At 64.1% G+C, this 55,650-nt stretch carries 55 protein-coding genes, 1 pseudogene and 1 riboswitch (1 of these 57 only partly in view); of the genes and pseudogenes, 38 read left to right on the top strand and 18 right to left on the bottom strand.

The genetic code is table 11. The features are described 5' to 3' along the window. From ACIPHN_RS08715 to ACIPHN_RS08760, 10 genes and pseudogenes are all read left to right on the top strand, one after another. Positions 1-358: pseudogene (locus tag ACIPHN_RS08715) on the top strand (ABC transporter substrate-binding protein); the annotation flags it as partial. Positions 359-370: 12 nt separating this feature from the next. Next, a complete protein-coding gene (locus ACIPHN_RS08720) occupies positions 371-1,192 on the top strand; it encodes an ABC transporter permease (protein WP_400435266.1) in 822 nt (273 codons plus the stop codon). 3 nt (positions 1,193-1,195) lie between these two features. Then, complete coding sequence (locus ACIPHN_RS08725; RefSeq protein WP_400435268.1) at positions 1,196-2,005, top strand: ABC transporter ATP-binding protein; 810 nt, start codon at positions 1,196-1,198, stop codon at positions 2,003-2,005. Positions 2,006-2,145: 140 nt separating this feature from the next. Continuing rightward, positions 2,146-2,958 (top strand): inner membrane protein YpjD, encoded by an 813-nt coding sequence (locus tag ACIPHN_RS08730; protein WP_400435270.1) that lies wholly within the window; start codon positions 2,146-2,148, stop codon positions 2,956-2,958. Continuing rightward, on the top strand, positions 2,955-3,236 hold the full coding sequence (locus tag ACIPHN_RS08735) for a PP0621 family protein (RefSeq protein WP_400435272.1): 282 nt from the start codon (positions 2,955-2,957) through the stop codon (positions 3,234-3,236). Before ACIPHN_RS08730 ends, ACIPHN_RS08735 begins: the two co-directional genes overlap by 4 nt. A 6-nt stretch (positions 3,237-3,242) precedes the next feature. Continuing rightward, entirely contained in the window at positions 3,243-3,866 is a 624-nt protein-coding gene (ampD, locus tag ACIPHN_RS08740) for a 1,6-anhydro-N-acetylmuramyl-L-alanine amidase AmpD (RefSeq protein ID WP_400435274.1), read from the top strand. A 392-nt stretch (positions 3,867-4,258) separates the two neighbouring features. Continuing rightward, positions 4,259-7,240, top strand: a complete 2,982-nt coding sequence (locus ACIPHN_RS08745; protein WP_400435276.1) for a ribonucleoside-diphosphate reductase subunit alpha — start codon at positions 4,259-4,261, stop codon at positions 7,238-7,240. Between the two features lie 213 nt (positions 7,241-7,453). Beyond that, a complete protein-coding gene (locus ACIPHN_RS08750) occupies positions 7,454-8,626 on the top strand; it encodes a ribonucleotide-diphosphate reductase subunit beta (protein ID WP_400435278.1) in 1,173 nt (390 codons plus the stop codon). Between the two features lie 500 nt (positions 8,627-9,126). After that, positions 9,127-9,876: a histone H1-like repetitive region-containing protein gene (locus ACIPHN_RS08755; RefSeq protein WP_400435280.1), complete on the top strand. Its 750-nt coding sequence runs from the start codon at positions 9,127-9,129 to the stop codon at positions 9,874-9,876. A gap of 239 nt (positions 9,877-10,115) precedes the next feature. After that, positions 10,116-10,655, top strand: a complete 540-nt coding sequence (locus ACIPHN_RS08760) for a YggT family protein (RefSeq protein ID WP_400435282.1) — start codon at positions 10,116-10,118, stop codon at positions 10,653-10,655. An 89-nt stretch (positions 10,656-10,744) separates the two neighbouring features. Here the strand turns inward: ACIPHN_RS08760 and ACIPHN_RS08765 are convergent, their stop codons facing one another. The 9 genes from ACIPHN_RS08765 to ACIPHN_RS08805 form a co-directional block, all read right to left on the bottom strand. Further along, entirely contained in the window at positions 10,745-11,323 is a 579-nt protein-coding gene (locus ACIPHN_RS08765) for a peroxiredoxin (RefSeq protein ID WP_400435284.1), read from the bottom strand. 58 nt (positions 11,324-11,381) lie between these two features. Beyond that, positions 11,382-12,317, bottom strand: a complete 936-nt coding sequence (locus ACIPHN_RS08770; protein ID WP_400435286.1) for a carbohydrate kinase family protein — start codon at positions 12,315-12,317, stop codon at positions 11,382-11,384. A 110-nt stretch (positions 12,318-12,427) separates the two neighbouring features. Then, the gene (locus ACIPHN_RS08775; protein WP_400435288.1) at positions 12,428-13,627 is read right to left on the bottom strand and encodes a DUF3426 domain-containing protein; all 1,200 of its coding nucleotides are present in this window, start codon (positions 13,625-13,627) and stop codon (positions 12,428-12,430) included. 3 nt (positions 13,628-13,630) lie between these two features. Beyond that, entirely contained in the window at positions 13,631-14,545 is a 915-nt protein-coding gene (prmA, locus tag ACIPHN_RS08780) for a 50S ribosomal protein L11 methyltransferase (RefSeq protein WP_400435290.1), read from the bottom strand. A gap of 52 nt (positions 14,546-14,597) precedes the next feature. Further along, the gene (accC, locus tag ACIPHN_RS08785; protein ID WP_400435292.1) at positions 14,598-15,977 is read right to left on the bottom strand and encodes an acetyl-CoA carboxylase biotin carboxylase subunit; all 1,380 of its coding nucleotides are present in this window, start codon (positions 15,975-15,977) and stop codon (positions 14,598-14,600) included. 98 nt (positions 15,978-16,075) lie between these two features. After that, positions 16,076-16,546, bottom strand: a complete 471-nt coding sequence (accB, locus tag ACIPHN_RS08790; RefSeq protein WP_400435294.1) for an acetyl-CoA carboxylase biotin carboxyl carrier protein — start codon at positions 16,544-16,546, stop codon at positions 16,076-16,078. A 126-nt stretch (positions 16,547-16,672) separates the two neighbouring features. Beyond that, complete coding sequence (gene aroQ, locus ACIPHN_RS08795; RefSeq protein ID WP_198983632.1) at positions 16,673-17,110, bottom strand: type II 3-dehydroquinate dehydratase; 438 nt, start codon at positions 17,108-17,110, stop codon at positions 16,673-16,675. A gap of 95 nt (positions 17,111-17,205) precedes the next feature. Then, positions 17,206-17,727, bottom strand: a complete 522-nt coding sequence (locus tag ACIPHN_RS08800; protein WP_400435297.1) for a TlpA family protein disulfide reductase — start codon at positions 17,725-17,727, stop codon at positions 17,206-17,208. After that, entirely contained in the window at positions 17,727-18,371 is a 645-nt protein-coding gene (locus tag ACIPHN_RS08805) for a hypothetical protein (RefSeq protein ID WP_400435695.1), read from the bottom strand. The genes ACIPHN_RS08800 and ACIPHN_RS08805 overlap by 1 nt, the downstream gene beginning before the upstream one ends. Positions 18,372-18,437: 66 nt before the next feature. Between ACIPHN_RS08805 and mpl the strand changes: the two genes are divergently transcribed. From mpl to ACIPHN_RS08850, 9 genes are all read left to right on the top strand, one after another. Then, complete coding sequence (gene mpl / locus ACIPHN_RS08810; protein ID WP_400435299.1) at positions 18,438-19,817, top strand: UDP-N-acetylmuramate:L-alanyl-gamma-D-glutamyl-meso-diaminopimelate ligase; 1,380 nt, start codon at positions 18,438-18,440, stop codon at positions 19,815-19,817. Continuing rightward, entirely contained in the window at positions 19,814-20,404 is a 591-nt protein-coding gene (locus ACIPHN_RS08815) for a YqiA/YcfP family alpha/beta fold hydrolase (RefSeq protein WP_400435301.1), read from the top strand. The genes mpl and ACIPHN_RS08815 overlap by 4 nt, the downstream gene beginning before the upstream one ends. After that, positions 20,404-21,021 (top strand): chorismate--pyruvate lyase family protein, encoded by a 618-nt coding sequence (locus ACIPHN_RS08820; RefSeq protein WP_400435303.1) that lies wholly within the window; start codon positions 20,404-20,406, stop codon positions 21,019-21,021. The genes ACIPHN_RS08815 and ACIPHN_RS08820 overlap by 1 nt, the downstream gene beginning before the upstream one ends. A gap of 6 nt (positions 21,022-21,027) precedes the next feature. After that, a complete protein-coding gene (locus ACIPHN_RS08825; RefSeq protein WP_400435305.1) occupies positions 21,028-23,127 on the top strand; it encodes a ribonuclease catalytic domain-containing protein in 2,100 nt (699 codons plus the stop codon). Between the two features lie 55 nt (positions 23,128-23,182). Continuing rightward, a complete protein-coding gene (locus tag ACIPHN_RS08830) occupies positions 23,183-24,064 on the top strand; it encodes a TonB C-terminal domain-containing protein (RefSeq protein ID WP_400435307.1) in 882 nt (293 codons plus the stop codon). Between the two features lie 64 nt (positions 24,065-24,128). Further along, positions 24,129-24,944, top strand: coding sequence for a shikimate dehydrogenase (aroE, locus tag ACIPHN_RS08835; RefSeq protein ID WP_400435309.1), 816 nt, complete (start codon positions 24,129-24,131; stop codon positions 24,942-24,944). A gap of 30 nt (positions 24,945-24,974) precedes the next feature. Further along, positions 24,975-25,682: a monofunctional biosynthetic peptidoglycan transglycosylase gene (mtgA, locus tag ACIPHN_RS08840; RefSeq protein ID WP_400435311.1), complete on the top strand. Its 708-nt coding sequence runs from the start codon at positions 24,975-24,977 to the stop codon at positions 25,680-25,682. Positions 25,683-25,857: 175 nt separating this feature from the next. Then, positions 25,858-26,823 (top strand): magnesium/cobalt transporter CorA, encoded by a 966-nt coding sequence (gene corA / locus ACIPHN_RS08845; RefSeq protein WP_400435313.1) that lies wholly within the window; start codon positions 25,858-25,860, stop codon positions 26,821-26,823. A 161-nt stretch (positions 26,824-26,984) separates the two neighbouring features. Next, the gene (locus ACIPHN_RS08850) at positions 26,985-27,452 is read left to right on the top strand and encodes a glycine zipper 2TM domain-containing protein (protein ID WP_400435315.1); all 468 of its coding nucleotides are present in this window, start codon (positions 26,985-26,987) and stop codon (positions 27,450-27,452) included. A gap of 70 nt (positions 27,453-27,522) precedes the next feature. Here the strand turns inward: ACIPHN_RS08850 and ACIPHN_RS08855 are convergent, their stop codons facing one another. Together ACIPHN_RS08855 and ACIPHN_RS08860 are read right to left on the bottom strand one after the other, a co-directional pair. Continuing rightward, a complete protein-coding gene (locus ACIPHN_RS08855) occupies positions 27,523-28,641 on the bottom strand; it encodes an anhydro-N-acetylmuramic acid kinase (RefSeq protein WP_400435317.1) in 1,119 nt (372 codons plus the stop codon). Positions 28,642-28,714: 73 nt separating this feature from the next. Beyond that, complete coding sequence (locus ACIPHN_RS08860) at positions 28,715-30,109, bottom strand: peptidoglycan DD-metalloendopeptidase family protein (protein ID WP_400435319.1); 1,395 nt, start codon at positions 30,107-30,109, stop codon at positions 28,715-28,717. Between the two features lie 242 nt (positions 30,110-30,351). On the opposite strand from ACIPHN_RS08860, the gene tyrS reads away from it, so the two are divergent. From tyrS to ruvC, 8 genes are all read left to right on the top strand, one after another. Further along, positions 30,352-31,599, top strand: coding sequence for a tyrosine--tRNA ligase (gene tyrS, locus ACIPHN_RS08865; RefSeq protein WP_198985179.1), 1,248 nt, complete (start codon positions 30,352-30,354; stop codon positions 31,597-31,599). A 12-nt stretch (positions 31,600-31,611) separates the two neighbouring features. Then, the gene (gene dtd / locus ACIPHN_RS08870) at positions 31,612-32,082 is read left to right on the top strand and encodes a D-aminoacyl-tRNA deacylase (RefSeq protein ID WP_400435322.1); all 471 of its coding nucleotides are present in this window, start codon (positions 31,612-31,614) and stop codon (positions 32,080-32,082) included. Positions 32,083-32,192: 110 nt separating this feature from the next. Then, positions 32,193-32,840 (top strand): YbhB/YbcL family Raf kinase inhibitor-like protein, encoded by a 648-nt coding sequence (locus ACIPHN_RS08875; RefSeq protein WP_400435324.1) that lies wholly within the window; start codon positions 32,193-32,195, stop codon positions 32,838-32,840. A gap of 8 nt (positions 32,841-32,848) precedes the next feature. Then, positions 32,849-33,493: a histidine phosphatase family protein gene (locus ACIPHN_RS08880; protein ID WP_400435326.1), complete on the top strand. Its 645-nt coding sequence runs from the start codon at positions 32,849-32,851 to the stop codon at positions 33,491-33,493. A gap of 174 nt (positions 33,494-33,667) precedes the next feature. Next, on the top strand, positions 33,668-34,687 hold the full coding sequence (gene dusB / locus ACIPHN_RS08885; protein WP_400435328.1) for a tRNA dihydrouridine synthase DusB: 1,020 nt from the start codon (positions 33,668-33,670) through the stop codon (positions 34,685-34,687). A gap of 162 nt (positions 34,688-34,849) precedes the next feature. Beyond that, a complete protein-coding gene (locus ACIPHN_RS08890; protein ID WP_198983177.1) occupies positions 34,850-35,083 on the top strand; it encodes a Fis family transcriptional regulator in 234 nt (77 codons plus the stop codon). A 104-nt stretch (positions 35,084-35,187) separates the two neighbouring features. Then, complete coding sequence (gene purH, locus ACIPHN_RS08895) at positions 35,188-36,759, top strand: bifunctional phosphoribosylaminoimidazolecarboxamide formyltransferase/IMP cyclohydrolase (protein ID WP_400435330.1); 1,572 nt, start codon at positions 35,188-35,190, stop codon at positions 36,757-36,759. Positions 36,760-36,871: 112 nt separating this feature from the next. Next, positions 36,872-37,414 (top strand): crossover junction endodeoxyribonuclease RuvC, encoded by a 543-nt coding sequence (gene ruvC, locus ACIPHN_RS08900; protein WP_400435332.1) that lies wholly within the window; start codon positions 36,872-36,874, stop codon positions 37,412-37,414. Here the strand turns inward: ruvC and ACIPHN_RS08905 are convergent. Continuing rightward, a complete protein-coding gene (locus tag ACIPHN_RS08905; protein WP_400435334.1) occupies positions 37,411-38,349 on the bottom strand; it encodes a DUF808 domain-containing protein in 939 nt (312 codons plus the stop codon). The two genes, ruvC and ACIPHN_RS08905, sit on opposite strands and share 4 nt — an antisense overlap. A 113-nt stretch (positions 38,350-38,462) precedes the next feature. On the opposite strand from ACIPHN_RS08905, the gene ruvA reads away from it, so the two are divergent. From ruvA to ACIPHN_RS08925, 4 genes are all read left to right on the top strand, one after another. Then, positions 38,463-39,041, top strand: coding sequence for a Holliday junction branch migration protein RuvA (gene ruvA / locus ACIPHN_RS08910; RefSeq protein WP_400435336.1), 579 nt, complete (start codon positions 38,463-38,465; stop codon positions 39,039-39,041). 24 nt (positions 39,042-39,065) lie between these two features. Continuing rightward, positions 39,066-40,121 carry a Holliday junction branch migration DNA helicase RuvB gene (gene ruvB, locus ACIPHN_RS08915; protein WP_400435338.1) on the top strand — a complete coding sequence of 352 codons (1,056 nt, stop codon included), beginning with the start codon at positions 39,066-39,068 and terminating at the stop codon, positions 40,119-40,121. 194 nt (positions 40,122-40,315) lie between these two features. Then, complete coding sequence (locus ACIPHN_RS08920; RefSeq protein WP_400435340.1) at positions 40,316-41,158, top strand: 2-keto-4-pentenoate hydratase; 843 nt, start codon at positions 40,316-40,318, stop codon at positions 41,156-41,158. Between the two features lie 22 nt (positions 41,159-41,180). After that, complete coding sequence (locus tag ACIPHN_RS08925) at positions 41,181-41,636, top strand: YaiI/YqxD family protein (RefSeq protein ID WP_400435342.1); 456 nt, start codon at positions 41,181-41,183, stop codon at positions 41,634-41,636. A 9-nt stretch (positions 41,637-41,645) separates the two neighbouring features. Here ACIPHN_RS08925 and ACIPHN_RS08930 read toward each other — a convergent pair whose 3' ends face one another. Then, the gene (locus ACIPHN_RS08930; RefSeq protein WP_400435344.1) at positions 41,646-42,110 is read right to left on the bottom strand and encodes a DUF2147 domain-containing protein; all 465 of its coding nucleotides are present in this window, start codon (positions 42,108-42,110) and stop codon (positions 41,646-41,648) included. 157 nt (positions 42,111-42,267) lie between these two features. Next, entirely contained in the window at positions 42,268-45,078 is a 2,811-nt protein-coding gene (locus ACIPHN_RS08935; protein WP_400435346.1) for a valine--tRNA ligase, read from the bottom strand. A 168-nt stretch (positions 45,079-45,246) separates the two neighbouring features. Here ACIPHN_RS08935 and ACIPHN_RS08940 point away from each other — a divergent pair, with 168 nt between their 5' ends. Further along, positions 45,247-45,498, top strand: a complete 252-nt coding sequence (locus tag ACIPHN_RS08940; RefSeq protein WP_400435348.1) for a type II toxin-antitoxin system Phd/YefM family antitoxin — start codon at positions 45,247-45,249, stop codon at positions 45,496-45,498. Continuing rightward, the gene (locus ACIPHN_RS08945; RefSeq protein WP_400435350.1) at positions 45,495-45,908 is read left to right on the top strand and encodes a type II toxin-antitoxin system VapC family toxin; all 414 of its coding nucleotides are present in this window, start codon (positions 45,495-45,497) and stop codon (positions 45,906-45,908) included. Before ACIPHN_RS08940 ends, ACIPHN_RS08945 begins: the two co-directional genes overlap by 4 nt. 45 nt (positions 45,909-45,953) lie before the next feature. Here the strand turns inward: ACIPHN_RS08945 and ACIPHN_RS08950 are convergent, their stop codons facing one another. From ACIPHN_RS08950 to ACIPHN_RS08960, 3 genes are read right to left on the bottom strand one after another with little or no spacing between them, the layout of a single operon-like run. Next, entirely contained in the window at positions 45,954-46,793 is an 840-nt protein-coding gene (locus ACIPHN_RS08950; protein WP_400435352.1) for a hypothetical protein, read from the bottom strand. Further along, entirely contained in the window at positions 46,793-48,349 is a 1,557-nt protein-coding gene (locus tag ACIPHN_RS08955; protein WP_400435354.1) for a hypothetical protein, read from the bottom strand. The genes ACIPHN_RS08950 and ACIPHN_RS08955 overlap by 1 nt, the downstream gene beginning before the upstream one ends. Positions 48,350-48,384: 35 nt before the next feature. Then, a complete protein-coding gene (locus ACIPHN_RS08960; protein WP_400435356.1) occupies positions 48,385-50,142 on the bottom strand; it encodes an OmpA family protein in 1,758 nt (585 codons plus the stop codon). A gap of 485 nt (positions 50,143-50,627) precedes the next feature. Then, a riboswitch (TPP riboswitch) is annotated at positions 50,628-50,736 on the top strand. A 96-nt stretch (positions 50,737-50,832) separates the two neighbouring features. Here ACIPHN_RS08960 and thiC point away from each other — a divergent pair. Genes thiC through thiE form a run of 5 tightly spaced genes read left to right on the top strand, consistent with a single transcriptional unit; the run spans position 50,833 to position 55,304 of the window. Then, positions 50,833-52,746 carry a phosphomethylpyrimidine synthase ThiC gene (thiC, locus tag ACIPHN_RS08965; protein ID WP_400435358.1) on the top strand — a complete coding sequence of 638 codons (1,914 nt, stop codon included), beginning with the start codon at positions 50,833-50,835 and terminating at the stop codon, positions 52,744-52,746. A gap of 8 nt (positions 52,747-52,754) precedes the next feature. Then, positions 52,755-52,955 (top strand): sulfur carrier protein ThiS, encoded by a 201-nt coding sequence (gene thiS, locus ACIPHN_RS08970; protein ID WP_400435360.1) that lies wholly within the window; start codon positions 52,755-52,757, stop codon positions 52,953-52,955. A 45-nt stretch (positions 52,956-53,000) separates the two neighbouring features. Beyond that, on the top strand, positions 53,001-53,810 hold the full coding sequence (locus tag ACIPHN_RS08975; protein WP_400435362.1) for a thiazole synthase: 810 nt from the start codon (positions 53,001-53,003) through the stop codon (positions 53,808-53,810). Positions 53,811-53,812: 2 nt separating this feature from the next. Further along, on the top strand, positions 53,813-54,667 hold the full coding sequence (locus tag ACIPHN_RS08980; protein WP_400435364.1) for a hydroxymethylpyrimidine/phosphomethylpyrimidine kinase: 855 nt from the start codon (positions 53,813-53,815) through the stop codon (positions 54,665-54,667). Position 54,668: 1 nt separating this feature from the next. Beyond that, on the top strand, positions 54,669-55,304 hold the full coding sequence (thiE, locus tag ACIPHN_RS08985; RefSeq protein WP_400435366.1) for a thiamine phosphate synthase: 636 nt from the start codon (positions 54,669-54,671) through the stop codon (positions 55,302-55,304). Positions 55,305-55,379: 75 nt separating this feature from the next. Here the strand turns inward: thiE and ACIPHN_RS08990 are convergent, their stop codons facing one another. After that, positions 55,380-55,650, bottom strand: partial view of a Dps family protein gene (locus ACIPHN_RS08990; protein WP_400435368.1) — the 3' portion only. It continues 224 nt past the right edge of the window; only the last 271 of its 495 coding nucleotides appear in the window; its start codon lies off the right edge, out of view — the gene reads right to left on this strand; its stop codon occupies positions 55,380-55,382.

Here is a 55,650-nt window from a genome sequence, read left to right on the forward strand (position 1 = left end):
CGGCGAGCCCTACCGCACCATGGTGATGACCGAGAAGTTCTACAACGAGAAGCGCCCGCTGGCCGAGAAGTTCATGCGCTGCTTCCTGGAGGCGACCAAGACCTTCATCGACAAGCCGGAAGTGGCCGAGAAGTACGTGCGCGAGGTGATCTTCAAGAACCAGATCACCAAGGAAGACTTCTATGATGCCATCGGCAACTCACCCTACGCCTACGACATCACCGCCGAGCACATCCAGATCACCACCGACACCATGGCCAAGTACGGCACCGGCAAGATGGCCAAGCCGCCGGTGGCCAAGGATTGGGTGAAGACCGATCTGCTGGAGCAGGCCAAGAAGAGCATGAACCTCAAGTAAGGGGACGGTCTGATGGCAAAGAACAAGCATGGCGGCTTCCTGCAGGGTTTGCTGGTGCCGCTGGTGGTGATCGCCTTGTGGGAGGGCGCTTCGCGGGCTGGCTGGATCAACCCGCAGATCCTGCCCTCGCCCTGCGCGGTACTGAAGAAATGGGCGGAATACGCCACCCCCATGAAGCCCTATGACCCCGAGGCCGGCAGCTGGCTGGCCTGGGCCTTTTCGGGTGAGCTGGTGATGGATGCCATCGGCAGCCTCTATCGGGTGGTCGCGGGCTTCCTCATCGGTGCCGGCCTGGCCCTGCCGCTGGGCCTGCTGATGGGGTCCAGCCAGCGCATCTACGGGCTGATGAACCTCACCGTCCAGGTGATCCGGCCGATCCCGCCGATCGCCTACATCCCGCTGGCCATCCTGTGGTTCGGGCTGGGCAATCCGCCGGCGCTGTTCCTGATCTCGCTGGGGGCCTTCTTCCCGGTGCTGATGAATACCATCGCCGGGGTGCGCCAGGTCGACAGCATCTACCTGCGTGCCGCGCGCAACCTGGGGGCCAGCCAGTCCACGCTGTTCCTGCGGGTGATGCTGCCGGCGTCCGTCCCATACATCCTCTCGGGGGTGCGCATCGGCATCGGCACGGCCTTCATCGTGGTGATCGTGGCCGAGATGATCGCGGTGAGCAATGGCCTGGGTTTCCGCATCATGGAGGCGCGCGAGTATTTCTGGTCCGACAAGATCATCGCCGGCATGATCACCATTGGCCTCCTGGGCCTGGCGATCGACCTGGGCATGAGCCGCCTCAATAACTATATGCTGCGCTGGCATCGCGGGCTGGAGAACTGACCCATGAATCAAGCCATTTCTTCGCCGCGCATCCGTATCGAGGGTGTGCACAAGGTCTTCAAGACCGACGACCGTGAGGTCGTGGCCTTGAAGGATATCAACCTGGACATCCCCGATGGCCAGTTCGTCTGCCTGCTGGGGCCGTCCGGTTGCGGCAAGTCGACGCTCCTGAACGCCATTGCCGGTTTTGCCCTGCCGTCGTCCGGGCAGATCGCCACCGATGGCCGGGTGGTGACCGAGCCGGGACCGGACCGGGGCATGGTGTTCCAGGAGTACGCGCTGTTTCCGTGGATGACGGTGGAGCAGAACGTCGCCTTCGGCCTGGAGATCAAGGGCATGCCCAAGGCCGAGATCGGCCAGCGCGTGACCCAGTTGCTGGACAAGCTGGGCCTGATCGACTTCCGTACCCGCTTCCCCAAGGATCTCTCCGGCGGCATGCGCCAGCGCGTGGCGATCGCCCGGGTGCTGGCGCTGGACTCACCCATCATGCTCATGGACGAGCCCTTCGGTGCCCTCGATGCCCTGACCCGTCGCAACCTGCAGGATGAGCTGCTGCGCATCTGGGACGAGTTCAGGAAGACCATCGTCTTCGTCACCCACAGCATCGAGGAAGCCATCTACCTGGCCGACCGCATCGTGGTCATGACCTACCGTCCGGGCACGGTCAAGCGCGACATGCTGGTGAACCTGCCGCGCCTGCGCGATCCGGCCGATCCCCAGTTCAATGCCTTGAAGCGCGAGCTGGGGCAACTGGTGATGGAAGAGCAGCAGCGCCACCACAATGCCGAGATGAAGGCGGCGGCGGTGGACTGAGGCCGGGCGCTTCCGGTCAAGCCAGCACGGCAGGTTTTCCCGCCGTGCTGGCTTGACGGGGGACAGTGCGGGTGTAAAATCCGCGCCCCTGCCGACCTGGCTCAACCGGGCCGGACCCCGAGATAGTGTAAACTTGGCCGATGCAAACCTATTTTTTCCTCCTGGCTGCGCTGCTCTACCTGGCCTGCGCCTTCCTGCCCTCGCAACGGCGCCTGCCGATTTCGCTGGGCATCGTGGCCGGCTGGGTGCTGCACGGCGGTGCGCTGCTGTCGGACATGTTCGCGGTCGACGCCCTGCGGGTGGGCTTTGCGGTGATGCTGTCGTCCACCCTGTGGATCTCGGTGGCCGCCTACTGGCTGGAAAACCGCAACTTCTCGCTCGACAGCATGCGCGTGCTGGTGCTGCCGGTGGCGGCGGTGGCGGTGGTGCTGCCCAGCCTCTTCCCCGGCAACATGGTGGCGCTGACCGGCAAGTCGGACTGGTTCCTGGCGCATATCGCCATCTCCATCCTGGCCTATAGCACCCTCACCATCGCCGCCTTCCACGCCGTGCTGATGGTGCTGCAGGAGTCGCGCCTGCATACCCGGCCCGGGCCGGCGGCCCAGTCCGGCTGGTTCGCGCTGGCGCTGGATCGCCTGCCGGCGCTGCTGACGATGGAAAGATTGTTGTTCCGCCTGATCGCCTTCGGCTTCACCTTGCTGACGCTGACGGTGCTGTCGGGCGTGGTTTTCTCCGAGCAGTTGTTCGGGACACCCTTCAAGTGGGACCACAAGACGGTCTTCACCATGATGTCCTGGCTGCTGTTCGGCCTGCTCCTGGCCGGCCGTCGCTGGCAGGGATGGCGGGGGCGCACCGCGCTGAGCTTCACGCTGGCCGGCTTCGCCATCCTTTTATTGGCATATGTTGGCAGCCGGTTCGTGCTTGAAGTCGTGCTGCATCGGGTACTGACATGAAATATCTGATCTGGCTGGTGGTGTTGCTGGCCGTGGTGGTGTGGTTCCAGCGCGCCAAGAAGTCCATGCTGGCCGGCAGCGATAGCGCCGACGCCAAGGCCGAGCCGGGCATGCCGCAGCCCAAGTCGTCGCGCTCGCGTCGCAGTTCCGATGGCGGTGCCGAGACCATGGTGCAGTGCGCCCACTGCGGCATCCATTTCCCCGTCTCCGAGGCGGTGGTACACGCGTCGGGCGCCCATTACTGCTCGGAAGAGCATCGCCGCCTGGCTTCCTTCTGAGCCGCCATGGACCGTCCCACCCCTGAGGCTGCAGCCTGCATCATCGATGGCGACGGCTGGTGCAGCGCCGCCCGGCGCGAGCCCTCGCCCAATTGCGACGAGCGGCCCGAGGGCGCCATCACCGATCTGCTGGTGATCCACAACATCAGCCTGCCTCCCGGTGAATTTGGCGGCTCTTATATAGCAGACCTGTTTTGCAACCGGCTCGACTACGCGGCCCACCCCTATTTCGAGCAGTTGCGGCCGCTGCGGGTGTCGGCCCACTTCCTGGTCCGCCGCGATGGCACGCTGGTGCAGTTCGTGGCCGCCCACCGCCGCGCCTGGCATGCCGGGGTGTCGGTGTTCGACGGCCGCGAGCGCTGCAATGACTTTTCCATCGGCATCGAGATGGAGGGGACCGACTTCGAACCCTTCACCGAGGCCCAGTACGAGGCCCTGCTGCAGCTGTCCCGGGCGCTGGTAACGCGCTACGGTCTGGCCGCCGTGGCCGGTCACGAACACATCGCTCCGGTGCGCAAGACCGACCCCGGTCCCTTCTTCGACTGGGATCGCTACCGCCAGGAATTGCTGCAAATTATTAACCCGGCGCAATTGCGCTTCCCCTCTGGCGTTCACAAAAGTCAAGCGTGAGCAGTAGAAAAATTCTAGAAATAGCGGTTGCATCTGCCTAGATGGGCCACTAGAATTAGTCTCAATCGATGTTTTGATACTAGATGTAGTGTTCTGGTGAACTTATTTTTGTACGCGGGTCTTCATCCACAGAGGCCCGCACTGGCAGTGCTTCAGAGGGCGCAAGACCGGCGAGGCAGTAACCAAGTACGACAACGCCCCCGGTTCCCCCTTCTTATTCCGTCGCTCTACTCATCAGTTTCAAGCAGTTTTTTGCGTCAGCATGAATGTCCGTCAAGGGATGGTCATTGTGGACGCTGCCGTCGTTCGCGGATCCCGTGCAGGTCGGGATCCTGATTTAGCAAACTGGGGCAACCGTGTCGGTTGCCTCGCTCATGTATCTAGGAGGCTAAGTGCGCTCAACCCAAGAAATTTCCGTCAAATCTCCTGCCACCTTCGGCGGTTCCGCCGCTGAGCTGGAAGGCTCCGTCGACGGCCAGGCCGTCGTTCCCCAGTCCGCCGGCCTGGGTGAATACCGCATCATCCGCCGCAATGGCGCGGTGGTCGGTTTCGAACCGTCCAAGATCTCCATCGCCGTGACCAAGGCCTTCCTGGCCGTCAACGGCGGCCAGGGTGCGGCCTCGGCGCGCGTGCGCGAGATGGTCGAGCAACTGACCACCAACGTGGTGTCGGCGCTGGTGCGTCGCCAGCCCACCGGCGGTACTTTCCATATTGAAGACATCCAGGACCAGGTCGAGCTGGCCCTGATGCGTTCGGGCGAGCATGACGTGGCCCGTGCCTACGTGCTGTACCGCGCCAAGCGCATGGAAGAGCGTGCCCAGCAAGGCGCCGCCACCAAGACTGAAGTGGCTGCCCCGCAACTGCACGTGACCGAAGACGGCCGCAGCCGTCCGCTGGACATCAATGAAGTGCGCGCCCTGATCAGCGCCGCCTGCGTGGGCCTGGACGGTCACGTCGATGGCGAAGCCATCCTGGCCGAGACCGTCAAGAACCTGTACGACGGCGTTCCCGTCGAAGAACTGTACAAGTCCGCCATCCTGGCTGCCCGCGCGCTGATGGAAAAGGACCCTGCCTACAGCCAGGTGACCTCGCGTCTGCTGATGCACACCATCCGCAAGGAAGTCTTCGGCAAGGAAGTGGCCCAGGCTGACGCCCCGGCCGAGTACCTGGAGTACTTCCCGCAGTACGTCAAGAAGGGTATCGACGCCGAGCTGCTGGACACCAAGCTGGCCCAGTTCGACCTGGCCAAGCTGGCTGCCGCCATCAAGCCCGAGCGCGACCTGCAATTCGGCTACATCGGCCTGCAGACCCTGTATGACCGCTACTTCCTGCACATCCGCGGTACCCGCATCGAAATGCCGCAGGCTTTCTACATGCGCGTGGCCATGGGCCTGGCATTGAACGAGATCGACCGCGAAACCCGCGCCATCGAGTTCTACGACCTGCTGTCGTCCTTCGACTTCATGAGCTCGACCCCGACCCTGTTCAACTCGGGCACCCAGCGTTCGCAGCTGTCGTCCTGCTACCTGACCACGGTGGCCGACGATCTGGACGGCATCTACGAAGCCATCAAGGAAAACGCCCTGCTGGCCAAGTTCGCCGGCGGCCTGGGCAATGACTGGACCCCGGTGCGCGCCCTGGGCGCCCACATCAAGGGCACCAACGGCAAGTCGCAAGGCGTGGTCCCCTTCCTGAAGGTGGTCAACGATACCGCCGTGGCGGTCAACCAGGGCGGCAAGCGCAAGGGCGCGGTCTGCGCCTACCTGGAAACCTGGCACATGGACATCGAGGAATTCCTCGAACTGCGCAAGAACACCGGCGACGATCGCCGCCGCACCCACGACATGAACACCGCGAACTGGATTCCCGACCTGTTCATGAAGCGCGTGATGGAAAAGGGCGAATGGACCCTGTTCTCGCCTTCCGACACCCCGGACCTGCACGACAAGTTCGGTCGCGCCTTCGAAGAAGCCTACACCGGCTATGAAGCCAAGGCCGCCAGCGGCGAGCTGAAGCTGTTCAAGAAGGTCCAGGCCAACGACCTGTGGCGCAAGATGCTGTCCATGCTCTTCGAGACCGGCCACCCCTGGATCACCTTCAAGGATCCTTGCAACATCCGTTCGCCCCAGCAGCACGTGGGCGTGGTCCACAGCTCCAACCTGTGCACCGAGATCACCCTGAACACCAACGAGAGCGAAATCGCGGTGTGCAACCTGGGTTCGGTCAACCTGCCGGCGCACCTGGTCAATGGCGAGCTGGATCATGCCAAGCTGCAAAAGACGGTCCGTACCGCCATGCGCATGCTGGACAACGTCATCGACATCAACTACTACGCCGTCAAGAAGGCACGTGATTCCAACCTGCGTCACCGTCCGGTGGGCATGGGCATCATGGGCTTCCAGGACTGCCTGCACATCAAGCGCGTGCCTTACGCCTCGATGGATGCGGTGGAGTTCGCCGATCGCTCCATGGAAGCCGTCTGCTACTACGCCTACCTGGCCTCGACCGAGCTGGCCCAGGAACGTGGCCGCTACGCCTCCTACCGTGGCTCGCTGTGGGATCGCGGCATCCTGCCGCAGGATTCCCTGAAGCTGCTGGCCCAGGAACGCGGTGGCTACCTGGAAACCGACAGCACCGAGACCCTGGACTGGACCGCCCTGCGTGCACGCATCGCCGAGCACGGCATGCGCAACTCCAACTGCGTGGCCATCGCCCCGACGGCGACCATCTCCAACATCATCGGCGTGTCGGCTTGCATCGAGCCGACCTACCAGAACCTGTACGTGAAGTCGAACCTGTCGGGCGAATTCACCGAAATCAACGAGTACCTGGTACGCGACCTGAAGGCCCGTGGCCTGTGGGATGAAGTGATGATCGCCGACCTGAAGTATTTCGACGGCAGCCTGGCCAAGATCGACCGCATCCCGCAAGACCTGCGCGATATCTACGCCACCGCCTTCGAAGTGGATCCGTCCTGGCTGGTGGAAGCCGCCTCGCGTCGCCAGAAGTGGATCGACCAGGCCCAGTCGCTCAACATCTACATGGCCGGTGCTTCCGGCAAGCGCCTGGACGAGACCTACAAGCTGGCATGGCTGCGCGGTCTGAAGACCACCTACTACCTGCGCACCATCGGCGCTACCCACACCGAGAAGTCCACTTCCCGTGCCGGTGCGTTGAACGCCGTGGCCGTGGATGGCGGTGCCGGTGGCATGTCTGCCGCGACCGCGGTGCCGGCTGCGCCGATCGCCTCGGCCGCCAGCACCTCGGCTGCCTACGTGATGCCCAACCCGGGTGCTTCCATCGACGCCGATGGCCCGGTCTGCACCATGCGTCCGGGCGATCCGGGCTTCGAAGAGTGCGAGGCCTGCCAGTAACAAGCCAGGCCAGACCCGGGAGCGGATCTCGCCAGTCGATGAGGATGATCAAGATCCTCACCGGCCGCAGCAGATAGACTCTCCGGGTCCACCCACCATAGCCGGCGCATCGCGGTGAACTCCACCGGATGCGCCGTTGTCACCTGATAGAGACCCGGCCGCCACGGTCAATGAGCACCGCGCGGCCACCGACCAAGCAAAGAGGAACCACTGATGCTTTCCTGGGATGATGAAACCAAGCCGGCCCAAGCGCCGCGCACCCCGAACATGCAGCCGCAGCTGCAAGCCGCCTTCGGCAATCCGCAACATGCCGACGCCGCGCTGAACCCGGCGCTGATGACTGGCAACGCCGGCGCAGTCGATACCACCCGCCGCGTCAACGCCGCCGACAAGCGCATCATCAACGGCCACACCGACGTCAACCAGTTGGTCCCCTTCAAGTACAAGTGGGCCTGGGACAAGTACCTGGCCGGCTGCGCCAACCACTGGATGCCGCAAGAGATCAACATGCAGCGCGACATCGAGCTGTGGAAGAACCCCAACGGCCTGACCGACGACGAGCGCCGTCTGGTCAAGCGCAACCTGGGCTTCTTCGTCACCGCCGACTCGCTGGCCGCCAACAACATCGTGCTGGGCACCTATCGCCACATCACCGCACCCGAGTGCCGCCAGTACCTGCTGCGCCAGGCTTTTGAAGAAGCCATCCACACCCACGCCTACCAGTACATCGTGGAGTCGCTGGGCCTGGACGAAGCCGAGATCTTCAACGCCTATCACGAGGTCGCTTCGATCCGTGACAAGGACGAGTTCCTGATCCCCTTCATCGATACGCTGACCGATCCCGAGTTCAAGACCGGCACGATGGAAAACGACCAGAAGCTGCTGCGCTCGCTGATCGTCTTCGCCTGCATCATGGAAGGCCTGTTCTTCTACGTCGGCTTCACGCAGATCCTCGCGCTGGGTCGCCAGAACAAGATGATGGGCGCGGCCGAGCAGTACCAGTACATCCTGCGTGACGAATCGATGCACTGCAACTTCGGCATCGACCTGATCAACACCGTGAAGATGGAGAATCCGCACCTGTGGACTCCGGAGTTCCGCGACGAGATCAAATCGTTGTTTTTACGCGCGGTGGAGTTGGAATATCGTTACGCAGAGGATACAATGCCGCGAGGTGTGCTAGGGTTGAACGCACCGATGTTCAAGGGCTACCTGCGATTCATCGCAAACCGCCGCGCACAGCAAATCGGATTGGACCCGCTGTTCGCACAAGAAGAAAATCCGTTCCCCTGGATGAGCGAGATGATCGACTTGAAGAAGGAGCGCAACTTCTTCGAGACTCGAGTGATCGAATACCAGACCGGGGGCGCGTTGAGTTGGGAATGACGTGCAGTCTCGAAGTACTCTTCAGCGAGACATGATGCACAACGGCAGTCGGGTAGCTTGCAAGATACCCGGCTGCTGAAACGGAAAGGCAAACGCCAAATTAATGAACAACCAGAGACCGAACCATTCTTCTCTGTTATCGCCGCTTAACCCCATGTTGTCGGGTCAGGCGGCTTTTCCTTTGAAAAACCAGGTTTTTCAGGAACGCGATTCCGACGCTAGCGTTTGAACACGCTGGCGTTTTTTTTGGTGTCGCGCCTGCTCCCGTAGTCGACTTCATCCTGCGCCATTGCGCGGGCACTACCGGAGGGGCGTCGCCAAGATAGCTGAAGCGCTGCATAGGTGAGGGGATGCAGCAGTTCAGCTGGTGCCGAATTCATTAGCGCAAGCGACAGGCTGCTTGTGCCGATGAATAGCTCGCACGCGTCATCGCGATGTCGCTTGCGGGTTGCTTATATCAAGCTTGATTTTTTCCATTCACGTGAAGAAGGAGAAACAAAATGGCAACAGCAGCAAAGAAGCCCGCGGCCAAGAAGCCGGCGGCAAAGAAGGCAGCAGCCGCTAAGGAAACCACCAAGAAGGTCGTCGCGGCAGCCGCCAAGAAGACCGTAGCCAAGGCCGCCGCCAAGCCGGCAGCCGCCAAGAAGGCTGCAGCGCCGAAGAAGGCCGCTGCTCCGAAGAAGGCTGTGGCAACCAAGGTCGCCGCCAAGCCGGCAGCCGCCAAGAAGGCAGCAGCACCGAAGAAGGCAGTCGCCGCCAAGAAGCCGGTCGCCGCCAAGAAGGCAGCAGCACCGAAGAAGGCAGTCGCTGCCAAGAAGCCGGTCGCCGCCAAGAAGGTTGCAGCACCGAAGGCCGCAGCCGCCAAGAAGGTCGCCGCTCCGAAGGCAGCCGCCAAGAAGGTTGCAGCTCCGAAGGCAGCAGCAAAGAAGGCAGCCGCACCGAAGGCAGCAGCAGCAAAGAAGGTTGCAGCTCCGAAGGCAGCCGCCAAGAAGGTCGCCGCTCCCAAGGCAGCAGCACCGAAGGCCGCAGCAGCCAAGAAGGTTGCAGCTCCGAAGGCAGCCGCCAAGAAGGTCGCCGCTCCTAAGGCAGCTGCTCCGAAGGCAGCAGCACCGAAGGCCGCAGCACCGAAGAAGGCAGCTGCTCCCAAGAAGGCAGCCGCTCCCAAGGCAGCTGCTGCAGCACCGGCCGCCAAGACCGTGCTGAACCCGGCAGCCGCATGGCCGTTCCCGACCGGCACCAGCCGTCCGTAAGATCGGCTCGCGCCTGGTCTGACCTGGTCAGACAAAATGCCGCTGTATGGCTCCGCGCCATGCAGCGGTTTTTTTATGGCCGATCAATTTGCCCTCGCGACTCTGGCAAAACGGCGAGATGGCACAATATGGTGACGGTGGCGTATCTGCATATGCGTGGATAGGCCCGCCTGCCGCCACTTGGCGATTGCGCCAATGCACTCTAGTATGTGCGCTGCCTCTCATTGATGGAGATCCCTGTGCTGCATAGTATTTTCATGTTGATCGTCAACGCCGTGGCCAGCATCCTGGCTGGCGTCATGCTGCTGCGTTTCTGGATGCAGGTGGTGCGCGTGCGCCCGCCGCAATCGGTGGGGCAGTTCGTCTATCAGCTCTCGGACTGGCTGGTGCGCCCGCTGCGCCGGGTCATGCCGGGCGGGGCCTATGACTGGGCCAGCCTACTGGGCGCCTTCATCATCGTGCTGCTGGCGGTCATCGCGGCGGTGGGATTACAGTCGGGGTTCGACTTCAAGATTATCCTGGTGCTCTCGCTGGAGCGCCTGCTGGAATGGATCTGCTATGGTTTCATGGCCACGCTGATCATCGAAGCCATCTTCAGCTGGGTCAATCCCTATGCGCCGCTGGCGCCGTTCGTGCGCGCCCTCAATGATCCCCTGCTGCGCCCCTTGCGCCGCGTCATCCCGCCGCTCGGTGGCGTGGACCTGTCGCCGCTGGTCTTGCTGATTCTCCTGCAGATCCTGCAACGGGTGATCGGCAGCCTCCTGTATGCCTTGCTCTGATCCGGCGCGCTGGCGTCGGCGGAGATAAAAAAAGAGCCGGACATCGTCCGGCTCTTTTCATTGGTGCGGCCGCGCGGCTGCGGGCGGCGTCAGTGCTTCTGCTTGGCCACCCATTGCTCCAGCGCCTGCATGGTGTTCTCCACGTGCTTTTCCGGATTCATGTCGGTGTACTCGTAGAGGATGACATGGTCCGGCGTGATCACATAGGACGTGCGGCTGGCATAGCTGGTGACTTTCAGGAACTGGGCGTCATAGGCCTTGATGATCTTCTTGTCGCCGTCGGCTGCCACGGCGAACTTGCTGCGGCATTCGCTCACCGAGAACTTGTTGAGGGTCTCGATGTTGTCGCTGGACACCCCGATGACGGTGGCGCCCAGGGCCTTGTAGCGATCCACGGCCTCGGCGAAGAGGTGGGCTTCGATGGTGCAGCCGGTGGTGAAGGCGGCCGGATAGAAGTAGAGCACCACCGGTCCCTTCTTGAGCGCATCGGCCAGCGAGAAGGTCGAGACCCGGCCACCCAGCGAGGCCGGGGCCGAGAAGTCCGGTGCCGGGTCGCCGGGTTTGAGCGCCGCCAGGGCGCTGCTGCCGTGGGAGAGCGTGGCCAGCAGCGCGCATGCGCTCGCCAGGCGACGCCAGGACGGTAGGGGCAATGCGGTCAGGTTCAGCATGAGCAATCTCCTGGTGGTGTCTTGCCCCCGGCGCCTCGCGCATCAGGGGCAATGTGGATCAGCCGAAGCGATAGCCGAAGGCCTTGTGGAAGCGCTCTTCGATTTCCGCCTTGGACGGCGCATGGTTCTGCGGACCTTGCGAAGCGATCTTGATCGAACCCATCAGGCTGGCCAGGCGACCGGTGGTCTCCCAGTCGTAGCCTTCGGTGAGACCGAACAGCATGCCGGCGCGGAAGGCATCGCCACAACCGGTCGGGTCGGCGATCTGGTCGGCCTGCACACAGGGGATATCGAACTTCTTGTCGCCCACGAAGATCTCGGCGCCCAGCTCGCCGCGCGTGACCACCAGGGCCTCCACGCGGGCGGCGATCTGCGCCAGCGACAGGCCGGTACGGGCAGTCAGCAATTCGGCTTCGTAGTCATTGACGGCGACATAGGTGGCCAGGTCGATGAAGTTCTTGAGGTCATTGCCATCAAACATCGGCATGCCCTGGCCCGGATCGAAGATCAGGGGGATCTTCAGCTCGGCGGCCTGCTGGGCGTGCTGCAGCATGCCGTCGCGGCCGTCCGGGGCGACGATGGCGAACTTGACCGGGCCGGCGTCGGCCACCTTGTTCTCATGCGACCAGGTCATCGCGCCCGGGTGGAAGGCGGTGATCTGGTTGCTGTCGGCATCGGTGGTGATGAAGCACTGCGCGGTGAAGGAGGCGTCGATCTGGCGCACGCAGCGGGTGCTGATGCCCAGGTCGGCGAAGCGCTCCAGGTAGGGCGCGCTATCCAGGCCGACGGTAGCCATGATGACCGGCTCGCCACCCAGCAGCTTGAGGTTGTAGGCGATGTTGCCGGCGCAGCCACCGAACTCGCGGCGCATGGTCGGCACCAGGAAGGACACGTTGACCTTGTGCAATTGCTCGGCCAGCAGCGCTTCGGCGAAGCGGCCTTCGTATTGCATGATGTTGTCGTAGGCGAGGGAACCGCAGATCAGGGAGCTCATGGATGGACCATCAGGAAGGAGTGTCAGATGCCGCATTGTAGAAGAAAAGCGGCCTGATGGCAGGATTTACGCGTTCCCCGGCCGCGCGTATGGCCGGGGTGATGGGGCGTTCAGGGGTAGAAGAGATAGATGCGATAGCCCGAGACCAGCGCATCCTTCAGTTCGAAGTTGAGCTTGATCTGCTGTTCGCTGTCGGCGCCGATGCCGGTATCGGCCAGCTTCGGGTCGCTCAGGTAGTCGCGCGGACGGAAGACGCGTCGCACCACCGCCTTTTCGTCGTCATTGTTGAGTGTGAGCTCGATGTGCGGCCAGGCCTGCGGGCTGGCACCGCGATTGCGCATGACCACCGTCAGCGCGTAGACATTCTGGTTGGGCGGCACCACCTGCAGCTCGTTGGCCTCCAGCGAGAGGCGCTCGATCTCGGCCGGCAGGCCAACCGTGCAATGCAGGGCCACGCACATGCCGTTGAGCATCGGACGTACCTGCGGCACCGCCACCGCCAGCGGATTGCGCCAGTAGTAGAGCGATTGCAGCAACAGCACCGGCACCATCACGCCAGCCAGGATCATCATCACCATCTTCATGATGTGGCTGATGCGGGCCCGACGCTCGGCACGCCTGACGAAGGCGGGTTCGTCGGCATCGCTGTCGGTCTTGTCGTCGCTCTCGCTGCCGTCCTCGCCATCGCCATCGGCCTCGGCCTGCTCATGGGCGACACCATCCTCGGGATGCGCTGGTTCTTCGGTGGCGTGCAGGGGCTCCAGGCTGAAACCGTCATCCAGATCGGCGGCGTGCTCGTTGCTGTCAACGGGATCGGCCTCGACTGGCGTGGCCGGCGGTGCATCAGGCGAGGGTACGGCCGGGGCGGGGGCGGGCTTGAGCGGTGCGCCCAGGTCCGGGATGTATCCGGGACTGGCGGGTGAACGGAAGACCTTGGGTTCGGCGATGACGGGGATGGCGGCCCGAACAGGCGCCGGTATGGCGGGTTCCTGTTCCTGCTGCGGGCGCGCAGGCGTTACGCTGTCAGCCGGTCTGGGGGCCGGTGCGGGAGAGGTCGCGGGAGTGATTGGCGCTGCCGCACGGGTGACCGGTACGGCCACGTCGACCAGGGCGGGCTCGCTGGCTTGCGCATGGCTGCCTGGCACTGGCTGGTAGTGGCCATCGGCGACACTGGGCTCGACCAGGAATTCATTGCCATTGAAGACTTGCCTGCAGCTGCCGCAACGCACCAGTCCACCGCGCAGCTTGAGCTGGTCGCTGGCAACCCTGAAGATGGTCAGGCAGTGCGGACACTGGGTCGCCAACGCCATGGATTACTCCGGCAGGCGGCCTGCCAGCGCCACCCAGCCTTCATGCTCGGCCCAGACCGTCAGCGCGATATAGGGCGCGTAGGCGGCGATCACTTCCTGGGCCTGGCGGCTCAGCACGCCCGAGAGTACCAGCGCACCGCCGGCGCGGACGCGTCCGGCCAGCATGGGCGCCATCAACTGCAGGGGGCCGGCCAGGATGTTGGCCACCACCACGTCGAAACGCTCACCTTCCGGATGCGCCTGGGCAAAGGGCTCGGGCAGGTAGTAGGTGGCCGTGCACTGGTTGCGGGCGGTATTGTAGTTGGCCGCTTCCAGGGCTTGCGGATCGATATCCACGCCGATCACTTGCGGCACGCCGAGCTTGGCCGCGACCAGGGCCAGGATGCCCGAACCGCAACCGTAGTCCAGCAGGGTCTGGGCACTGGCGGCGTTGGACTCCAGCCATTCCATGCACAGCCGGGTAGTCGGGTGGCTACCGGTACCGAAGGCCAGACCGGGGTCCAGTTCCAGCAGCAGCGCATCTGGATCGGCCGGGGCATCGTGCCAGCTCGGCACCACCCAGATACGGCGACCGATATGGATGGGCTCGAACTGGGATTGCGTCAGGCGCACCCAGTCCTGCTCTTCCACGTCGCGGGTCGCAAAGGGCAGGGCATAGTCCAGGCCGATGGCCTTGGTCGCATCGGTCACGATGGTGGCATGGTCGGCATCCTTGTCGGCCAGCGCCACTACGCGACTGCGATCCCAGGCCGCTTCCTCGGGCTCCATGCCGGGCTCGCCGAAGAGCGGACGCTCGGCGTCCGTCCCTTCGTCCGCATCTTCCACCGACACCGACAGGGCGCCAGACTCCATCAGGGCGTCGGACAATGCCTCCGCCTCTTTTCGCGCCACTTCGATGACGATTTCTACCCAAGCCATTTGCCCGCCTTTGCTATTGCTGTTGCTATTACGATTACCGAAGATGTTGCTTTTACTTCTTGACGGACTTGTCGGCATCCGAGGAAGCAGGACGTTCCGACAACTTATGTTCCAGATAATGGATATTGGTTCCGCCTTCGAAGAAGCGCGCATCGACCATCAGTTCGCGGTGCAGCGGGATGTTGGTCGAAATGCCTTCGACCACCATTTCCGACAGCGCGATCTGCATACGGCGGATGGCCTGTTCGCGGGTGGCGCCATAGGCGATCACCTTGCCGACCATGGAATCATAGTTGGGCGGCACGAAATAGCCCGAGTAGGCATGCGAATCGACGCGGATGCCAGGACCGCCCGGTACATGCCAGGCCGTGATGCGACCCGGCGAGGGGATGAACTTGAACGGATCCTCGGCGTTGATGCGGCACTCGATGGCGTGGCCCTTCAGCTCGATGTCGCGCTGGCGGTAGCGCAGCTTCTCGCCGGCGGCGATGCGGATCTGCTCCTGCACGATATCGACGCCGGTGATCATCTCGGTCACCGGGTGTTCCACCTGCACGCGGGTGTTCATCTCGATGAAGTAGAACTCTTCGTTCTCGTACAGGAACTCGAAGGTGCCGGCGCCACGGTAGTTCATCTTGCGGCAGGCTTCGGCGCAGCGTTCACCGATCTTCTCGATGATCTTGCGCGGGATGCCCGGTGCCGGTGCTTCCTCGATCACCTTCTGGTGGCGGCGCTGCATGGAGCAGTCGCGCTCGCCCAGCCAGATGGCTTGCTTGTGCTCGTCGGCCAGGATCTGGATTTCCACGTGACGCGGATTTTCCAGATACTTCTCCATATAGACTTCCGGGTTGCCGAAGGCCGCGCCCGCTTCCGTCTTGGTCATGGTCACGGCATTGATCAGCGCCGCTTCCGTATGCACCACGCGCATGCCGCGACCGCCACCGCCGCCAGCGGCCTTGATGATGACCGGATAGCCGATCTTGCGGGCGATCTGGACGATTTCCTTGGGATTGTCCGGCAGGGCGCCTTCCGAACCCGGCACGCAGGGCACGCCGGCACGGATCATGGCCTGCTTGGCCGAGACCTTGTCACCCATCATGCGGATGTTTTCCGCGCGCGGGCCGATGAAGACGAAGCCGGACTTTTCCACGCGTTCGGCGAAATCGGCGTTTTCCGACAGGAAACCGTAGCCCGGGTGGATCGCCTGGGCATCGGTCACTTCGGCGGCGCTGATGATGGCCGGCATGTTCAGGTAGGACAGCGCCGACGGTGCCGGGCCGATGCAGACCGACTCATCGGCCAGCTTCACGTATTTGGCTTCGCGGTCGGCCTCGGAGTGCACGACCACGGTCTTGATGCCCAATTCGCGGCAGGCGCGCTGGATACGCAGGGCAATTTCGCCACGGTTGGCGATGAGGATTTTTTCAAACATAACTGGAATGAAGCGTCGCTAGGATCAAGCGTTATAGGTTCCGGAGGCGGGCCGCGCCAGGCGACCCGATCCGGCCAGGCCGGGGATATCGCGCGCGATCAGCCCAGCACGAACAGCGGCTGGCCGAATTCGACCGGCTGGCCGTTTTCCACCAGGATCTGCTTGACCACGCCACCCTTGTCGGCGTCGATCTCGTTGAGCAGCTTCATCGCTTCGATGATGCACAGGGTATCGCCTTCCTTGACTTCCTTGCCCACTTCGACGAAGGCCGGAGCGCCCGGTGCCGAGGAGCGGTAGAAGGTACCGACCATGGGCGACTTGACGATATGGCCTTCCGGCACGGCAGCGGCAGCCGGCGCGGCGGGTGCGGCAGCAGCCACGGGCGCTGCGGCCAGGGGCGCGGCGGCGGGGGCGTAGGCTTGCTGTTGCGGCACCATCACCACCTGGTTCTGGGTATTCGGGGAGGACTTGACGATCCTGACCTTGCTTTCGCCTTCGGTGACTTCCAGCTCTTCGATAGCCGATTCAGCAACCAGGTCGATCAGCGTCTTGAGTTTTCGTAAATCCATTTGAATCCCTCGGAATGTAGATGTGTAGTGTTAAAGAAGCACCGGCGCTCTCTGGCGACCGGCGAGTCCAGCTCAGGGTTTTGCAGTACGTGAAGCGATCCGTCGGGGCGGGCAGGCCCGCCGCTGTCAGGACTGACGCAGCCAGTAGTCGAGGGCCAGGCGATAGCCGTCGACCCCGAAGCCGCACAGGACTGCCCGGGCGATGCCGGACAGGTAGGAAAAGTGGCGGAATTCCTCGCGCTGGTGGATATTGGAGATATGCACTTCCACGAAGGGGATGGCCACACCGGCCAGCGCATCGCGCAGCGCCACGCTGGTATGGGTCAGTCCGCCCGGATTGATGATGATGCCGTCCACGCCCTCGCTGCGGGCCTGATGGATGCGGTCGATCAAGGCACCCTCGTGGTTGCTCTGGAAGGCGACCAGGCGCGCACCGGCGGCGCGGGCCTGTTCTTGTGCACGCTCTTCGATATCGGCCAGCGTGGTGGATCCGTAGACTTCCGGCTCCCGTGTCCCGAGCAGGTTCAGGTTCGGGCCATTGAGCAGGAGAAGCTGTTTTGCCATGGAGATTAAGCTCCGTTTGACGACGATGCGCGCATTTTGCCGTCAAATGCCATCATTTGGCAAGAAAAACTTTCTTTTTGCCGTTTTGCGGAGATTTACAACTGGGAGATGTCTTGTCGCAGCTCGTCGAACTTGAGGCGACCGAGGTAGATCTTCTTGACTTTGCCGTCCTTGCCCACCAGAGCGGTGAACGGAAGACCGCCCGCCTGATTGCCGAATTGCCGCAGCAAATCGGTGGCGCCGGTTCCGGCAACGAAGAGAGGATAGCGGATTTGGTACTTTTGCGCAAACTTGGCGATATTTTCCTGACTATCGACGCCAATTCCCAGAATTTGTATGGGAGCGATTTCCTGCTGCAAGGCCGTCAGCTCGGGCATTTCCTCCACGCAGGGGCCGCACCAGGTGGCCCAGAAATTGACCACCAGGGGCCGGCCCTTGTATTGCGCCAGGGATTGGCTCTGGCCCGAGGCATCGGGCATGGATTGCGAGAGCAGCTGATTCAGGGCCAGGGTCTCGGGGCTATCGGCGGGATGGGCGCGATGGCTGACATAGACGCCTACACCTACGCAAATGAGGGCAAGCACGGCCAACAGGATGAGATTGCTCAGCTTTTTCATCAGTCTTCTTCTTTCTTGAGGGAAGCGTCGATCAGCTCGGTCAGGGCCTGGGCATCGCCACGTTCGGGCCGCTTGCCCGGTGCGGCGCGCAGGCTGCCACGCAGGTCGTCCTCGTCATAGACGGCCAGGTGCGCCAGTTCGGGATCGGCACCGCGCTGCGGCAGCAGGAAACTCAGGGTCTCCACCGGCTGACCGGTACGGAAGTGCGGCGTCTCGCCCACCTCGAAATTCACGTTCTTGTTGAGCAGGAAGATCTCCACGTCCTTGGCACTGGGCGTGAAGAGCTGCAGATGGATGTCGGAATGTTCACCCGCCGTGCCATTCCAGACCGCGCCGGTAATATAAGGACGATAGGCTTGCAGGTCTTGCATCAATGGCAAGGCGACCCGGCGCAGGTGCAACAGACGCAGCGGTTGCGTGTCGGCAAAGAAGAGTTCGTTGTAGAGGCGGACTTCTTCCTCGATCTGCTCGTTATCGGGCATGATCTCGCCGCGTACCTTCTGGTTGCCCAGGATCTGGCGGGCGGCCTTGCGCTTGGCGCTGCCGTAGTCGGCGCCGTCCTCGGCGATCATGCGGGCGGCCGCTGCGGCGATCTCGGCGCGCAGTTGCTCGGTGGGGGAAGTGAACTCTGACATGGCCCACATCATACTCGCTCGCTGTTGCGGCCGCCGGCTCAGGTAAAATCCCGGGATTACACCCCAAGATTCGCTATGCATATTCATATTCTCGGCATCTGCGGCACCTTCATGGGCGGCCTGGCCGTGCTGGCCAAGCAAGCCGGCCACGAAGTCACCGGCTGCGACGCCAACGTCTATCCGCCGATGAGCACCCAGCTCGAAGCCCAGGGCATCACCCTGATCCAGGGGTTCGAGCCGTCCCAGGTGGACCTCAAGCCCGACCTGTTCGTCATCGGCAACGTCGTCTCGCGCGGCAATGCGCTGATGGAAGAGATCCTCAACCGCGGCTTGCCCTATGTTTCCGGCCCGCAATGGATGGGCGAGCACATCCTGCAGGACAAGTGGGTCCTGTCGGTCGCCGGTACCCACGGCAAGACCACCACCTCGGCCATGCTGGCCTGGGTGCTGGAGCATGCTGGCTACCAGCCGGGCTTCCTGATCGGCGGCGTGCCGATGAACTTCGGCATCTCGGCGCGGCTGGGCAGCGATGGCCATGGCGCGCCTTCGCCGTTCTTCGTCATCGAAGCCGATGAATACGACACCGCCTTCTTCGACAAGCGCAGCAAGTTCGTCCACTACCGCACCCGCACCGCGGTGCTGAACAATCTCGAATACGATCACGCCGACATCTTCCCCGATCTGGCAGCCATCGAGACGCAATTCCATCACCTGGTGCGTACCGTGCCCGGCATCGGCCGGCTTATCGTCAATGGCCGCGAGCCGGCCCTGCAACGCGTGCTGGCACGTGGCAGCTGGAGCGAGCGCGAGGATTTCGGCGTGGCTGAAGGCGCCGGCTGGTCGCTGCAGACCCATGAAGATGGCCGTTTCGATGTCTTCTTCGACGGCCAGCCGCAGGGCACCGTGCAGTGGGAGCTCACGGGCGAGCACAATCGCATGAATGCCCTGGCGGCCATCGCCGCGGCGCGCCATGTGGGGGTGCCGGCGGCCCAGGCCATCGAGGCGTTGGGTGCTTTCCAGAGCGTCAAGCGGCGCATGGAATTGCGCGGCAGCGCCAACGGCGTGGCCGTCTATGACGACTTCGCCCATCACCCCACCGCGATTGCCACCACCGTGGCCGGCCTGCGCAAGAAGGTCGGCGCGGCGCGTATCCTTGCCGTGCTGGAACCCCGCTCCAACACCATGAAGCTGGGCACCATGAAGGAAGCCCTGCCGGGCAGCCTGGTCGATGCCGACCTGGTGTTCGGTTATGGCGCCAAGGCCGGTCGCGATGCCCTGGGCTGGGATCTGGGCGAGGCGCTGGCGCCGCTGGGCGAGAAGGCCGGGGCCTACGACGACCTGGGCGCGCTGGTCGAGGCGGTCAAGGCCGCCGCCCGGCCCGGCGACCATGTACTGGTGATGAGCAATGGCGGCTTCGGTGGCGTCCACCAGAAGTTGCTGGACGCGCTGGCATGATCCTGTACCTGCATGGCTTTCGTTCCTCGCCGCAGTCCTTCAAGGCGAGGCTGATGGGGCAGCGCATGGCCGAGCTGGGTTTGCAGGGGCAGTATCTCTGTCCGCAACTGCCGGCCTCGCCGGCCGGTGCCATCGCGCTGGCCGAGTCGCTCATCGCCGGTGTCGATGCGACACAGCTGACCGTGGTCGGCTCGTCCCTGGGGGGCTTCTATGCGACCTGGCTGGCCGAGCGCCATGGTTGCCGCGCGGTACTGTTGAATCCGGCGGTCAAGCCGCCGCGCGACCTGGAATCCTATGTCGGCGTGAGCACCCAATATCACTCCGATGAGCCCTTCGAATTCAAGCGCGACTACATCGCCGAGCTGCAGGCCCTGACGGTCGCGGCCGTCAGCCGGCCCGAGCGGTATTTCCTGCTGGCAGCCACGGGCGATGAAGTGCTGGACTGGCGCGAGATGGTGGCGCACTATCCGAGCGCACACCAGACCGTGATCCAGGGCAGCGACCATGGCATCGCCGAGTTTGCCGATTACCTTGACGAGGTGCTGGCCTTTTGCGGCGTGGCATCCCAGGGCAAGGTGCCGGGTTGATGCGGCACCTACCCGGGCGGGCCAACTGGATGGCACACCCGCAGGCACTGGCGTCCATGCTGGCCGCCGACGGCGACCTGATGCGCCGCACCCGCGCCTGGCTGGCCGATCCCGGCTCCATGACCATCAAGCTCAAGGCGCGTACCCAGTCGTTCGCGGTCAGCCTGCTGCGCCAGCGTCCCGGCCGCATCCTGGCTGACGAGCATGTCGCCCTGGGCGTGCCGGCGCGCAGCCGGGTGGTCGAGCGCGATGTGATCCTGTTTGGAGATGACCGGCCGGTAGTGTTCGGCCATACTGTCTTGTCGACCAGCTCGGTCAAGTCGGACTGGCCGTTCTTCAGCAAGCTGGGCAACACGCCACTGGGGGCCAACCTGTTCTTTGATCCGCTGGTGGGGCGCAGCCCCATCCAGTATGCTCGCCTGGCAGCCGGCCATCCGCTGATGCGCCGCATTGCGCAAGCCCTGCCAGACGTTGATTTGCCGACCTCCCTGTATGCGCGCCGCTCCCTGTTTACCCGGCGCGGCGGCGTACTGATGGTTACCGATGTTTTCCTGCCGGCCCTGGAGGCGTTGATGCGCCCGGCGGCCCGGCCCATGCACCAGATTGAGAAGCGATAGAAGCAGATGAATGTACTGTTCGAAGAATCCGGCGATTTCAAGGCCGGCTCCATCATGACCCAGCAGGGCGAGTCCTTCCAGGTCGAGATGGCCTCCGGCAAGCGTGCCAAGGTCAAGTCGCGCGATGCGCTGCTGCAATTCGCCTCGCCCGCGCCGCAGGAACTGCTGCAACAGGCACAGGCCATCTCTGACGAGATCGACCTGGATTTCCTCTGGGAAGTGGCCGGCGAGGAAGAGTTCGGCTTCGCCGATCTGGCCGCCGAATACTTCGGCCACGCGCCGCTGCCACCCGAGGCGGCCGGCCTGCTGCTGCGCCTGCATAGCGCACCGATCTACTTCTACAAGAAGGGCCGCGGTCGCTACAAGGCCGCCCCGCAAGCTTCGCTGCAGGCGGCCCTGGCAGGCGTGGAAAAGAAGAAGCAGCAATTGCTGGCACAAGCGGCCTATGTGGACGAACTCAAGGCGCACAAGCTGCCCGAGGCCTTCCGCCCGATCGCGCTGCAGCTGCTCTTCAAGCCCGACAAGAACGGCATCGAATACAAGGCCCTGGACGCCGCCGCCAAGGAAATGCAGACCACCCCGCAGCGCCTGATGCTGGCCGCTGGTGGCGTGGCCTCGCCCAAGGACTTGCACTACGCGCGCTTCCTCTACGAGTTCTTCCCGCGTGGCACCGGCTTTGCCGCCATCGACATTCCCACGGCGGTCACCGACCTGCCCACGGCCGATGTGCAAGCCTTCTCCATCGATGACGTCACCACCACCGAAATCGACGATGCGCTGTCGGTGACGCGCCTGGCCGACGGCAAGCTGCGCGTGGGCATCCACATCGCAGCGCCCGGCCTGGCCATCAAGCGCGGCGACGCCATCGATGCGATCGCGCGTGCGCGCATGTCCACCGTCTACATGCCGGGTGAGAAGATCACCATGCTGCCCGACGAGCTGGTGGCGACCTATACGCTGGACGCCGGTGCTGCCCGTCCGGCGCTGTCGCTGTACGCCACGCTGGATCCGTCCAACTGGGAAGTGCTCTCCACCGAGAGCCGCGCCGAGCTGGTGCCGATCGCCAGCAACCTGCGCCACAACGACCTGGACGAGCTGGTCACCGAAGAGGCGCTGGCCCAGAACCTGGGCGAGTATGCGCACAAGGACGAGATTGCCCTGCTGTGGCAATGGGTGCAGGTTCTGGAGCAGGGCCGCATGGTCAAGCGCGAGAGCTTCGGCCTGCGTCCGGAACAGAACAACCGTGTCGACTTCAACTTCTACGTCGAGGACGACGTGGTCAGCATCGTGCGCCGCCGTCGTGGCGCGCCGCTGGACAAGATCGTCGCCGAGCTGATGATCTTCGCCAACAGCACCTGGGGCAAGCTCATGGCCGACCACGGCGTGCCCGGCATCTATCGCGCCCAGGGGGGCGGTGCCGGCGGCTGGGCCGCCAAGATGCAGGTACGCATGGTCACCCACGCCGCGCCCCACCAGGGCCTGGGCGTGGACCAGTATGCCTGGAGCACCTCGCCGCTGCGTCGCTACACCGACCTGGTCAACCAGTGGCAGATCCTGGCCTGCATCGAGCATGGCGTGACCGCGCCGCTGGTGGCGCCCTTCAAGCCGCGCGATGCGGACCTGTTCGCCATCGTCTCCGGTTTCGATGCGGCCTATTCCGGCTACGCCGACTTCCAGTCCACCATGGAGCGTTACTGGTGCCTGCGCTGGCTGGCCCAGGAAAACGCCCGCGCCGTGGACGCGGTGGTGCTCAAGGACGAGATCCTGCGCCTGGTCGACATCCCGCTGGTGTTGCGCATGCCCGGTCTGCCGCAGCTGGCGCGCGGCCTGCAGGTCAAGCTGGACCTGCTGCGCTGGGACGAGGTCGATCTCAGCGTCGAGGCGCGCCTGCTGGAAGTGCCGGCGGCAGCGGCCCAGGCCATGGCCAGCGATCTGGGTGAGGAAGACGAGGAGTTGCTCGAAGGCATGGCCGCCCTGGGCGAGCAGGCCGAGGGCGCCGATGCGGCCGAGGCGGCTGAAGCTGCCGACGTTGCCGACGACGAGGCTGGCGATGCAACACCCGCCGACGCTGCCGGTGAAAACCCGTCGGCCGAAGCGGCCCAATGAGGCAGGCCTGGCGTAGAATTGGCGCTTTGAACTTGCCCGTCCTTCCTTGCCTGCTGTGAATCTGTTTGCCCAACATCGTCTGCTGAGCGTGGCGCTCGGTATTTCGCTGCTGGTGCATGGCGTACTGCTCGCCGTGCATTTCGCCGCGCCCGATGCCTTCCGCCTCAAGCCTTCCGATCCGGAACTGGAAGTCATCCTGGTCAACGCCAAGCACGACAGGAAGCCGGTCAACGCCGAGGCCCTGGCGCAGGCCAACCTGGATGGCGGCGGCAATGCCGACCAGGGCCGCGCCAAGTCGCCACTGCCGGACATGAAGCGGCTGGACAATGGCGACAGCGTCAAGGCCACCCAGCGCCGCGTGGCCGAGCTGGAGCAACAGCAGCGCAAAATGCTGGCCCAGCTGCAGCAGTCGCAGCAGCAGGTGACCAGCAGCGAGCAGCAGAAGGTGACCGAGGCGCCGCAGCTCAATGCGCGCGACATGATCGAGACCGCGCGTGCGATGGCGCGCATGGAAGCCGAGGTCGCCAAGAACATCGAGGAATACAACAAGCGCCCCAAGAAGACCCAGATCACGCCCAGCACGCGGGAAGTGGGTTACGCGCAGTATTACAAGACGCTGCAGGACAAGATCGAAAAGGTCGGCACCCTGAATTTCCCGACCCGGGACGGCAAGAAGCTCTACGGCGAATTGCTGGTGGTCATTCCGGTCTTCCAGGATGGCACCATCTACGAGCGTGATGGCGGCGTGGTGGTCAAGTCCAGTTCCGGCAATGCCGCGCTGGACCAGGCGGCGGTCGCCATCGTGCGGCGCTCGGCGCCGTTCGGGCGCTTCCCCGAGAACATGCGCACCAGCGGCAAGGACGACGTGTGGGAAATCATCACGCGCTTCCGCTTCACGCGCGACCAGGGCCTGCAGGCGCAACTGGGGGCCGGCTGAGGCTACTGCGCCAAGCCGGTAACGAACCAACGGACACAGACAAGAACGGAACAGGCGGATCAATATGGATGCATACGTCGTCATCGGCAATCCCATCGCCCACAGCAAATCTCCCGAGATCCACGCGCAGTTCGCCGCCCAGACCGGCCAGGTACTGAGTTATGAACGCCTGCTGGCGCCGCTGCATGGATTCAAGGTGGCGGTGCAGGTATTCCAGCGGCGCGGTGGGCGCGGCGCCAACGTCACGCTGCCCTTCAAGCTGGAAGCCCATGCCCTGGCCGACCAACTGTCCGAGCGTGCGCGCCTGGCCGGTGCGGTCAATACGCTCAAGTTCGAGGACGGCAGGATCTTCGGCGACAACACCGATGGCGCCGGCCTGGTCACCGATATCACGGTCAACGCCGGTCAGGCCCTGGCGGGACGCCGCATCCTGCTGCTGGGCGCCGGTGGCGCTTCGCGGGGCGCGCTGCTGCCGCTGCTGCAACAGCAGCCGGCCGAACTGGTGATCGTCAACCGCACCCAGTCGCGCGCTGCCGAGCTTGCCGCGCAATTTTCCGAATACGGCCCGGTGCGCAGCGCCGCCTATGCCGAGCTCGATGGCGTTTTCGACCTCGTCGTCAATGCCACCTCGGCCAGCCTCTCCGATGATCTGCCGCCGTTGCCGCTGTCGGTCTACGGCCACCAGACGCTGGCCTACGACATGCTGTATGGCCGCCAGCCCACCGTCTTCATGCAGAGCGCCCAGCAGCAGGGCGCCAAGGTGCGTGACGGCCTGGGCATGCTGGTCGAACAGGCCGCCGAAGCCTTCCACCTGTGGCGCGGGGTGCGCCCGGCCACCGCCGAGGTCTTTGCCAGCCTGCGCCAGCAACTGGCTCAGTGAGCCACGCGCCGACAGAACAAGAACAGGCACATGAAATCCTTACGCAAGCTGCTCTTCTGGGTCATCGTCCTGCCCATCGCCCTGGTGCTGCTGTTGCAGGCCTACTTCTTCCTGCAGATCTGGTGGTGGAAGGACCATAACCCCGAGTCCACCAGCTTCATGCGGCAACAGCTGTCACTGCTGCGCGAGAAGGATCCCAATGCGCAGCTGCAATTCCGCTGGGTGCCGTATGCGCGCATCTCCAACAATCTCAAGCGCGCCATCATCGCCTCCGAGGATTCCAACTTCTCCGAGCATGACGGCATCGACTGGGATGCCCTGCAAAAGGCCTACGAAAAGAACGAGAAGAAAGGCAAGGTGGTGGCCGGTGGTTCCACCATCACCCAGCAGCTGGCCAAGAACCTGTTTCTCTCGGGCGAGCGCAGCTACCTGCGCAAGGGCCAGGAGTTCGTGATCACCTATATGCTGGAGTTCGTGCTGGACAAGCAGCGCATCTTCGAGATCTACCTCAACGTGGTCGAGTGGGGCAATGGCGTCTTCGGTGCCGAGGCCGCGGCCCAGCACTACTACCGCATTCCGGCCGCCGGCCTGGGCGCGGAGCAGGCGGCGCGGCTGGCGGTGATGCTGCCACGCCCGCGCTACTATGACCGCAATCGTGGCTCCGGCTACCTGGCCGCGCGCACTGGCCTGATCCTGCGCCGCATGAACGCGGCCACGCTGCCACCGACCCACAAGTAAGTCCCCGGCATGACCGGCGTATGACAGTGTCACGGCGCTGCACAGGCGCCGTGTCGTGCTTGCCTGAGGCCAGGCGAGAACGTACACTTGCGCACGTTTCGCGCCTGCTCGCCGCCCCGCCGTGCAGCAGCCGCATCTTCCCTCTTTCCATCGCGTCCGGAGCCAGCGAGAGCCCATGATCAATGTATTCGTGTTGCAAAACGGCCGCCTCAGCCAGGTCAACATCGACAGCCGCACCGACCTGGAACAGGCCGCGCCGGTCTGGGTCGACCTGACCGAGCCGAACGACGAGGAGCGCGCCTGGGTCAAGAGCATTTATGGCGTGACCTTGCCCGATGAAGATGAATTCAGCGACATCGAAGCCTCGGCCCGTTACTTCGAGGCCGAGAACGGCGACTTGCACCTGCGCACCGATTTTCTCTTTGAAGGTGATGACGCGTCGCCCTCGACCATGACGGTGGCCTTCATCCTGGCCCGCAACATCCTCTTCTCGGTGCATGCCGAGGACCTGCCGGTGTTTCGCCTGGTGCGCATGCGCGCGCGTTCGCGGCCCGGCTCCATCGGCGACTATCGCGACGTGCTGCTGGACCTCTACGAGACCGATGCCGAGTATTCCGCCGACGCGCTCGAAGGCATCTACCAGAAGCTTGAAGCGGTGAGCACCAGCGTGCTCAAGAAGAGCCTCTCCGACCAGGCCGCCGCCGAAGTGCTCAATACCATCGCCCACGAGGAAGACCTGAACGGTCGCATCCGCCGCAACATGATGGATACCCGACGCGCGGTCAGCTTCCTGATGCGCGGGCGCCTGCTGAGCTCCGAGCAGTTCGAGGATGCACGCCAGATCCTGCGCGACATCGAATCCCTGGATGGCCATACCGCCTTCCTGTTCGACAAGATCAACTTCCTGATGGATGCCACGGTCGGCTTCATCAACATCAACCAGAACAAGATCATCAAGATCTTCTCGGTGGCGTCGGTGGCCTTCCTGCCGCCGACCCTGATCGCCAGCATCTACGGCATGAACTTCAAGATCATGCCCGAGCTGGACTGGGCGGTGGGCTATCCGCTGGCCATCGTGATGATGATAGGCTCGGCCATCGCGCCGTTCTGGTACTTCCGCCGGCGCGGCTGGCTGAACTGATGGCAGCGGGCACGTTGCCTGCATCGAGATCCATGGGGCGACCTGTCTGCTGACGACGACGTCGCCCTTTTTCCGACACACATTCCCGGGCTTGGCCGATATCGCGCGCTGGCATGGCGCGGCAGGCTGGGTGCATCGCACGTTGTGCAGAGGAGAACAGCATGTCCGTCCGACATCACTACATTTCGCTGGCCGTCGTCAGTGCCAGTTTCGCCATCCTGCTGATCGGCTGCGCCAGTCCGCAGCCGCAGGCCGGTGCTACGCCGCAGTCGCAGAACTACGAGCGGGTATCGTCCTATACCGGCAGCGGCGTGGTCGAGGCCGTCGAAGTGACGCACAAGGAGAGCAATGGCGTGGCCGGTACCGTGGTGGGTGGCGTGGCAGGCGGTCTGGTGGGCAGTGCCATTGGCGGCGGCACCGGACGCGTGCTGGCGACCGTGGCGGGTGCGGCCGGCGGCGCCTATGCCGGCAACCAGATCCAGCGCAACAATGCCCAGGCGCAGCAGACCTACAAGATCCGCGTGCGCATGGACGATGGTTCGCTGCAGAGCTTCGCCCAGGAAGACAACACCGACTTCCGGGTGGGCGACCGGGTGCGGCTGGATAACGGCAGGCTCTCGCGCGACTAAAGTCGCGTGAGCAGAGTCCCATGAAAAAATCCCCGCGCAGGCGGGGATTTGTCATTGGGGGGCCAGCATGTCAGGCCGGGTAGAGCGCACCCAGCACGCGCGGACCACGTGCTCCCGTCACCGCTGGCAGGTTGCCGGGAAGGCGCAGGTCGAAGCGCTGTGCCAGCCAGGCGAAGGCCAGCGCCTCCACATGCTGGGGCGCCACGCCCAGGGTCGCGGTGGATTGCACCTCGGCGCGCCCCTGCAATTGCTGGCGTAACAGGCCCATCAGGAAAGCATTCTCGGCACCACCACCACAGACGTAGACCTGGCGCGCATCCGCGGCATGGCCGACGATGGCGTCGGCGATGGTGCTGGCAGTGAGCATGGTCAGCGTGGCCTGCACATCGGCGGGGGCGACCGGCTCGCCGGTGCGCAGCAGCGCGGCTTCCAGCCAGTCCAGGTGGAACAGGTCGCGGCCCGAGCTCTTGGGCGGCGCCAGCCGGAAGAAGGCCTCGTCGCGCAACTGCGCCAGCAGTCCCGTATGGACCTGGCCCGAGGCGCCCCAGTCACCGTTGGCGTCATAGCTGCGCTGCTGATGCAGATGGATCCAGCCATCCATGAGCGCATTGCCGGGGCCGGTATCGAAGCCATAGGCACCTTCCTCGCCAGCGGGCAGGATGCTGACATTGGCGATGCCGCCGATATTGACCACCACCCGCGATTGCGTCGGATCGCCAAAGATGGCGCGGTGGAAGGCCGGCACCAGCGGTGCGCCCTGGCCACCGGCGGCCACGTCGCGGCTGCGGAAGTCGGCCACCACATCGATGCCGCTCAATTCGGCCAGCAGCGCCGGGTTGTTGGTCTGCCGGGTAAAGCCCAGTTCGGGACGGTGCCGGATGGTCTGTCCATGCACGCCCACCATGCGGATGTCGGCGGCGTGCTTGCCTGTCTGCAGCAGCAATTGCGCCACGCAGTCGGCGTAGTGCACGGCCAGTGCATTGGCGGCCATGGCCTCGCGCTCGATCTCGTTGGGGCCGGCGGCCTGCAGGGCCATCAGGTCAGCGCGCAGGTGCTCTGGGAAGGGGACGTAGGCGGCGGCCAGCGTGGCCGAGATGGCCTGGCCGTCGAATGCGGCCAGGACGCCATCGACGCCATCGAGGCTGGTGCCTGACATCAGGCCGATATAGAGAGGGGTGTGTGCAGTCATGGCGGGGCCTGGAAACAAAAAGGGCGGTCGCTGATTCTACAGCGACCGCCCCCGGACTTGTGCGGACCAGGAATTACCTGGCGGCCAGCTTCACATCGGCCGCGCCCGGCACACGCAGCATCGCCATGCGGTGCTGCATGTCGTCGGCCACGGTGCGGAAGCGCTGCATTTGCGGGCCGGTGAGGGCCTGGTTGTTGGGCACATCGACCGACAGCGGATTGCGCGGCTGGTTATTGACGCGGAACTCGTAGTGCAGGTGCGGGCCGGTGGCCCAGCCGGTCATGCCGACGAAACCGATCACGTCATTCTGGCCGACCTTCATGCCCTTCTTGATGTTGGGCGCAAAGCGGCTCATGTGGCCATAGGCGGTGGAATAACCGCTCCAGTGCTTGATGACGACGATGTTGCCGTAGCCGTTCTGCTGGCCGACGAAGTCGACCACGCCATCGGCGGCGGCATGGATGGGCGTGCCGGTCGGTGCCGCGAAGTCTACGCCGGTATGCTGCTTCCACTTGCCCAGGATGGGGTGCAGGCGCATCGAGAAGCCGGAGGAGATCCGGGTGAAGGCCAGCGGCGACTTCAGGAAGGCCTTCTTGAGCGACTTGCCGTCGAAGGCGTAGTAGCCGCCACCGCCGGCTTTGCTGGCCGGATCGCTGAACCACACCGCCTGGTAGCGGTTGCCGGCGTTGTCGAACTCGCCCGCCAGCACGCGACCGGTGCGCACCAGATCGCCGTTCTGCCAGAAGGTCTCGTAGACCACGTTGAAGCGGTCACCACGGCGCAGGTCGGCGGCGAAGTTGATGTTGGTGGCGAACATGTCCACCAGCTGCAGGGCTACGCCATCGGGGATCTGGGCCGCATCGGTGGCCGCGAAGAGCGAGGAGAAGATGGTGCCGGCGCGCATTTCCACGCGACGTTCCAGCACGGCCGGCTGGGCGTCGGCGGTGAGCTTGCCATTCTGGCGCGAGATCACCAGGTTGCGCGGTGTGTCGCTGCCGTCATCGAGGGTGGCCGAAAGCTTGACCAGTTCGCCATTGTCGTCGGTCTGTGCCACCACGCGCTTGCCGGCGCGCAATTGCATCACCGAGCGGGCCAGGGTGTCGGACTTGATGAAGTTGGCCGCCTCGTCGTCATCCACGCCCAGGCGGTTGAGCAGGGTGGCCAGGGTGTCGCCGCTGCGCACCTTCTCTTCATTGACGTAATACTGCGAATTTTCTTCCAGCGCGCTGATCTGCTGTTGCAAGTCCGGCAAGGCCAGGTCCTTGGAGATCGGATTGACCGGGGCATCCTTCATGTCGGGCTCGGCCGGTGCGAAACCGGCGGCGCCAATGGTGAAGGCCGCCAGGAACAGGGCACTGGCGCCGACGATGCGGGTCTTGGGCGAGGAAGCGGCGACTTTGTGGTGGCAGGACTGCAACGCGGTGAAGCACTGGGACGCGACGTGCTTGAGCTTATCTTGTGGGAACATGCAATACGAATACGTTAAAATCGACGTTTCCCGTGGCGGATGGCGGTTGCTGCTGCAATTCGGCGTTTCCTGTCCCCCCGCCGTGTTGCGCCCGCGAAACATTCGCACGGTATGAATGGATTTTCCTGCTGGTGAGCTTCTGAGGCCGCGTCCTGGCGCTCAGCAGAAAAAACGAAAGTCGGAATTATAGCAACACGATTTCGCGGTCCTGTCCTACAAATGCCTATTTTTTAGTTATATCGATGAACGCAGACCAGTCCACCCAGAACGCCCCCTCCCAACTGCCCCTCTCCGACCAGGTCCAGGAGGCAATGGCCATTGCCAAGCGCGGCGTCGATGAGCTGCTCATCGAGAGCGAATTCGCGCAGAAGCTGGCGCGCGCCGAGAAAAGCGGCCAGCCGCTGCGCATCAAGCTGGGACTGGACCCGACCGCCCCTGACCTGCATCTGGGCCACACGGTGGTGTTGAACAAGATGCGCCAGCTGCAGAACCTGGGCCACCAGGTGATCTTCCTGATCGGCGACTTCACCTCCATGATCGGCGACCCGTCCGGCCGCAACGCCACCCGTCCGCCGCTGTCGCGCGAGCAGATCGAGATCAACGCCAAGACCTATTTCGCCCAGGCCAGCCTGGTGCTGGATCCGGCCCGTACCGAGATCCGCTACAACTCCGAATGGTGCGATGCCCTGGGCAGCCGCGGCATGATCCAGCTGGCCTCGCGCTACACGGTCGCGCGCATGATGGAGCGCGACGACTTCACCAAGCGCTTCAAGGAAGGCACGCCCATCTCGGTGCACGAATTCCTCTACCCGCTCATGCAGGGCTACGACTCGGTGGCCCTGAAGTCCGACCTGGAACTGGGCGGTACCGACCAGAAGTTCAACCTGCTGGTGGGCCGCGAGCTGCAGAAGGATTTCGGCCAGGAGCCGCAGTGCATCCTGACCATGCCGCTCTTGGAAGGCCTGGATGGCGTGGAAAAGATGTCCAAGTCCAAGGGCAACTACATCGGCATCACCGAACCGGCCAACACCATGTTCGCCAAGGTGATGAGCATTTCCGACGTGATGATGTGGCGTTACTACGACCTGCTGTCGTTCCGCTCCATCGCCGAGATCGCCGCCTTCAAGGCCGATGTCGAGGCAGGCAAGAACCCGCGTGACATCAAGGTCGCCCTGGCCCAGGAGATCGTGGCCCGCTTCCACTCGCAGCAGGCTGCCGAGGATGCGCTGGCCGACTTCGTGAACCGCTCCAAGGGCGGCATTCCGGACGATATCCCCGAGGTCTCGCTGTCGGGCGCCCCACTGGGCATCGGCCAGCTGTTGAAGCAGGCCAACCTGTGCGCCTCCACCTCGGAAGCGCTGCGCATGGTCGAGCAGGGTGGCGTGCGTATCGACGGCACCGTCATCAGCGACAAGGGCCTGAAGGTCGAGGCCGGTCAATGCGTGGTGCAGGTGGGCAAGCGCAAGTTCGCCCGCGTCACCCTGGCGTAAGCAGGGCCGCGCATGATTGCCCTGTTGCAGCGGGTCAGCCAGGCCGCGGTGGTGGTCGATGGCCAGACGCTGGGCGCCATCGATACCGGCCTGATGGTATTGGTCTGCGCCGAGCGCAATGACACCGAGGCCGAGGCCGATGCCTTGTTGAAGAAACTGCTGGCCTACCGGGTCTTTGCCGACGAGGCCGGCAAGATGAATCGCAGTGTTGCCGACGTGCAAGGCGGCTTGTTGCTGATCCCGCAGTTCACGCTGGCGGCAGATACCAATTCGGGTACGCGTCCGTCCTTCACGCCGGCGGCGGCTCCCGAGCTGGGTCTTGCGCTCTTCGAGCGCTTCGTCGACCAGGCGCGCGCGCGGCATGGCGTGGACAAGGTCGGTAGCGGTCGCTTCGGCGCCGACATGAAGGTGTCGCTCACCAACGACGGTCCGGTGACCTTGTGGTTGCAGGTCAAGCCCAAGGCCACCGCTGCCGTTGTATAAGTTGAGTCAGGATGATCATGGCGACAGGCACCCGGCATTGAAGCAGGGCCGGGCGTCCCCAACTGGATTTGCAATAGCGTTTTGAATGTGGCCTTACTTTAGGAGGTGATATGAAATTCTGGAGCGATTCTTTCAAGGACGGCGCCAAGATCCCCGGTGAATTCGCTTTCGCGGTGATCGATCCCAAGACCCATGTCGCATTGTCGGGCAATCGCAATCCGCATTTCGCCTGGAGCGACTTGCCCGCCGGCACCCGCTCGCTGGCGCTGGTGGTGCATGATCCGGACGTGCCCTCGCGTGGCGACGACGTCAACCAGGAAGGCAAGACCGTGTCGCTGGATCTGCCCCGGGTGGATTTCTATCACTGGACCCTGGTCGATATCCCGGCCTCAGTCAAGGAGATCAAGGCCGGCCAGTTCAGCCACGGCGTGACCGCGCGCGGCAAGCCCGGCCCGGCCGTGCTGGGCGATCTGATGCCGGGCGCGCGCCAGGGCATCAACGACTACACCGGCTGGTTCGCCGGCGACGGCGACATGCGCGGCGACTACTTCGGCTACGACGGCCCCTGCCCGCCGTGGAACGATGCGCTGGTGCATCGCTATATCTTCACCCTCTATGCGCTGGACGTGGACCAGCTGCCGGTCACCGGCAACCTGGAAGGCTCGGTGGTACTGACCGCGCTGCGCGACCACGTCCTGGAGCAGGCCGCCATCAGTGGCCTGTATACGCTCAACCCCAACGCCGTACCGCGTAGCTGATTTTTCGCATGACCGATATCCTCCTGATCCGCCACGGCGAAACCGACTGGAACGTGGACAAGCGCCTGCAAGGCCACATCGACATCCCCCTGAACGAGGCTGGCCAGCGCCAGGTCAGGGCGCTGGGCGAGGCGCTGGCGGGGGAGGGCATCGACGCCATCTTCGCCAGCGACCTGCAGCGGGCGCATGCCACCGCCCAGGCCGTGGCCGAGGTGGCCGGGCTGGCGGTGCAGACCGATGCCGGCCTGCGCGAGCGTTGCTATGGCGCCTTCGAGGGCCTGCGTCACGTCGATATCGAAGCGCGCTATCCCGAGGCCTACCGGGTCTGGAAGGCGCGCGAACCGGACGCCCGCTATCCGGCCGGCGAGCGCATCGCCGAGACCATGCGCGAATTCTACGAGCGCTCGGTGCAGGCGGTGGAACGGGTGTTGGCCTTGGGCAAGTATCGCAAGGTCGCCATCGTCACCCACGGCGGCGTGCTGGAGTGCCTGCATCACTGGGCCAGCGACAGTCATTTCACCCAGCCGCGCAGCTTCGATATCTTCAATGCCAGCGTGAACCGCCTGCAATGGGACGGCCAACGGGTGCGCATCCGCTCATGGGGTGAGATTGGGCATCTCGATCGCGAGACGCTGGACGAGGTGGATCGCTGAGGCTGGCGGGGATTTCCTTGCCTCCAGGCAGCATCTGTTGTGTCATGCGCAACAATTGATGCTGCCCAATAAATAATCAGCCCGAAAGATGTAACCGCGCCCGATTCTTGTTGGGCGCGTCCCGCAATCGCGCTAAAATAGCGCCCTTCCCCAAATCTCCCCCTGATCCACGTCGTGAACATTGGGCCTTATTCCCTGCGCAACAACGTGTTCGTCGCCCCCATGGCGGGTGTGACCGACCGTCCGTTCCGCCAGTTGTGCAAGCAACTGGGGGCGGGGTATGCCGTTTCCGAGATGGCCGCGTCCGATCCGCGCCTGTGGCACAGCGAGAAGACTTCGCGCCGCACCAACCATGATGGCGAGATGGAACCCAAGGCGGTGCAGATCGCCGGGGCCGATCCCGTCATGCTGGCCGATTGCGCGAAGTACAACGTCGAGCGCGGCGCGCAGGTCATCGACATCAACATGGGCTGCCCGGTCAAGAAGGTCTGCAACAGCTGGTGCGGTTCGGCCCTGTTGCAGGACGAAGACCTGGTGGCGCGCATCCTCGATGCGGTGGTGGCGGCGGTCGATGTGCCGGTGACCCTGAAGTTTCGCACCGGCTGGGACCGTGCCAACAAGAATGCCCTGAAGATCTCCGCCCGTGCCCAGGCCGCCGGCATCGCCATGCTCACGCTGCACGGCCGTACCCGCGCCGACGGCTACAGCGGCGACGCCGAGTACGAGACCATCGCCGCGGTCAAGGCCGCGGTGACCATTCCCGTGGTGGCCAATGGCGACATCACCTCCCCGGACAAGGCACGCGAGGTCTTGCGCCTCACCGGGGCTGACGCCGTCATGGTCGGCCGTGCCGCACAGGGACGGCCATGGATCTTCCGCGAGATCGACCATTTCCTGCGCACCGGTACTTACCTGCCGGCACCGCTGGTGGCCGAGGTCGAGCACCTGATGGACGAGCACCTGCAAGCCCACTACGCGTTCTATGGTGAGTACCTGGGCGTGCGCACGGCGCGCAAGCATATCGGCTGGTATGTGCGCGACCTGCCGGGTGGCGAGGATTTCCGCCGCCGCATGAATCGCATCGAGGATTGCGGCCAGCAACTGCAGGCGGTCCGGCAATTCTTTGCCGACCAGGCGGCCTACGGCGAACGGCTGCAGTATGGCCTGGCCGAGGCAGTGCCGCTGGCGGCCTGAACGGTAGGGCGGCAGGACGGCAAGGCAGCACGACAGCAATCGGATGCGCCCCGGCGCAATTTGATCAACAACACGGCATGGCCACGCAAGAAGAGCGCACAGGGGAAAACAGCGCACTCGCGGTGACGTGGTCAGGCCGATAAAAACAGAAGCAGCAAAGCAATGAGCAAAGAAAGTATTGAGGATGTCGTCAAGAAGAGCCTGGAAAAATATTTCCGGGACCTCGGTGAACAGCTCCCCACCAATGTCTACGACATGGTGCTGGTGACGGTTGAAAAGCCGGTCTTCGAGACCGTGATGGCGCGCGCCGAGGGCAACCAGTCCCAGGCCGCCGAGATCCTCGGCATCAACCGCAACACGCTGCGCAAGAAATTGCAGCAGCACGGCCTGCTGTAGGGCGCGCGTACACCGCGCTGGCCGCAAGGCCGGGGCGGTGCGGGCAGCCACAGCTTCCTTTCCACGGTTTTCAGGTTTCCCTTCCTTTACCAGTCTTGCCTACCATGATCAAACAAGCACTCATTTCCGTATCCGACAAGGCAGGCGTGCTCGAATTCGCGCGCACGCTGTCCGCCATGGGCGTCAACATCCTGTCCACCGGCGGCACTGCCAAGCTGCTGGCTGACAATGGCGTCCCGGTCACCGAAGTGGCCGACTACACCGGCTTCCCGGAAATGCTGGATGGCCGCGTCAAGACGCTGCATCCCAAGGTGCATGGCGGCATCCTGGCCCGTCGCGACTTCCCCGAGCACGTGGCGGCCCTGGACCAGCACGGCATCCCGACCATCGACATGGTGGTGGTGAACCTGTACCCGTTCCAGCAGACGGTTGCCAAGGAAGAGTGCTCCCTGGAAGACGCCATCGAGAACATCGACATCGGCGGCCCAGCCATGCTGCGTTCCTCGGCCAAGAACCACAAGGACGTCATCGTCATCTGCGATCCGACCGACTACGAGGGTGTGCTGGCCGAGCTGAAGTCCGGCGGCGACCTGCCCTACGAAAAGCGCTTCGCGCTGGCCAAGAAGGTCTTCGCGCATACCGCCCAGTACGACGGCGCCATCACCAACTACTTCACCGCCCTGGGTGAAGACAAGCAACACGCCACCCGCAGCGCCTATCCGTCCACGCTGAACCTGCACTTCGAGAAGGTGCAGGATATGCGCTACGGCGAGAACCCGCACCAGAGCGCCGCCTTCTACCGCGACATCAAGAAGGTCGATGGCGCCCTGGCCAACTACACTCAGCTGCAGGGCAAGGAACTGTCCTTCAACAACATCGCCGATGCCGATGCCGCCTGGGAATGCGTCAAGAGCTTCGACCCGGCCACTGAAGCTGCCTGCGTCATCATCAAGCACGCCAATCCGTGTGGCGTGGCCATCGGCGCCAACCCGCTGGAAGCCTACAGCAAGGCCCTGCAGACCGACCCGACCTCGGCCTTCGGCGGTATCATCGCCTTCAACCGCGAAGTGGATGCTGCTGCTGCTGAGGCGGTGGCCAAGCAGTTCCTGGAAGTGTTGATCGCCCCGTCCTTCAGCGCTGAAGCCAAGCAGATCTTCGCCGCCAAGCAGAACGTGCGCCTGCTGGAAATCCCCCTGGGCACGGGCCTGAACGGCTACGATTTCAAGCGTGTCGGCGGTGGCCTGCTGGTGCAGTCGCCGGATGCCAAGAACGTGCTGCTGGCCGATGTGAAGGTGGTCAGCAAGAAGCAGCCGACCCCGCAGCAGCTGCAAGACCTGATGTTCGCCTGGCGCGTGGCCAAGTTCGTCAAGTCCAATGCCATCGTGTTCTGCGGCAATGGCATGACCCTGGGTGTCGGCGCCGGCCAGATGAGCCGCATCGACTCCGCCCGTATCGCCTCGATCAAGGCCCAGAATGCCGGCCTGACCCTGGCCGGTTCGGCCGTGGCCTCCGACGCCTTCTTCCCGTTCCGCGACGGTCTGGACGTGGTGGTCGATGCGGGTGCTACCTGCGTCATCCATCCGGGTGGCTCCATGCGTGACCAGGAAGTCATCGACGCCGCCAACGAGCGCGATGTCGTGATGCTGCTGACCGGTACCCGTCACTTCCGTCACTGATACCGCACGGCTCACGTGACTGTTGCAAGCAAGACGCCCGGCCGATGCGCCGGGCGTTTTGCTTTCCGCCAAGGCATCATCATGCGCGCCGCGATCGGTTAGACTGGCGGGCATGAAAATCATCGGTATCGACCCTGGCTTGCGCACCACCGGTTTCGGGGTCATCCACAAGCAGGGCAACACGCTTTCCTATGTCGCCTCCGGCACCATCAAGACGCCGGATGGCGATTTGCCGTCGCGCCTGAAGGTCATCCTTGCCAGCGTGGGCGAGGTGGTGCGTACCTACACGCCGGATTGTGCGGCCATCGAAAAGGTCTTCGTCAACGTCAACCCGCAATCCACGCTGCTCCTGGGGCAGGCGCGCGGGGCGGCGATCTGCGCGCTGGTGGCGGCCGACCTGGCCGTGGCCGAATACACGGCGCTGCAGGTCAAGCAGGCCGTGGCCGGCCATGGACGGGCGCAGAAGGCCCAGGTGCAGGAGATGGTGGCGCGCCTGCTGAAGTTGCCGGGCTTGCCCGGCACCGATGCTGCCGATGCGCTGGGCGTGGCGATCTGCCATGCGCACGGGGGTGGGGTCCTGTCCGACCTGGGGGCGCTGGCCCCGGCGCTGGCGCGCAAGGGCATCCGCATGCGCGGTGGCCGGCTGGTGGGCTAGGTTTTCCTGACGAGCTTGACCAGGCGCTGCGCCAGCAGCACTACCACCAGCACCACGGCACCTGCCACCACACCGAAGACGGCGTTCAACACCGCTGGCGTCACCGCGTGCAGTACCGGGCCGATCACCGCCATGTCGCCCGCCACCGTGGCAGCCTGCTCGATGGCGTGATGCGCGAAGGGCAGGCCATGCGTCAGGATGCCGCCGCCGACCATGAACATGGCGACCGTGCCGATCACTGACAGGCTGCGCATCATCTTCGGCGCGGCGGCCAGGATGGCGCGGCCGACGCCTGCCTTGAGGCGACCCAGGCTGCCGGGACCGGCGTTCTGCCGCAGGTACAGCCCGCCATCGTCGAGTTTGACGATGCCCGCCACCAGGCCATAGACCCCTGCCGTCATGATCAGGGCGATGCCCACCAGCACCGTGATCTGCTGTTGCAGCGGCGCGCCGGCCACGGTGCCCAGGGTAATGGCGATGATCTCGGCCGAGAGGATGAAGTCGGTACGCACGGCATCCCTGATCTTGTCGCGCTCGTAGGCCACCGGGTCGGTCTCTGTGGGAGAGTTGGCGGCCACGTCGTGATGGCCCTCCTCATGCGGCAGATACTTGTGGGCCAGCTTCTCGAAACCCTCGAAGCAGAGGAAGGCGCCCCCCAGCATCAGCAGCGGCGTCACCGCCCAGGCAATGAAGGCGCTGATGGCCAGTGCCGCCGGCACCAGGATGGCCTTGTTCTTCAGCGAACCCTTGGCGACCGCCCAGACCACCGGCAATTCACGCTCCGCGCGCACGCCGCTGACCTGCTGGGCGTTCAGGGCCAGGTCGTCACCGAGCACGCCGGCGGTCTTCTTGGCGGCCATCTTGGTCATCAGGGAAACATCGTCCAATATCGTGGCGATATCGTCGATCAGGGCGAAGAGGGCGCTACCGGCCATGGTTATCCTTTGTCTTCATGCGGGCGGGTGTGGTTCGACACTGTTTATCCGAACAGTGCTGTATCATCCGGGGATTATCACAGAAGCTGCATCCCACGCACATCATTGACGCCATGATCGGTCGCCTCTCCGGAATCCTTCTAGAAAAAATCCCGCCCAACCTGCTGGTCGACTGCCAGGGTGTCGGCTATGAAGTGGCCGTGCCCATGAGCACCTACTACAACCTGCCTGGCCTGGGCGAGAAGGTCACGCTGCTCACCCACCTGGCCATCCGCGAGGACGCCCACATCCTGTTCGGGTTTGGGACGGCGGAAGAACGCAATACCTTCAAGGAGCTCATCAAGATCTCCGGCGTGGGCGCCCGCACGGCGCTGTCCATCCTCTCGGGCATGTCGGTGGCCGACCTGGCGCAGGCCGTCACCCTGCAGGAAGCCGGCCGCCTGACGCGTGTGCCGGGCATCGGCAAGAAGACCGCCGAGCGCCTGCTGCTGGAGCTCAAGGGCAAGCTGGGGGCCGATCTCGGCGCGGTGGCAGGGGTGGTGCACAGCGATGCCTCGGCCGACATCCTCAATGCCTTGCTGGCGCTGGGTTATTCGGACAAGGAAGCGACCCTGGCCATGAAGCAGGTGCCCAAGGACGCCAGCGTCTCGGACGGCATCAAGCTTGCCCTGAAGGCGCTCTCCAAGGCCTGAGCCCGGGCAGACAAGGATTAGAGCATGAGCATCCAGACCGACGATTTCTCCGAACAGCGCATCATCGCCGCCACCCCGGCCTCGGCCAACGAGGAGGCCATCGAACGTGCCCTGCGGCCCAAGCACCTGGACGAATACGTCGGCCAGGAAAAGGTGCGCGCCCAGCTGGAGATCTTCATCTCGGCCGCCCGCAAGCGCGGCGAGCCGCTCGACCACACCCTGCTGTTCGGCCCGCCCGGCCTGGGCAAGACCACCATGGCCCACATCATCGCCCGCGAAATGGGCGTGAACCTGCGCCAGACCTCCGGCCCCGTGCTGGAGCGCGCCGGTGACCTGGCCGCACTCTTGACCAACCTGGAAGCCAACGACGTCCTCTTCATCGACGAGATCCACCGCATGTCGCCGGTGGTCGAGGAAATCCTCTATCCGGCGCTGGAAGATTATCAGATCGACATCATGATCGGCGAAGGCCCGGCCGCGCGTTCAGTGCGCCTGGACCTGCAGCCCTTCACCCTGGTGGGCGCCACTACTCGCGCCGGCATGCTGACCAACCCGCTGCGCGACCGTTTCGGCATCGTCGCCCGTCTGGAGTTCTACACCCCGCCCGAGCTGGCGCGTATCGTCACCCGCAGCGCCGGCCTGCTGAACGCGCCCATCGTCGATGAGGGCGCGCTGGAGATCGCCCGCCGCAGTCGCGGTACCCCCCGTATTGCCAACCGCCTGCTGCGGCGCGTGCGCGACTATGCCGAGGTCAAGGGCGAGGGCCGCATCACCCGCGAGATGGCCGACGCGGCCCTGATCATGCTGGATGTGGACCCGGTCGGTTTTGACCTGATGGACCGCAAGTTGCTGGAGGCGGTGCTCTTCAAGTTCGGCGGCGGTCCGGTCGGCCTGGACAACCTGGCCGCGGCCATCGGTGAAGAACGCGACACCATCGAAGATGTGCTGGAACCCTACCTGATCCAGCAAGGCTACCTGCAACGCACGCCCCGTGGCCGCATCGCCACCTCGGCGGCCTACCAGCACTTTGGTGTCGCCGCGCCGCGCACCGGCCCCAATGGCGAGTTGTGGGGAGGCTGATTCCATTGCTGGAGTCGGCGTGATTCTCATCGTTTCGTGCATTTTTGCAGTGCATGAAAAAGCGCTTTGCACAGGGCAAGACAATCCGTTGAAATTTGACTTGAATCTCGGATAAAAGCGAGTTTTTGCTTGTGCAAAAACTAATCGTCATCGACAATGGATAGCTATTCACTATCTTTCGATGTGAGCCCTCCATGCTAATGTCGAGCCAAGCCCTTCGCTACGCGCATCAACTGCTCGATGCGCGGGCTCAGTCTCAGATCATCCCGCGCATCTCCGAGTCCGAACCGCTATCGGTGGAAGATGCCTACGACATCGCGCACAGCATCCGCAATATCCGCGTCGCCCAGGGCGAGCAGCCCATCGGCCGCAAGATCGGTTTCGTGGTGCGCAAGCACTGGGAACGCTACGGCATCATCGACGATGCCCGTATCCCGACCTGGGCGCCGATGTACGACACCACGGTACGCTTCGCCGAAGACAATCATGGTCTGCAATCCCTGAGCGGGGCGGTGCAGCCGCGCATCGAGCCGGAGATCGTCTTCAAGCTCGGCAAGACACCCGCGCCCGGCGCCTCGCTGGACGACCTGGCCGATTGCCTGGAATGGATGGCGCATGGCTTCGAGATCGTGGTCTGCCCCTTCGCCAAGTGGGAGTTCACGGTGGCCGATTCGATCGCCGCCTTCGGCCTGCACGGCACCCTGATCGTGGGCGAGCCGCACGTGCTGTCCACGGCCACCCGTCACCACCTGCCGCAGATCCTGGCCAGTGCCAGCGTCTCGCTGTCCTGCACCACCGAAACCTCCAGCGTGCTGCGCGCTGCCGGTTTCTGCAACGACGAGATGGATAGCCCGCTGCACGCGCTGTGGCACCTGCACCAGTTGCTGCAAAAGCAATCGCGCTTCCGCCAGCTGCAGGCCGGCGAGATCATCAGCACCGGCACCTGGACCGACGCCTGCCCGATCGAGGCTGGACAGACCTGGACCACGGCCTTTTCCGGCGTGACCCTGCCGGGCCTGACCGTCTCCTTCGTCTGACCCCAGGCAGGCGCTGTCAGCCATGGCCATCTGGGTGGATGCGGATGCCTGTCCGGGCGTGATCAAGGACATGCTGTTCCGCGTGGCTGACCGCACCGGCATCCAGGTCACGCTGGTGGCCAACCGACCCCTGCGCACACCGCCTTCCCGATACATCAAGTCCATGGTGGTGAGCGCCGGCTTCGACGTGGCCGACCGCGAGATCGCCCGCCAGGTCGCCCCAGGTGACCTGGTAGTCACCGCCGACATTCCGCTGGCCGCCGACGTGGTGGCCAAGGGCGCGCTGGCGCTCAATCCGCGTGGCGAGCTCTATACGACCCAGAACATCGGCCACCATCTCAGCACCCGCAACTTCATGGAAGAGCTGCGCAGCAGCGGCGTGGAAACCGGCGGCCCGGCCGCCTTCAGCGCCGGCGACGGACGCGCCTTCGCGCGTGAGCTGGACCGCTACGTCCTCAAGGCATCGCGGCCCGCCTGAACGGACGGCTTACTGCTCGCGCAGCCAGATCTGCGTGCGGCCCAGCATGGGCATGCCGATATAGCCCCGCACGTTGAGCTTCTGGCCATCATCGACCACCGTCAGCTTGCTCTTGTAGACCTTGCCATTGGCCGGATCGAGGATCTGGCCGCCGTTGTACTCTTCCCCATCCTTCTTCAGGCCCGACAGGATAGTCATACCGACGACGGGCTGGTCCTTGAGCTCGCCCTCGCACTTCTGGCAGACCGGGTTCTGGTCTTCATCGGGCGCGCGGAAGAGCTTCTCGATCTTGCCGCTCAATTCGCCATTGTTTTCGCTGATGCGGATCAATGCCTTGGGCTTGCCGCTGGCGTCGTCGATGCTCTTCCACAGGCCCACCGGCGAGCCATCGGCCCAGGCGGCGGCACTGGCCAGCAGGCCGGCCATCAATACGGCTGCAGTGGAAAGACGGGAGGGGGAGGTGATACGGGGCATGCTGGTCTCCTGGTTATCAATGCGACATTCTAAAAAAGCACGATTGTTCTAATTTTTTCGAACCAGTCTAGTCAAGGCCGGGTCGCAAGGCAAGCACAAAAAACAAAAGCCGCCGCCCCGGCAGGGGACGGCGGCTTTTCAGCGGGCAGGGGCTAGCTTACTTCAGCTTGGCCAGTTGCTCCTTGACCTTCTCCAGCGTCGCGCTGAAGTTGGCCACGCGCTCTTTCTCCTGCGCCACTACGGCCTCGGGCGCGCGCGCCACGAAGCTTTCGTTGGACAGCTTGCCATTGGCCTTGGCGATCTCGGTGGTCAGTCGGGTGACTTCCTTGCCCAGGCGCTCGCGCTCGGCGGCCACGTCGATTTCCACCTTCAGCATCAGCTTGACTTCGCCGACGATGGCCACCGGTGCCGGCGACTCCGGCAGCTGCGTCACCACTTGCGCTTCCGACAGGCGCACCAGGCCTTGCAGGTAGGGCAGGTAGGACTCGATGGAGGCTGCGTCGCTGGCTTCCACGATCAGCGGCACGCGCAGCGACGGCGCCAGTTGCATCTCGCCGCGCAGGTTGCGGCAGGCATCGGTGTAGGCCTTGAACTGGGCGACCCAGGCTTCGGCTTCGGTGTCGATCTTTTCCAGGTCCGGGCGCGGATAGGCCTGGCGCATGATGGAGTCGCCGGCCGGATCGGGCTTGCGGTCCGTCAGCGGCGCCACGCTTTGCCACAGCTGTTCGGTGATGAAGGGCAGCACCGGATGGGCCAGGCGCAACACGCTTTCCAGCACGCGCAGCAGGGTACGGCGGGTGGCGCGCTGTTGCGCCTCGTTGCCGCTCTGGATCTGGGCCTTGGCCATTTCCAGGTACCAGTCGCAGTACTCGTCCCAGACGAACTTGTAGATGGCCGTGGCGATGTTGTCGAAGCGGTAGTCGGCAAAGCCCTTTTCCACTTCGGCTTCGGTACGCTGCAGCAGCGACACGATCCAGCGGTCGGCCTTGGAGAATTGCAGCTGTTCCTTGTCGCAGACACCCTTGACGTGACCGTCGAAGCCGCAGTCCTGGCCTTCAGTATTCATCAGCACGAAGCGGGTGGCGTTCCACAGCTTGTTGCAGAAGTTGCGATAGCCTTCGCAGCGGTTCAGGTCGAAGTTGATGTTGCGGCCCAGGGTCGCCAGCGAGGCGAAGGTGAAGCGCAGCGCATCGGTGCCGAAGGCCGGAATGCCATCGGCGAATTCCTTGCGGGTGGCCTTCTCGATGCTGGTCGCCTGCTTGGGATTCATCAGGCCCACGGTACGCTTGGCCACCAGTTCATCCACGCCGATGCCATCGATCAGGTCGATCGGGTCCAGCGTATTGCCCTTGGACTTGGACATCTTCTGGCCCGAGGCATCGCGCACCAGACCATGGACGTAGACGGTATCGAACGGCACCTTGCCGGTGAAGTGCGTGGTCATCATGACCATGCGCGCGACCCAGAAGAAGATGATGTCGAAGCCGGTCACCAGCACAGAGGAGGGCAGGAACAGCTTGTAGTCCGGGGTTTCTTCCGGCCAGCCCAGGGTGGAGAAGGGTACCAGTGCCGAAGAGAACCAGGTGTCGAGCACGTCTTCATCGCGCTTGACGGCACGGCCGCCGGCTTGTGCACGGGCCTCTTCTTCGGTGCGGGCAACGTAGATGCCACCCTCCTCGTCGTACCACGCCGGGATCTGGTGGCCCCACCACAGCTGACGCGAGATGCACCAGTCCTGGATGTTGTTGAGCCACTGGTTGTAGGTATTGGTCCAGTTCTCGGGGACGAACTTGATCTCGCCCGAGGAGACTTTTTCCAGCGCGGTCTCGGCAATCGACTTGCCGGGGAAGTAGGTCCCTTCCGGTGCCGGCTTGCTCATGGCCACGAACCACTGGTCGGTCAGCATCGGTTCGATGACCACGCCGGTACGGTCGCCACGCGGCACCATCAGCTTGTGCGGCTTGACCAGTTCCAGGAGGCCCAGCGCATCCAGGTCGGCCACGATCTGCTTGCGCGCCTCGAAGCGGTCCAGGCCCTGGTACTTCTCGGGGGCGTTCTCGCTGATGGTCGCCTTGAGGGTGAAGATGCTGATCTTCTCCAGGTTGTGGCGGGCGCCGACCTGGTAGTCGTTGAAGTCGTGGGCCGGGGTGATCTTCACGCAGCCGGTACCGAACTCCTTGTCGACGTATTCATCCTTGATGATGGGGATCTCACGGCCCACCAGCGGCAGCTTGAGCATCTTGCCCACCAGCGCGGCGTAGCGCTCGTCGGTCGGATCCACGGCCACGGCGACGTCGCCCAGCATGGTTTCCGGACGGGTGGTGGCTACCACGATGTGACCGCTGCCATCGGCCAGCGGGTACTTGATGTGCCACATGGAGCCGTCTTCTTCCTCCGACACCACTTCCAGGTCGGAGACCGCGGTACCCAGCACCGGATCCCAGTTGACCAGGCGCTTGCCGCGGTAGATCAGGCCCTGCTCATAGAGGCGCACGAACACTTCGGTGACGGCCTTGGACATCTTCGGGTCCATCGTGAAGTATTCACGGGCCCAGTCGGTGGAGGCGCCCATGCGGCGCATCTGGCCGGTGATGGTGGAGCCGGATTTCTCTTTCCACTCCCACACCTTCTCGACGAATTTTTCACGGCCCAGGTCGTGGCGCGAGACCTTCTGTGCATCCAGCTGGCGCTCCACCACGATCTGGGTGGCGATACCGGCGTGGTCGGTACCGGGGATCCAGGCGGTGTTGTGACCGCGCATGCGGTGGTAGCGCGTCAGGCCATCCATGATGGTCTGGTTGAACGCGTGACCCATGTGCAGGGTGCCGGTCACATTGGGCGGCGGCAGCTGGATGGAAAACGAGGGCTTCTCCGCGTCGGTGGTGGCGGCGAAGTAACCGCGCTTTTCCCATTCCTCGCGCCAGAATTTCTCGATCTCGGCGGGCTCGAACGACTTGGCTAATTCCATGATTTGACGTGTGTGTGGCGAAACCGGACATTATAAGGGACGCCAAGGGAGGTGCTCCCCAAATCCGTCGAAGGAGGCCGCAAATTGCGACATCTGGAGGCCCCGCTGCTGGTACGCCAGCGCAATCGTGCTATTGTCTGACTAGAATAGTCAGATTTGGAGAGGCCTATGCGAACATGGCAAATCCAGGAGGCCAAGGCCCAGTTGTCGGAATTGCTCCGTGCTTCGGAGCGAAGTGGTCCCCAGGAGATCACCTGGCATGGCCGGTCTGTCGCTGTCGTATTGTCCAAGGCCGACTACGAGCGCCTGAGCGGCGCCGGCCGGTCGCTGGTGGAGTTCATGCAGGGCTCGCCACTGTTCGATCGTGACGATATCGACCTCAGTCGCGATGACAGTCCCGCCCGTGAGGTGGACTTTTGAGCTACCTGATCGATACCATCGTGCTGTCGGAGCTGCGTCGTCGCACACCGGACCCGGGCGTGCTGCAGTGGTTCGCTGCGCGTCCGGCTAATACGCTCTACCTGAGCGTGCTGACCCTGGGGGCCTTGCGCAAGGGGATTGATGCGCTGGAGCAAGATGCCCGCAAGCTGAGCCTGCTGGATTGGTTGGAGACCGAGCTTCCCAGATATTTTTCCGGTCGTGTCCTGCCGGTGGATGCCGTCGTGGCGGACCGATGGGGGCGCCTGCAAGCCCAGGCCGGGCGACCTTTGCCCGCCATCGACAGCTTGCTCGCGGCCACCGCCATGGCCCACGGTCTGACCCTGATCACACGCAACCTGAAAGACTTTCAATACACAGGTCTGCAACTCCTCAGTCCGTGGAGCCAATGACGGGGCATCGCTACAACGCGATGCCCACCGCCTGGCCTGTCGGCCTTAGCGGATGGGACTGAGCAACGCAGGTTGGCCGAATTCAACCAGCTGGGCGCCGGACTTTTCCAGGTAGGTCTTCCAGAAACCTGCCAGGGCCTGCATGGTCTTGGGATCACGGTAGCTCTTGCTCTTCTTCGCGTCTTCGCTGAGCAGGCCGGCACCGATCACATAGACCCGCGCCCCGCCGAAGTCGCCCAGCAACTGGTTCTGCTCGACCAGCTGCATTTCCCGGGCCGGATCGATCTTGCGCACGCTGTGGCCATGGTCGGCATAGAAGCTGGAGACCGAGGAGTTTTCCAGCATGTCCGAGACCAGCAGCACGACCTTGTTACGGGCCTTGGACTTGCGACTCAGTTCGGCGATGGCCTTGATGCTGGCCAGCACGTCGGACTTGGCGATCTCACCGCTGGTGCCGTCAAACGCGCTGCGCAAGGCAGTCCCGGCGACTTGCGCGGCCAGTTGCGGCTGGCGCGTCATGCACTGGTCGAACTTGGCGAGGGCGGTCTTGGAGATGTCGTTGCGGCGGGCCGGATCCAGCGTCGCATCCAGCCGGCCGGAGGCTAGCACTTCCGTGTAATGCCCCTGGGTATAGGCCGAGAAGGTGATGACCTGGAAGCCGTTGGCCGGTGTCAGGAAGGGCTTGAGGTTGTCGGCCACCGATTGCTTCAGGCCCCCGTCAAGCAGGGTGGTCTGGTCGATGGCGACGAACAGCTCGGTCTCCAGCGTGGCGGCGGGTGCACCGACCAGCTTGTTGTCGTGGCAGGTCGGGATGGCATCGATGGCACCAGCCCAGGCATCGGCGCCAGCCAGGCTGGCGATGAGCAACAGCGCAGACCACTTCATCACAGCAGGTCCTCCAGCTCGGCATCGGCTTCGCGTGCCTTGCGTTCGCGCTCGTCCTTGCGACGTTTCAGTTCCTCACGCACGCGCACGTTGAGTTCCTCGGGCAGTTGCGCCATCAGTTTCTTCTTGGCGTCCTTGTCTTCGCCCAGGGCATCGAGCTGGGCCATCGTGTCCTGCAGGCTGTCGCTGCTGGTCGGGCGGGGTGTGATCGCTGCCGCCGGCGCGGACACGGCCGCCGCCACGGGGGCTGCCGCCTGCAGTGGCGTGGCATGGTGCATGGCCACGGCGGCGGCGTGGGTGCGCTCGTTGACGCGTTCTGCGGCATCGGCCAGGCGGGTTTCCTGCATGAAATCGCGGAAGGTCTTGGTCAGGTGCTGTCCCGAGGTGCCTTCGCTGCTGTTGCGCATCATCATCTTCTGCTGCAGCACCGACAGCCTGGCCTGCGCCGTGTCGGCGATGCGGCGATAGTGTTCGCGCACGGCACTGTAGCTGGAGTAGCGTCCGTTGCCGATATCGCGATAGGCCTGGGCGCTGTTCTCGCCGGCGAAGCCCCAGCGGTAACCGAAGATCACTCCCAGGATCTGCAGGAAGACGAACACGAACGCCAGCACGATGAAGGTGGCCCAGCCGCCGTGACGGTCGATGTCGGCCTCGTCGGCCACGGCCTTGCGGTCCGCCGCGCGATTGGCGGCATCGTCCTCGGCCGGCAGGCGCACGTTGGAAGCGGACATGTCCAGGCTACCGGCGGCGGAGCGGGCGGCGCTGTTGGCCTGGCTGCTGCTGAGGGTCACGCGCGCTTCCAGCTCACGCTCCAGTACCTGGCCGCGCACATAGGTGGCAAGGCCTGCCACCAGCAGCACGAAGATGACCGTCAGGATGGTGATCTTGTAGCCCGGGTGGGCGCCGACGCGGTTGCACAGCTGGGTGAAGGTCGGCATGTCGTCATCGGCGGACTGGGCGCGTGCCAGCGGGATGGTGCCGGTGAAGAGCTTGGGCTTGCGGCCGTTCTCAATCCATTCGCGGCGGGCGTGCTTGATGCGCTCGGACTTGTAGAGTTCATGTCCGGCCAGGTGGGTGAAGGCCACCAGGATCACCGAGATCAGGAAGGCGATGCCATAGGCACCGGTCTGCTGCAGATTCTCGCTGGCGCCCGGCAGGGTATAGCCGGCCAGTACGTAGGAGAAACCCATCGCCTCCACGAACACCATCGAGATGGTCAGCAGCCAGATCCAGTTGGGTGTGGCCTTGCGGCCATTGTCGCCGGCCTTGGTCAGATAGGTGACCTTCTCGTTGAAGTCATGCTCGTCCTGGACGTGGACGAAGTCCTTGTATTCCTGGCAGAGCGTGCGCTCGCCCTTGTACCAGCCGGGGAAGCTGGCATCTTCGTTGACGTCGCGCGAGAGGCGGGCGATGCGGCCGATCAGCGGGAAGCTGACCCAGGTGTTGAACCACCACCACTTGACCTTCTCCCAGAGGGTCATGATGACGACGGCGGCCATGAGGACGCTGACCACGCTCCACGCAGCCAATGGATAGGTATCGAAGAATTCTTTCATAGGGGCTCCCGGATCCGGATGTTCTGGTTATTGGTTCATTGGTACATCTTGGGTTTGAAATCGGCCACGTAAGGCGTGCTGGCGCGCAGGTAGACCAGGCGTCCGGTCTTGGCCGTGGCGGCGCCCTGGCTGTCGAACACGATGTCTGCACACTGCATGCCACCCTGGCCGCGCAGGAAGACCCGATACAGCAAGCCCCGGCTACCCAGATAGGTGTTGACCTCGGGCTGCAGCGTCACGTCCGGCTTGGTGTTGCCACGGCGCGCGGCATCGTAGTTCTTGTAGACCTTGAACTCGGGCGGATTGGCCAGGGCGCCATCGCCGGCCAGGACAGCAATGCGGTTGATCACCACCTGATGGCCGTTGACCTGGTCGGTCCAGGTCTTGCCGTACAGGCCGGGGATATGTTCGCTGGTCCGGTAGGTGCGGCCGTCGGCCAGTGCCTTGACGCTGTTGGCCGCACGCGGCCGGTCGCGGGTGCAGTCGGCCAGTACCGGTGGTTCATCCGCATAGGCGGGGCTGATGAGGGAGAAGAAGGGTTTGCGACCCTCGACCTTGCCGATGCTGGCCACCTCGTTGGAGGCGACCAGTGGGGCGCCGCCGAAATCGATCCAGTTGCCAGCGGTGGTGGTGCCGGGGCGCACACTCGCTGTGGTCGCTGTGGTCGCTGTGGTCGCTGTGGTCGCCGTGCTCGCCTTGCCGGACGCGGCTGCGGTCGCGTTGTCGGCGGGCGTGGCCTCGTCTTTGCTGGCGGCGGTATTGCCATTCTTCCTGGCCGTGGATGCCTGGGCGCGCGGGGTGGCGCCGGTGGTGCCGCTGCTGGTGCCGGTGACGTTGCCCACCCTGGTGGCTGGTGGTGCGACCTGGCTGGCAGCCGCATCGACTTCTGCCTGGTTCATGGCCTGGCGGTAGAACTCCACGCGCGGGCGCCGTGCAGCCAGATAGTTGTCGAAGCTGGCCTTGTCACCCAGTTCCACGATGTCGACCCGGCGGTTCTGCGCCCGGCCTTCGTCGGTCTCGTTGCTGGCCACCGGATAGAACTCGCCGGCTCCCTGGAAATACAGGGACACCGCCGGCACGCCATGCTCCTGCATGAAGCGCGACACCGTGCGCGCACGACGTTCGGACAGGTCGGCATTGAGCCGGGACGAGCCGGTGTCATCGGTATGACCGACCAGCAGCAGTTTGCGCTGGGCCATCTTGTCCAGATATTGCTGGCGCAACTTCGGATCCTGGATGGCGGCGGCGTTCTTGCGCAGGTCGTAGGTGTCGGCGATGGCGGCGAAGTAGAGCCGGGCGCGTGGCGTCAATTGGTCCGAATTGCTCTCGAAATGGCCGCCGGCACCGGCCGGATCGCGCACCTCGACCACCGAACCGGCCGTGTCCTGTCTGGCCTTGGCATCGTCCCCGGCGGTGATGGCCTCTCCCTTGCTGTCCAGTGAGGTGACTTGCACGTCGAGCTGGTATTGCTTGGCGATCTTGGCCAGCTCGCAGCGGCGCTTGTCGATGTCATTGCCGATCAGGCCGCCGACGACGCCACCCAGTGCCGCGCCGACCAGCAAGCCCTTGTTGTCGCCGCCGACCTGGCGGCCCAGCAGGGCGCCGGCCAGCACGCCCACGCCGATGCCGATGTTGCGGGCGTTCTGCGAGCATGGATCGTCGCTGGCGAAGGCTTCCTTGAGGGAGGGACGGCCGGTGGCCGGATCGACCGCGCAGCCCGAGGCGAAGCTGGCGCCGATGGCGGCGACCAGGGTGCGCACCATCAGTGTCTTGCGACTGAGTGTGAGAGTCATGTGTCTTGTTTGCTGACGGCGGTATGGGATCGCCGTGGATCTGCTTGCCAGTCGCGCATGCCCCCCGGCATACGCCCGCATGGGCGCGACGCGTCGTCTGGTGTTCCGGTGGCAGCCGGACGGTTCAGGCCCCCTTGCCCGTCTGCCGGGTCCCTTGCTTGACGCCGCTGGCTACGGCTACGGCGATGGCGAAAAGCGGGAAGAGGATGGGTTGCGTCGTCATGGTCTTGTGGCGGACGGCTGCTTGCCGACAGTACAACGCAATTTCCTCGCGGAAAATATACCACGCGGAAAGTTTCTCACATTGCGAGATGGTAAATTTTTTTGATTTTTAGTTAAATTTCGACGTAATTTTTTTGTGACTATCTCGTTATTTGACGAACGTTCCCGTGGTGCAAGAAAGATCTTTTGCCGGGCAGAGCTTGCCAGCCACGACCATCGGTGTAGAATCCGCCCCACGACGCCGACCGTACCAACGGACAGCGTCGCATCGCTAGGGGTCCTGGCGCTGGAGCACATTCCGGCAGCCGGGTGAGAAATACCCTTGAACCTGATCTGGATAATGCCAGCGAAGGGAAGCAACCGGCAGCATGACGTACCCACGGCACCGTATCACCCTCCGCCGTCCGTCCTCTTCCGTAACCTCCTTTGCTGGCTCCGAGCCAAGAGTCATCAAGCAAAGGAGCCGAAATGAATGCCAACCCGAAATTCCTGTCCGCGACGGCCACCGTCGACGAGGCAGCCGTCCAGCCTCTCCCGAATTCCCGCAAGATCTATGTGACCGGCTCCCGCCCGGATATCCGCGTACCCATGCGCGAGATCAGCCAGGCCGATACCCCGGCCATGTTCGGTTCGGAAAAGAACCCGCCCATCTACGTCTACGATACCTCCGGTCCCTACACCGATCCGGACGTCAAGATCGACATCCGCGCCGGCCTGGCCACGCCGCGTCTGTCCTGGATCCTGGAACGCGACGATACCGAAGAGCTGCCCGGTCCCACCTCCGAATACGGCCAGCAGCGCCTCAACGACCCGGCCCTGGCCGAGCTGCGCTTCAACCTGCACCGCAAGCCGCGCCGCGCCAAGGATGGCGCTAACGTCTCGCAGATGCACTATGCGCGTCGCGGCATCATCACGCCCGAGATGGAGTTCATCGCCATCCGCGAAAACATGCGCCGCAAGGAGTACCTGGAGCAGCTGAAGGCGTCCGGCCCCATGGGCGGCAAGCTGGCCGACATGATGGGGCGCCAGCACCCCGGCCAGTCCTTCGGTGCGGCGATTCCCGCCGAGATCACGCCCGAGTTCGTGCGCGAGGAAGTCGCGCGCGGTCGCGCCATCATCCCCGCCAACATCAACCACCCGGAAGTGGAGCCGATGATCATCGGCCGCAATTTCCTGGTCAAGATCAACGCCAACATCGGTAACTCTGCCGTGACTTCCTCCATCGGCGAGGAAGTGGAAAAGATGACCTGGGCCATCCGCTGGGGCGGCGACAACGTCATGGACCTGTCCACCGGCAAGAACATCCATGAAACCCGCGAGTGGATCATCCGCAATTCGCCGGTGCCGATTGGCACCGTGCCGATCTACCAGGCGCTGGAAAAGGTCAACGGCAAGGCTGAAGACCTGACCTGGGAAATCTTCCGCGACACCCTGATCGAGCAAGCCGAACAAGGCGTGGACTACTTCACCATCCACGCTGGCGTACGCCTGCAATACGTGCCGCTGACGGCCAAGCGCATGACCGGCATCGTCTCGCGCGGCGGCTCCATCATGGCCAAGTGGTGCCTGGCGCATCACCGCGAATCCTTCCTCTACGAGCACTTCGAAGAGATCTGCGAAATCATGAAGGCCTATGACGTCAGCTTCAGTCTCGGTGATGGTCTGCGTCCGGGTTCGATCTACGACGCCAACGACGAAGCCCAACTGGGCGAGCTGCGCACCCTGGGCGAGCTGACCCAGATCGCCTGGAAGCACGACGTGCAGGTCATGATCGAAGGCCCCGGCCACGTTCCCATGCATCTCATCAAGGAGAACATGGACCTGCAGCTGGAATACTGCGACGAGGCACCCTTCTACACCCTGGGCCCGCTGACCACCGACATCGCCCCCGGCTACGACCACATCACCTCCGGTATCGGCGCCGCCCAGATCGGCTGGTACGGCACGGCCATGCTGTGCTACGTCACTCCCAAGGAACACCTGGGCCTGCCCAACAAGACGGATGTGAAGGACGGCATCATCACCTACAAGATCGCCGCCCACGCCGCCGACCTGGCCAAGGGCCATCCGGGTGCGCAGATCCGCGACAACGCACTGTCCAAGGCGCGCTTCGAGTTCCGTTGGGAAGACCAGTTCAACCTCGGCCTCGATCCCGACAAGGCGCGTGAATTCCACGACGAGACCCTGCCCAAGGATTCGGCCAAGGTGGCGCATTTCTGCTCCATGTGCGGCCCGCACTTCTGCTCCATGAAGATCACCCAGGAAGTGCGCGACTACGCCGCCAAGGAAGGCATCTCCGAGATCGCCGCCTTGAAGCAGGGCATGGAAGTCAAGTCGGTCGAGTTCGTCAAGATGGGCGCCGAGATCTACTCCAAGCAGTAAGCGCGGCCATGCAGATCGAACTGAACGGCAAGCCTCATCCGCTGCCCGACGGCGCCACGCTGGAACAGCTCATTGCCGGCCTCTCCCTGGCCGGCAAGGCGGTGGCGGTGGCGGTCAACCGCCAGGTGGTGCCGGGCGCGCGCTGGCCCTCGCACGCGCTGGCCGAGGCGGACAAGGTAGACGTGGTGCGCGCCATCGGTGGTGGCTGACCTGGTCAGCCCCCCGCACGCGCACCCTACACACAAGGAATCGACATGAACATGAATGACGCCCCCCTTCAGAAAGAGGATCCGGGCCTGACCATCGCCGGCAAGACCTACCGCTCACGCCTGCTGGTGGGCAGCGGCAAGTACAAGGATCTCGACGAGACCCGCGCGGCGACTGTTGCCAGCGGCGCCGACATCATCACGGTGGCCATCCGCCGCGTCAACATCGGCCAGGACCCCAACGCGCCCAGCCTGCTGGATGCGGTGCCGCCCTCCGAATTCACCATCCTGCCCAATACCGCTGGCTGCTACAACGCCGCCGATGCGGTCTACACGCTGCAACTGGCGCGTGAACTGCTGGGTGGCCACAAGCTGGTCAAGCTGGAAGTGCTGGGCGACGAGAAGACCCTCTTCCCCAACATGCCCGAGACACTCAAGGCCGCCGAGACCCTGGTCAAGGATGGCTTCGACGTGATGGTCTACTGCAGCGACGACCCGATCCAGGCGCGCATGCTGGAAGACCTGGGCGTATCGGCGGTCATGCCGCTGGCCTCGCTGATCGGCTCGGGCATGGGCATCCTCAATCCCTGGAACCTGTCTCTCATCATCGAGCAGGCGCGCGTGCCGGTGCTGGTCGATGCCGGCGTGGGCACGGCCTCGGACGCCGCCATCGCCATGGAACTGGGCTGTGATGGCGTGCTCATGAACAGCGCCATCGCCGGTGCGCGCGACCCCATCCGCATGGCACGCGCGATGAAGCTGGCCGTGGAGGCGGGCCGCGAAGCCTTCCTCTCCGGCCGCATCCCGCGCAAGTTCAATGCCTCGCCTTCCTCGCCCATGGCCGGGCGCGTGGCTTGAGCATGGACGCAGCCTATCGCGCCACGCCGCCCTGCGTGCTGGTGTTCTCCGGCTCCGACCCCAGCGGCGGCGCCGGCATGCAGGCCGACATCCCGGCCATTACGGCCTTGGGATGCCACCCGCTGTCGGTGCCGACTGCGCTGACCGTGCAGGACAACGTCAGCGTGTTCGCGGTGCATGCGCTCGATCCCGAGCTGGTGCGTCACCAGGCCCAAGTGCTGATCGACCGCTTCGATATCGCCGCGGTCAAGCTGGGCATCGCCGGCAGCCATGCCAATGCGGAGATGATCGCCACCCTGATCGGGCAACTGCGCCAGCGCAATCCGGCCATGCCGGTGGTGCTCGATCCGGTGCTGGCCAATGGCCGTGGCGACCAGCTCTCGCGTGACGATGCCGCCCGCGTGATCGAGCCGCTCTATGCGCTGGCCACCGTCATCACGCCCAACCTCAACGAGGCGCGTCGTCTTTGTGGTGATGTGAGTCCGGCGCGGCAGGCGGCCTTGCTGATGCAGCGCGGTTGCGCCCATGTGCTGCTCAAGGGCGGCCATGGCCCGCACGAGGAGGACGTGATCAATCGCTGGTATGGCCAGCTGTTCCGTTCCGAGTTCGCCGAAGAAGCCATCGAAAGCGCGCGCTGGCGTTGGAGTCGCCTGCCCGACGAATTCCACGGCAGCGGCTGCACGCTGGCCGCGGCGCTGTCGGCCTGCCTGGCGCGTGGCCTGCCCATGCGCGAAGCCATCGACCAGGCCCAGCACTACACCCAGCACGCCTTATCCACTTCCTATGCCATCGCGGCGGGGCAGCGTATCCCCAACCGTGTTGCCGCATTTGAGTCCGCCTTCGCGGCAGGAGCCTGACATGAAACCCGATTATTCCAAGCATTTGCGTGGCCTCTACATCGTCACGCCCGACTGGGACGACACCGCCCAGCTGCTGGCCGCCACCGAGCTGGCCCTGCAGAATGGCGCCGCGCTGGTGCAGTATCGCCACAAGACCGCCGGCCCCGCGCAGCGGCGCGACCAGGCCAGCGCCTTGCTGGCCCTGTGCCGTCAATATGAGGTGCCGCTGATCATCAACGACCATGTGGATCTGTGCCTGGAGCTCGACGCCGATGGCATCCACGTTGGCGGCACCGATGCCTCCATTGCCGAGGTGCGCAAAGCGGTGGGACCGGATCGCATCGTCGGTGCGTCCTGCTACGGCACGCTGGAGCTGGCCCACGCAGCCTATCGCGACGGCGCCAGCTACGTGGCCTTCGGTGGCTTCTATCCGTCGCGCGTGAAAAAGTATGACTTCCGCACTGCACCGGAGATCATCGCCCAATCGCGGCGTGACATTCCGCTGCCGGTGGTGGTGATCGGCGGCATCACGCTGGAGAATGCCGTGCCGCTGGTGGAGCAGGGGGCCGACATGGTGGCGGTCATCAGCAGTGTCTATCTGGTGCCGGTGGGCGAGCGCAAGACACGCGCGCTGGCCGACCTCTACGCTGCCTGACGCAGCCGCAAGGGACGAAAAAAAACCATCCGCGAGGATGGTTTTTTTGTGTCCGGTGATGTGGCTTGGTGCCGATCAGCCTTCCAGTAAGCTGCGCAGCATCCACGCATTCTTTTCATGCAGCTGCATGCGCTGGGTCAGCAGGTCGGCGGTCGGTTCATCGGCGGCGGCGTCGACCGTGGGGAAGAGCGAGCGCGCGGTGCGGGTCACGGCTTCCTGGCCGGCCACCAGCTGGGCGATCATCTCCTGGGCGTTAGGCACGCCATCGGCTTCGGGGATCGAGGACAGCTTGGCGAATTCCTTGTACGAACCCGGTGCCGGATAGCCCAGGGCGCGGATACGTTCG

This window comes from Herbaspirillum sp. NPDC087042 (assembly GCF_044745245.1).
Taxonomy (GTDB): Bacteria; Pseudomonadota; Gammaproteobacteria; order Burkholderiales; family Burkholderiaceae_D; genus Herbaspirillum.

Excerpts from the sequence above, each read along its gene's own strand:
- ACIPHN_RS08720 (WP_400435266.1), top strand. The coding sequence starts at position 371 with ATGGCAAAGAACAAGCATGGCGGCTTCCTGCAGGGTTTGCTGGTGCCG.
- ACIPHN_RS08725 (WP_400435268.1), top strand. The coding sequence starts at position 1,196 with ATGAATCAAGCCATTTCTTCGCCGCGCATCCGTATCGAGGGTGTGCAC.
- ACIPHN_RS08730 (WP_400435270.1), top strand. The coding sequence starts at position 2,146 with ATGCAAACCTATTTTTTCCTCCTGGCTGCGCTGCTCTACCTGGCCTGC.
- ACIPHN_RS08735 (WP_400435272.1), top strand. The coding sequence starts at position 2,955 with ATGAAATATCTGATCTGGCTGGTGGTGTTGCTGGCCGTGGTGGTGTGG.
- ampD (WP_400435274.1), top strand. The coding sequence starts at position 3,243 with ATGGACCGTCCCACCCCTGAGGCTGCAGCCTGCATCATCGATGGCGAC.
- ACIPHN_RS08750 (WP_400435278.1), top strand. The coding sequence starts at position 7,454 with ATGCTTTCCTGGGATGATGAAACCAAGCCGGCCCAAGCGCCGCGCACC.
- ACIPHN_RS08755 (WP_400435280.1), top strand. The coding sequence starts at position 9,127 with ATGGCAACAGCAGCAAAGAAGCCCGCGGCCAAGAAGCCGGCGGCAAAG.
- ACIPHN_RS08765 (WP_400435284.1), bottom strand. The coding sequence starts at position 11,323 with ATGCTGAACCTGACCGCATTGCCCCTACCGTCCTGGCGTCGCCTGGCG.
- ACIPHN_RS08770 (WP_400435286.1), bottom strand. The coding sequence starts at position 12,317 with ATGAGCTCCCTGATCTGCGGTTCCCTCGCCTACGACAACATCATGCAA.
- ACIPHN_RS08775 (WP_400435288.1), bottom strand. The coding sequence starts at position 13,627 with ATGGCGTTGGCGACCCAGTGTCCGCACTGCCTGACCATCTTCAGGGTT.
- prmA (WP_400435290.1), bottom strand. The coding sequence starts at position 14,545 with ATGGCTTGGGTAGAAATCGTCATCGAAGTGGCGCGAAAAGAGGCGGAG.
- accC (WP_400435292.1), bottom strand. The coding sequence starts at position 15,977 with ATGTTTGAAAAAATCCTCATCGCCAACCGTGGCGAAATTGCCCTGCGT.
- accB (WP_400435294.1), bottom strand. The coding sequence starts at position 16,546 with ATGGATTTACGAAAACTCAAGACGCTGATCGACCTGGTTGCTGAATCG.
- aroQ (WP_198983632.1), bottom strand. The coding sequence starts at position 17,110 with ATGGCAAAACAGCTTCTCCTGCTCAATGGCCCGAACCTGAACCTGCTC.
- ACIPHN_RS08800 (WP_400435297.1), bottom strand. The coding sequence starts at position 17,727 with ATGAAAAAGCTGAGCAATCTCATCCTGTTGGCCGTGCTTGCCCTCATT.
- ACIPHN_RS08805 (WP_400435695.1), bottom strand. The coding sequence starts at position 18,371 with ATGTGGGCCATGTCAGAGTTCACTTCCCCCACCGAGCAACTGCGCGCC.
- mpl (WP_400435299.1), top strand. The coding sequence starts at position 18,438 with ATGCATATTCATATTCTCGGCATCTGCGGCACCTTCATGGGCGGCCTG.
- ACIPHN_RS08815 (WP_400435301.1), top strand. The coding sequence starts at position 19,814 with ATGATCCTGTACCTGCATGGCTTTCGTTCCTCGCCGCAGTCCTTCAAG.
- ACIPHN_RS08820 (WP_400435303.1), top strand. The coding sequence starts at position 20,404 with ATGCGGCACCTACCCGGGCGGGCCAACTGGATGGCACACCCGCAGGCA.
- ACIPHN_RS08825 (WP_400435305.1), top strand. The coding sequence starts at position 21,028 with ATGAATGTACTGTTCGAAGAATCCGGCGATTTCAAGGCCGGCTCCATC.
- aroE (WP_400435309.1), top strand. The coding sequence starts at position 24,129 with ATGGATGCATACGTCGTCATCGGCAATCCCATCGCCCACAGCAAATCT.
- mtgA (WP_400435311.1), top strand. The coding sequence starts at position 24,975 with ATGAAATCCTTACGCAAGCTGCTCTTCTGGGTCATCGTCCTGCCCATC.
- corA (WP_400435313.1), top strand. The coding sequence starts at position 25,858 with ATGATCAATGTATTCGTGTTGCAAAACGGCCGCCTCAGCCAGGTCAAC.
- ACIPHN_RS08850 (WP_400435315.1), top strand. The coding sequence starts at position 26,985 with ATGTCCGTCCGACATCACTACATTTCGCTGGCCGTCGTCAGTGCCAGT.
- ACIPHN_RS08855 (WP_400435317.1), bottom strand. The coding sequence starts at position 28,641 with ATGACTGCACACACCCCTCTCTATATCGGCCTGATGTCAGGCACCAGC.
- ACIPHN_RS08860 (WP_400435319.1), bottom strand. The coding sequence starts at position 30,109 with ATGTTCCCACAAGATAAGCTCAAGCACGTCGCGTCCCAGTGCTTCACC.
- tyrS (WP_198985179.1), top strand. The coding sequence starts at position 30,352 with ATGAACGCAGACCAGTCCACCCAGAACGCCCCCTCCCAACTGCCCCTC.
- dtd (WP_400435322.1), top strand. The coding sequence starts at position 31,612 with ATGATTGCCCTGTTGCAGCGGGTCAGCCAGGCCGCGGTGGTGGTCGAT.
- ACIPHN_RS08875 (WP_400435324.1), top strand. The coding sequence starts at position 32,193 with ATGAAATTCTGGAGCGATTCTTTCAAGGACGGCGCCAAGATCCCCGGT.
- ACIPHN_RS08880 (WP_400435326.1), top strand. The coding sequence starts at position 32,849 with ATGACCGATATCCTCCTGATCCGCCACGGCGAAACCGACTGGAACGTG.
- ACIPHN_RS08890 (WP_198983177.1), top strand. The coding sequence starts at position 34,850 with ATGAGCAAAGAAAGTATTGAGGATGTCGTCAAGAAGAGCCTGGAAAAA.
- purH (WP_400435330.1), top strand. The coding sequence starts at position 35,188 with ATGATCAAACAAGCACTCATTTCCGTATCCGACAAGGCAGGCGTGCTC.
- ruvC (WP_400435332.1), top strand. The coding sequence starts at position 36,872 with ATGAAAATCATCGGTATCGACCCTGGCTTGCGCACCACCGGTTTCGGG.
- ACIPHN_RS08905 (WP_400435334.1), bottom strand. The coding sequence starts at position 38,349 with ATGGCCGGTAGCGCCCTCTTCGCCCTGATCGACGATATCGCCACGATA.
- ruvA (WP_400435336.1), top strand. The coding sequence starts at position 38,463 with ATGATCGGTCGCCTCTCCGGAATCCTTCTAGAAAAAATCCCGCCCAAC.
- ruvB (WP_400435338.1), top strand. The coding sequence starts at position 39,066 with ATGAGCATCCAGACCGACGATTTCTCCGAACAGCGCATCATCGCCGCC.
- ACIPHN_RS08920 (WP_400435340.1), top strand. The coding sequence starts at position 40,316 with ATGCTAATGTCGAGCCAAGCCCTTCGCTACGCGCATCAACTGCTCGAT.
- ACIPHN_RS08925 (WP_400435342.1), top strand. The coding sequence starts at position 41,181 with ATGGCCATCTGGGTGGATGCGGATGCCTGTCCGGGCGTGATCAAGGAC.
- ACIPHN_RS08930 (WP_400435344.1), bottom strand. The coding sequence starts at position 42,110 with ATGCCCCGTATCACCTCCCCCTCCCGTCTTTCCACTGCAGCCGTATTG.
- ACIPHN_RS08935 (WP_400435346.1), bottom strand. The coding sequence starts at position 45,078 with ATGGAATTAGCCAAGTCGTTCGAGCCCGCCGAGATCGAGAAATTCTGG.
- ACIPHN_RS08940 (WP_400435348.1), top strand. The coding sequence starts at position 45,247 with ATGCGAACATGGCAAATCCAGGAGGCCAAGGCCCAGTTGTCGGAATTG.
- ACIPHN_RS08950 (WP_400435352.1), bottom strand. The coding sequence starts at position 46,793 with ATGAAGTGGTCTGCGCTGTTGCTCATCGCCAGCCTGGCTGGCGCCGAT.
- ACIPHN_RS08955 (WP_400435354.1), bottom strand. The coding sequence starts at position 48,349 with ATGAAAGAATTCTTCGATACCTATCCATTGGCTGCGTGGAGCGTGGTC.
- ACIPHN_RS08960 (WP_400435356.1), bottom strand. The coding sequence starts at position 50,142 with ATGACTCTCACACTCAGTCGCAAGACACTGATGGTGCGCACCCTGGTC.
- thiC (WP_400435358.1), top strand. The coding sequence starts at position 50,833 with ATGAATGCCAACCCGAAATTCCTGTCCGCGACGGCCACCGTCGACGAG.
- thiS (WP_400435360.1), top strand. The coding sequence starts at position 52,755 with ATGCAGATCGAACTGAACGGCAAGCCTCATCCGCTGCCCGACGGCGCC.
- ACIPHN_RS08975 (WP_400435362.1), top strand. The coding sequence starts at position 53,001 with ATGAACATGAATGACGCCCCCCTTCAGAAAGAGGATCCGGGCCTGACC.
- ACIPHN_RS08980 (WP_400435364.1), top strand. The coding sequence starts at position 53,813 with ATGGACGCAGCCTATCGCGCCACGCCGCCCTGCGTGCTGGTGTTCTCC.
- thiE (WP_400435366.1), top strand. The coding sequence starts at position 54,669 with ATGAAACCCGATTATTCCAAGCATTTGCGTGGCCTCTACATCGTCACG.